The sequence below is a fragment of the Mesorhizobium sp. L48C026A00 genome, assembly GCF_000502375.1.
Lineage (GTDB): Bacteria > Pseudomonadota > Alphaproteobacteria > Rhizobiales > Rhizobiaceae > Mesorhizobium > Mesorhizobium muleiense.
In genome coordinates, this window is the sequence record NZ_AYWU01000016.1 from 57404 (window position 1) to 114055 (window position 56652).

General features: G+C 61.5%; 56 protein-coding genes and 2 pseudogenes (1 of these 58 running past the window's edge). 48 read left to right on the forward strand and 10 right to left on the reverse strand.

Features of this window, described 5'->3' with window-relative positions; genetic code table 11:
- Positions 1-220, reverse strand: the 5' end (the start) of a protein-coding gene (locus X738_RS65865; protein WP_023800927.1) for an NUDIX hydrolase. The gene continues 749 nt to the left of window position 1, outside the view; the window shows 220 of its 969 coding nt (coding positions 1-220); the start codon lies at positions 218-220; its stop codon lies beyond the left edge, outside the window.
- Between the two features lie 173 nt (positions 221-393).
- Between X738_RS65865 and panB the strand changes: the two genes are divergently transcribed.
- From panB to X738_RS82970, 6 genes are all read left to right on the forward strand, one after another.
- Positions 394-1254 carry a 3-methyl-2-oxobutanoate hydroxymethyltransferase gene (gene panB, locus X738_RS65870; protein ID WP_023800928.1) on the forward strand — a complete coding sequence of 287 codons (861 nt, stop codon included), beginning with the start codon at positions 394-396 and terminating at the stop codon, positions 1252-1254.
- The gene (panC, locus tag X738_RS65875; RefSeq protein ID WP_023800929.1) at positions 1251-2114 is read left to right on the forward strand and encodes a pantoate--beta-alanine ligase; all 864 of its coding nucleotides are present in this window, start codon (positions 1251-1253) and stop codon (positions 2112-2114) included. Before panB ends, panC begins: the two co-directional genes overlap by 4 nt.
- Positions 2115-2209: 95 nt before the next feature.
- A complete protein-coding gene (locus X738_RS65880) occupies positions 2210-3001 on the forward strand; it encodes a LuxR family transcriptional regulator (protein WP_023800930.1) in 792 nt (263 codons plus the stop codon).
- Between the two features lie 93 nt (positions 3002-3094).
- Complete coding sequence (locus X738_RS65885) at positions 3095-3727, forward strand: acyl-homoserine-lactone synthase (protein ID WP_023800931.1); 633 nt, start codon at positions 3095-3097, stop codon at positions 3725-3727.
- Positions 3728-3749: 22 nt separating this feature from the next.
- Complete coding sequence (locus X738_RS89125; protein ID WP_373420433.1) at positions 3750-4124, forward strand: transcriptional regulator domain-containing protein; 375 nt, start codon at positions 3750-3752, stop codon at positions 4122-4124.
- The gene (locus X738_RS82970) at positions 4027-4593 is read left to right on the forward strand and encodes a DUF2285 domain-containing protein (RefSeq protein WP_245277735.1); all 567 of its coding nucleotides are present in this window, start codon (positions 4027-4029) and stop codon (positions 4591-4593) included. The genes X738_RS89125 and X738_RS82970 overlap by 98 nt, the downstream gene beginning before the upstream one ends.
- A 364-nt stretch (positions 4594-4957) precedes the next feature.
- Here the strand turns inward: X738_RS82970 and X738_RS84955 are convergent, their stop codons facing one another.
- A complete protein-coding gene (locus X738_RS84955) occupies positions 4958-5212 on the reverse strand; it encodes a hypothetical protein (protein WP_156942625.1) in 255 nt (84 codons plus the stop codon).
- Positions 5213-5406: 194 nt separating this feature from the next.
- Between X738_RS84955 and glmS the strand changes: the two genes are divergently transcribed.
- Positions 5407-7230 carry a glutamine--fructose-6-phosphate transaminase (isomerizing) gene (gene glmS, locus X738_RS65895; RefSeq protein WP_031255598.1) on the forward strand — a complete coding sequence of 608 codons (1824 nt, stop codon included), beginning with the start codon at positions 5407-5409 and terminating at the stop codon, positions 7228-7230.
- Between the two features lie 762 nt (positions 7231-7992).
- The gene (locus tag X738_RS65900; protein WP_245277737.1) at positions 7993-8208 is read left to right on the forward strand and encodes a helix-turn-helix domain-containing protein; all 216 of its coding nucleotides are present in this window, start codon (positions 7993-7995) and stop codon (positions 8206-8208) included.
- 747 nt (positions 8209-8955) lie between these two features.
- Here X738_RS65900 and X738_RS84960 read toward each other — a convergent pair.
- Both X738_RS84960 and X738_RS65905 read right to left on the reverse strand, forming a co-directional pair.
- Complete coding sequence (locus X738_RS84960; protein ID WP_023800938.1) at positions 8956-9138, reverse strand: hypothetical protein; 183 nt, start codon at positions 9136-9138, stop codon at positions 8956-8958.
- 238 nt (positions 9139-9376) lie between these two features.
- Entirely contained in the window at positions 9377-9766 is a 390-nt protein-coding gene (locus tag X738_RS65905) for a hypothetical protein (protein WP_023800940.1), read from the reverse strand.
- A 922-nt stretch (positions 9767-10688) separates the two neighbouring features.
- On the opposite strand from X738_RS65905, the gene queC reads away from it, so the two are divergent.
- The 4 genes and pseudogenes from queC to X738_RS65925 all read left to right on the forward strand — a co-directional run bounded on the left by queC (position 10689) and on the right by X738_RS65925 (position 14227).
- Complete coding sequence (gene queC / locus X738_RS65910) at positions 10689-11387, forward strand: 7-cyano-7-deazaguanine synthase QueC (protein WP_031255601.1); 699 nt, start codon at positions 10689-10691, stop codon at positions 11385-11387.
- Positions 11387-11743: a 6-carboxytetrahydropterin synthase QueD gene (gene queD, locus X738_RS65915; protein ID WP_023800943.1), complete on the forward strand. Its 357-nt coding sequence runs from the start codon at positions 11387-11389 to the stop codon at positions 11741-11743. Before queC ends, queD begins: the two co-directional genes overlap by 1 nt.
- Positions 11740-12474: a 7-carboxy-7-deazaguanine synthase QueE gene (gene queE, locus X738_RS65920; RefSeq protein ID WP_023800944.1), complete on the forward strand. Its 735-nt coding sequence runs from the start codon at positions 11740-11742 to the stop codon at positions 12472-12474. Before queD ends, queE begins: the two co-directional genes overlap by 4 nt.
- A 365-nt stretch (positions 12475-12839) precedes the next feature.
- Positions 12840-14227 (forward strand): annotated as a pseudogene (locus tag X738_RS65925) (dicarboxylate/amino acid:cation symporter).
- A 763-nt stretch (positions 14228-14990) separates the two neighbouring features.
- On the opposite strand, the gene hemN reads toward X738_RS65925, so the two are convergent.
- On the reverse strand, positions 14991-16340 hold the full coding sequence (gene hemN / locus X738_RS65930) for an oxygen-independent coproporphyrinogen III oxidase (protein WP_031255602.1): 1350 nt from the start codon (positions 16338-16340) through the stop codon (positions 14991-14993).
- A gap of 156 nt (positions 16341-16496) precedes the next feature.
- Between hemN and X738_RS65935 the strand changes: the two genes are divergently transcribed.
- From X738_RS65935 to X738_RS87275, 14 genes are all read left to right on the forward strand, one after another.
- On the forward strand, positions 16497-17243 hold the full coding sequence (locus X738_RS65935; RefSeq protein WP_031255605.1) for a Crp/Fnr family transcriptional regulator: 747 nt from the start codon (positions 16497-16499) through the stop codon (positions 17241-17243).
- A 607-nt stretch (positions 17244-17850) separates the two neighbouring features.
- The gene (gene ccoN / locus X738_RS65940) at positions 17851-19482 is read left to right on the forward strand and encodes a cytochrome-c oxidase, cbb3-type subunit I (RefSeq protein WP_023800951.1); all 1632 of its coding nucleotides are present in this window, start codon (positions 17851-17853) and stop codon (positions 19480-19482) included.
- Positions 19473-20204, forward strand: coding sequence for a cytochrome-c oxidase, cbb3-type subunit II (gene ccoO, locus X738_RS65945; RefSeq protein ID WP_023800952.1), 732 nt, complete (start codon positions 19473-19475; stop codon positions 20202-20204). The genes ccoN and ccoO overlap by 10 nt, the downstream gene beginning before the upstream one ends.
- Before the next feature lie 11 nt (positions 20205-20215).
- Positions 20216-20365, forward strand: coding sequence for a cbb3-type cytochrome c oxidase subunit 3 (locus tag X738_RS65950; protein ID WP_023800953.1), 150 nt, complete (start codon positions 20216-20218; stop codon positions 20363-20365).
- A gap of 2 nt (positions 20366-20367) precedes the next feature.
- Positions 20368-21231: a cytochrome-c oxidase, cbb3-type subunit III gene (gene ccoP, locus X738_RS65955; RefSeq protein ID WP_023800954.1), complete on the forward strand. Its 864-nt coding sequence runs from the start codon at positions 20368-20370 to the stop codon at positions 21229-21231.
- Positions 21232-21362: 131 nt separating this feature from the next.
- A complete protein-coding gene (gene ccoG / locus X738_RS65960) occupies positions 21363-22922 on the forward strand; it encodes a cytochrome c oxidase accessory protein CcoG (RefSeq protein WP_023800955.1) in 1560 nt (519 codons plus the stop codon).
- Positions 22919-23416, forward strand: coding sequence for a FixH family protein (locus tag X738_RS65965; protein WP_023800956.1), 498 nt, complete (start codon positions 22919-22921; stop codon positions 23414-23416). Before ccoG ends, X738_RS65965 begins: the two co-directional genes overlap by 4 nt.
- Entirely contained in the window at positions 23413-25701 is a 2289-nt protein-coding gene (locus X738_RS65970; RefSeq protein ID WP_023800957.1) for a cation-translocating P-type ATPase, read from the forward strand. The genes X738_RS65965 and X738_RS65970 overlap by 4 nt, the downstream gene beginning before the upstream one ends.
- Positions 25698-25850, forward strand: coding sequence for a cbb3-type cytochrome oxidase assembly protein CcoS (gene ccoS, locus X738_RS65975; RefSeq protein ID WP_023679633.1), 153 nt, complete (start codon positions 25698-25700; stop codon positions 25848-25850). Before X738_RS65970 ends, ccoS begins: the two co-directional genes overlap by 4 nt.
- Before the next feature lie 422 nt (positions 25851-26272).
- Positions 26273-27454, forward strand: coding sequence for a 5-demethoxyubiquinol-8 5-hydroxylase UbiM (gene ubiM / locus X738_RS65980; protein WP_031255606.1), 1182 nt, complete (start codon positions 26273-26275; stop codon positions 27452-27454).
- A gap of 262 nt (positions 27455-27716) precedes the next feature.
- Positions 27717-27998, forward strand: coding sequence for a hypothetical protein (locus X738_RS87265; RefSeq protein WP_245277736.1), 282 nt, complete (start codon positions 27717-27719; stop codon positions 27996-27998).
- Between the two features lie 382 nt (positions 27999-28380).
- Complete coding sequence (locus X738_RS89735; protein ID WP_441295554.1) at positions 28381-29070, forward strand: diguanylate cyclase domain-containing protein; 690 nt, start codon at positions 28381-28383, stop codon at positions 29068-29070.
- Positions 29012-29170: an EAL domain-containing protein gene (locus X738_RS88445; RefSeq protein WP_280809717.1), complete on the forward strand. Its 159-nt coding sequence runs from the start codon at positions 29012-29014 to the stop codon at positions 29168-29170. Before X738_RS89735 ends, X738_RS88445 begins: the two co-directional genes overlap by 59 nt.
- Positions 29171-29202: 32 nt before the next feature.
- Positions 29203-29742, forward strand: coding sequence for an EAL domain-containing protein (locus X738_RS87275; RefSeq protein ID WP_280809754.1), 540 nt, complete (start codon positions 29203-29205; stop codon positions 29740-29742).
- 95 nt (positions 29743-29837) lie between these two features.
- Here X738_RS87275 and X738_RS65990 read toward each other — a convergent pair whose 3' ends face one another.
- Positions 29838-30119, reverse strand: a complete 282-nt coding sequence (locus X738_RS65990) for a DNA -binding domain-containing protein (RefSeq protein WP_051407877.1) — start codon at positions 30117-30119, stop codon at positions 29838-29840.
- A 105-nt stretch (positions 30120-30224) separates the two neighbouring features.
- Between X738_RS65990 and X738_RS65995 the strand changes: the two genes are divergently transcribed.
- The 15 genes from X738_RS65995 to X738_RS81005 all read left to right on the forward strand — a co-directional run bounded on the left by X738_RS65995 (position 30225) and on the right by X738_RS81005 (position 43207).
- Positions 30225-30458: a helix-turn-helix domain-containing protein gene (locus X738_RS65995; protein WP_023800963.1), complete on the forward strand. Its 234-nt coding sequence runs from the start codon at positions 30225-30227 to the stop codon at positions 30456-30458.
- A 353-nt stretch (positions 30459-30811) separates the two neighbouring features.
- Positions 30812-31138, forward strand: a complete 327-nt coding sequence (locus tag X738_RS89740; RefSeq protein WP_441295550.1) for a sunset domain-containing protein — start codon at positions 30812-30814, stop codon at positions 31136-31138.
- 426 nt (positions 31139-31564) lie between these two features.
- The gene (locus tag X738_RS66005; RefSeq protein WP_023800966.1) at positions 31565-32635 is read left to right on the forward strand and encodes an ArdC family protein; all 1071 of its coding nucleotides are present in this window, start codon (positions 31565-31567) and stop codon (positions 32633-32635) included.
- A 106-nt stretch (positions 32636-32741) separates the two neighbouring features.
- A complete protein-coding gene (locus X738_RS66010; RefSeq protein ID WP_023800968.1) occupies positions 32742-33161 on the forward strand; it encodes a DUF2958 domain-containing protein in 420 nt (139 codons plus the stop codon).
- A gap of 465 nt (positions 33162-33626) precedes the next feature.
- The gene (locus X738_RS87285; RefSeq protein ID WP_023800970.1) at positions 33627-34298 is read left to right on the forward strand and encodes a hypothetical protein; all 672 of its coding nucleotides are present in this window, start codon (positions 33627-33629) and stop codon (positions 34296-34298) included.
- A gap of 545 nt (positions 34299-34843) precedes the next feature.
- Positions 34844-35167 (forward strand): DUF736 domain-containing protein, encoded by a 324-nt coding sequence (locus X738_RS66020; RefSeq protein WP_023672372.1) that lies wholly within the window; start codon positions 34844-34846, stop codon positions 35165-35167.
- Between the two features lie 151 nt (positions 35168-35318).
- Positions 35319-35588, forward strand: a complete 270-nt coding sequence (locus X738_RS66025) for a helix-turn-helix transcriptional regulator (RefSeq protein WP_023800971.1) — start codon at positions 35319-35321, stop codon at positions 35586-35588.
- Positions 35585-36133 (forward strand): signal peptidase I, encoded by a 549-nt coding sequence (gene lepB / locus X738_RS66030; protein ID WP_023800972.1) that lies wholly within the window; start codon positions 35585-35587, stop codon positions 36131-36133. The genes X738_RS66025 and lepB overlap by 4 nt, the downstream gene beginning before the upstream one ends.
- Positions 36121-36807, forward strand: coding sequence for a lytic transglycosylase domain-containing protein (locus X738_RS66035; protein WP_023800973.1), 687 nt, complete (start codon positions 36121-36123; stop codon positions 36805-36807). Before lepB ends, X738_RS66035 begins: the two co-directional genes overlap by 13 nt.
- Positions 36808-36992: 185 nt before the next feature.
- Positions 36993-38960 (forward strand): relaxase/mobilization nuclease RlxS, encoded by a 1968-nt coding sequence (rlxS, locus tag X738_RS66040; RefSeq protein WP_023800974.1) that lies wholly within the window; start codon positions 36993-36995, stop codon positions 38958-38960.
- Between the two features lie 223 nt (positions 38961-39183).
- Positions 39184-39420 (forward strand): multiubiquitin domain-containing protein, encoded by a 237-nt coding sequence (locus tag X738_RS66045; RefSeq protein WP_023800975.1) that lies wholly within the window; start codon positions 39184-39186, stop codon positions 39418-39420.
- Positions 39420-39797, forward strand: a complete 378-nt coding sequence (locus X738_RS66050) for an E2/UBC family protein (protein ID WP_023800976.1) — start codon at positions 39420-39422, stop codon at positions 39795-39797. Before X738_RS66045 ends, X738_RS66050 begins: the two co-directional genes overlap by 1 nt.
- Positions 39794-41149, forward strand: a complete 1356-nt coding sequence (locus X738_RS66055) for a ThiF family adenylyltransferase (protein ID WP_023800977.1) — start codon at positions 39794-39796, stop codon at positions 41147-41149. The genes X738_RS66050 and X738_RS66055 overlap by 4 nt, the downstream gene beginning before the upstream one ends.
- Positions 41139-42641 (forward strand): phosphotransferase, encoded by a 1503-nt coding sequence (locus tag X738_RS66060; RefSeq protein ID WP_023800978.1) that lies wholly within the window; start codon positions 41139-41141, stop codon positions 42639-42641. The genes X738_RS66055 and X738_RS66060 overlap by 11 nt, the downstream gene beginning before the upstream one ends.
- A gap of 17 nt (positions 42642-42658) precedes the next feature.
- Positions 42659-43207, forward strand: coding sequence for a DUF6527 family protein (locus X738_RS81005; RefSeq protein WP_023800979.1), 549 nt, complete (start codon positions 42659-42661; stop codon positions 43205-43207).
- A gap of 312 nt (positions 43208-43519) precedes the next feature.
- Here the strand turns inward: X738_RS81005 and X738_RS66065 are convergent, their stop codons facing one another.
- Positions 43520-45166: an MFS transporter gene (locus X738_RS66065; RefSeq protein ID WP_023800980.1), complete on the reverse strand. Its 1647-nt coding sequence runs from the start codon at positions 45164-45166 to the stop codon at positions 43520-43522.
- A gap of 476 nt (positions 45167-45642) precedes the next feature.
- Here X738_RS66065 and X738_RS66070 point away from each other — a divergent pair.
- Positions 45643-46662 (forward strand): annotated as a pseudogene (locus X738_RS66070) (class I tRNA ligase family protein); the annotation flags it as partial.
- A 189-nt stretch (positions 46663-46851) separates the two neighbouring features.
- Here X738_RS66070 and X738_RS66075 read toward each other — a convergent pair.
- The gene (locus tag X738_RS66075; RefSeq protein WP_023800982.1) at positions 46852-47997 is read right to left on the reverse strand and encodes a trans-sulfuration enzyme family protein; all 1146 of its coding nucleotides are present in this window, start codon (positions 47995-47997) and stop codon (positions 46852-46854) included.
- A gap of 93 nt (positions 47998-48090) precedes the next feature.
- Between X738_RS66075 and X738_RS66080 the strand changes: the two genes are divergently transcribed.
- Entirely contained in the window at positions 48091-48756 is a 666-nt protein-coding gene (locus tag X738_RS66080; RefSeq protein ID WP_023800983.1) for a helix-turn-helix domain-containing protein, read from the forward strand.
- A 31-nt stretch (positions 48757-48787) separates the two neighbouring features.
- Entirely contained in the window at positions 48788-49426 is a 639-nt protein-coding gene (locus X738_RS66085) for an FMN-binding negative transcriptional regulator (RefSeq protein WP_023800984.1), read from the forward strand.
- 1001 nt (positions 49427-50427) lie between these two features.
- Here the strand turns inward: X738_RS66085 and X738_RS66095 are convergent.
- Entirely contained in the window at positions 50428-50937 is a 510-nt protein-coding gene (locus X738_RS66095) for a GNAT family N-acetyltransferase (RefSeq protein WP_023800986.1), read from the reverse strand.
- Entirely contained in the window at positions 50938-51222 is a 285-nt protein-coding gene (locus X738_RS66100) for a type II toxin-antitoxin system TacA family antitoxin (protein ID WP_031255614.1), read from the reverse strand.
- Between the two features lie 1004 nt (positions 51223-52226).
- Here X738_RS66100 and X738_RS66105 point away from each other — a divergent pair.
- From X738_RS66105 to cybH, 4 genes are read left to right on the forward strand one after another with little or no spacing between them, the layout of a single operon-like run.
- Positions 52227-53303 carry a hydrogenase small subunit gene (locus X738_RS66105; RefSeq protein ID WP_031255616.1) on the forward strand — a complete coding sequence of 359 codons (1077 nt, stop codon included), beginning with the start codon at positions 52227-52229 and terminating at the stop codon, positions 53301-53303.
- Positions 53300-55099: a nickel-dependent hydrogenase large subunit gene (locus X738_RS66110; protein WP_023800989.1), complete on the forward strand. Its 1800-nt coding sequence runs from the start codon at positions 53300-53302 to the stop codon at positions 55097-55099. Before X738_RS66105 ends, X738_RS66110 begins: the two co-directional genes overlap by 4 nt.
- A 13-nt stretch (positions 55100-55112) precedes the next feature.
- Positions 55113-55688 carry a HupE/UreJ family protein gene (locus tag X738_RS66115; protein WP_023800990.1) on the forward strand — a complete coding sequence of 192 codons (576 nt, stop codon included), beginning with the start codon at positions 55113-55115 and terminating at the stop codon, positions 55686-55688.
- A gap of 9 nt (positions 55689-55697) precedes the next feature.
- On the forward strand, positions 55698-56408 hold the full coding sequence (cybH, locus tag X738_RS66120) for a Ni/Fe-hydrogenase, b-type cytochrome subunit (protein ID WP_023800991.1): 711 nt from the start codon (positions 55698-55700) through the stop codon (positions 56406-56408).
- Positions 56409-56652 lie beyond the last annotated feature (244 nt).

The following is a 56652-nucleotide window of genomic DNA, read 5'->3' on the forward strand; positions in this document are numbered from 1 at the left end:
GATGGCCGGTCTGCTGCTCGACCCACCCCCTCAAACCGGATTGCAGCGATCGGTGCTCAAGCGCAAACGGTCCGGAGGGCAGGGTGTCCGCCTGGCCGATGGTGAGGACACAGGGTTCACTGTCGTTTACGGCGACGACAAAGGCGATCAGGTCCACTTTGACTTCGTCGGCCTTGACGGCGGCTCTGTCTTTCCTGGTTCCTATTGCCTGATCGTCCATGTTCGCGAAAGTGGTTGGCCAGCTCGGGGGGGCTGAATCGATTTAAGTGTAAGCGCGCCTGTCCGCACGTCAACACCGCACAGCTGCACGGCCATTTTTTAGCTCTTCGCACTTGCACAAAAATGTGGCAAACGCGACACCCGCGGTTGGTAACGTTGGGGAAGGAGGGTCCATTGAGTGCGTTTGGTGACACCAAGGCGATCACACCGCCGGATATTTGTTCGCGCAAAGGTGGGACGCCGCTCGTCTGCCTTACCGCCTACACGACCCCAGTCGCCCGGCTTGTCGATCCCCATTGCGATGTGGTGCTGGTCGGCGACAGCGTCGGCATGGTTCTCCACGGCCTGCCCTCGACGCTCGGTGTGACGCTGGAGATGATGATCACGCACGGCCAGGCCGTGCGCCGTGGCCTCGAGCAGGCGCTGATGGTGGTCGACCTGCCGTTCGGTTCCTTCGAGGAAAGCCCCGAGCAGGCTTTCCGCAATGCCGCGCGCGTCATGGCCGAAACCGGCTGCGCGGCCGTCAAGCTCGAAGGCGGCGAAACGATGGCAGAGACGATCGGCTTCCTCGCCGCGCGCGGCGTGCCGGTCATGGCCCATGTCGGCTTGACGCCGCAGGCGGTCAACACCTTCGGCGGCTACCGCGTGCAGGGCAGAGGCGGGGATGCCGAGCGCATCAGGCGCGACGCGCTTGCGGTGAGCGAAGCGGGCGCCTTTGCGGTCGTGCTGGAGAAGGTTCCCGAAACGCTCGCCCGCCGGATCACCGGGGAGGTGGCGACCCCGACCATTGGCATCGGTGCCTCGGCAGCCTGTGACGGCCAGATTCTCGTCGTCGACGACATGCTGGGCCTCTTCGGCGACTTCCGGCCCAAATTCGTCAAGCGCTATGCTGAACTGGGGGAGGCCGCTGCGGCTGCGATCGCGGCCTATGCGCGGGAAGTGAAGGAGCGCCAGTTTCCGGCCGCCGAGCACGTGTTTGCCGATGCGCCCAAGCGCGCCGACGCGGACGCCATCAAGAGCGGAGAAGCAGCGTGAGCGTGCCGATTGTCAGGAGCGTTGCCCAGCTTCGCGAAATCGTCGCCGGATGGCGCCGTTCTGGCGCCAGTATCGCCGTCGTACCGACCATGGGGGCATTGCATGAAGGACATCTCAGCCTGGTGCGCGCGGCACTCGAGGAGGCCGACCGGGTGATCGTGACGCTCTTCGTCAATCCGAAGCAGTTCAACAGCCAGGCCGATCTCGCCGCGTATCCGAGCACCGAGGACGAGGATGCCGCCAAGCTGGCACCGCTTGGCGCGCACCTGCTTTATGCGCCGGATGCAGAGGAGATGTATCCGGCGGCCTTCGCCACGACCGTTTCGGTGTCCGGTCTCAGCGAGGGCCTGTGCGGTGCCTTCCGGCCGGGACATTTCGATGGCGTGGCGACCGTCGTCGCCAAGCTCTTCCTGCAGACCAGCGCTGACTTCGGCTTCTTTGGCGAAAAGGACTTTCAGCAGCTTCAGCTAGTCAGGCGTATGGCCCGGGACCTGGATATTCCAATCACCATTGTTCCTTGTCCGACAGTCCGCGAAGCCGACGGTCTTGCACTATCATCGCGCAATGTCCGGCTCTCGCCAGCAGAGCGTGCTGTTGCCCCCAAGCTACCATCGGTCTTGCTCGAGACGGCTGAGCGGCTTGCCCGCGGCTCGCCCGTCCTGCCAACGCTTGCCGAAGCGCGCGCAGCAATTCTGGCTGCGGGCTATCGCGAGGTCGAATACCTGGAACTTCGCGACGAGGCAGATCTGCGACCGATGATAAGCCTTGACCAACCGGCACGCTTGCTTGTCGCGGCCTGGCTCGGCGGCACACGGCTCATCGACAACGTCAGAATATCACGGATTGGTTCAACAGATTAACGGGGTTCTCGGCACGCGCTGTATCGGTCCGGGATCGTTTAAAACAAGGTCTCTGCCTGGCATCGAGCGATTTACGGAGGTTACGCAAAGCGCAAATGCATCGCGTGTTTGAGAACTTCGTCGAGCAACTGTCTGCAAGTTTTGATGCTGTCGATCTCCGTGAGGCAATGGCATCCGCTGCAGCCGGCTTCGACTTTCCGCTATTCGCCTATTTCACTTACCCGTCGGCCTCCGGCGACGCCCCGCAATTGATCTCAAACTATCCTTCATCCTGGACATCACGTTATCTGCAACAGCGGTACCACAGTCTTGATCCGGTCATCCTGCGCGGGCTGCAGGGCTGGGATACCTTTGATTGGGGTGTGGATCGCGCTCNTGATCCGGTCATCCTGCGCGGGCTGCAGGGCTGGGATACCTTTGATTGGGGTGTGGATCGCGCTCGGCACTGTCTGCCGAATTCGCAGCAACAAATTCTGGAGAGTGCGGCTGAGTTTGGCATCCGCGGCGGCCTGACGATGTCCATGCATGATCATCGCGGCCGGTTTGCTGCCCTGACCTTTGCTTCCGACGAGTCCCGTCCGCCTCTGTTGCGGTCACTGGCACGTTACGAAAAAGCATTGCAGCTGGTGGCCATCAACTTTCATATCCATGTCCGGCGCAGGCTCGCCGACGATCGCGTGGTGGATGGCGTAACGCTCACCCCGCGGGAATTCGAGTGCCTGAAATGGGCGGCGCGGGGCAAGTCGGCTTGGGATATCAGCCAGCTTCTCGGCGTCTCAAAGCGCACCGTGACCTTTCATCTGGAAAACGCCAAAGCAAAGCTTGGCGTTCGAACGATCAACCAGGCCGTTGCACGGCTGGCTGCCTCCGGCCAGGCGAGATCCTGATTCTTCCGCCACGATAGCTGTAAACGTCTACAGGCTGCATCGCTGTCAGCTTTGCCCTTCGATGGCGGGAACACATCCCGCACGGAGGCGACCATGATGCAGCTGATAACACCGGACCTTTACGGCGAGTTCGCAAGCGAGCTCAAAGAGATGCACGGGCTCAGGTATCGGGTCTTCAAGGAAAGGCTCGATTGGGAAGTTGACGCCGAAGACCAAATGGAAACCGACGCGTTTGATGGCCTGAAGCCTGTCTATCTGCTTCTCAAGGGATCCGATTGGCGAATTCGCGGTTGCGTGCGTCTTTTGCCCAGCACCGGACCCACAATGTTGCGCGACACGTTCTCGGTGCTGCTGGGTGCTGACGTTGTGCCCTCGACCCCCGACATATGGGAGAGCAGTCGTTTCGCGCTCGATCTTCCTCCGTCGGCGCCCAAGGCAGCGGGCGGGCTGGCCCAGGCAACCTACGAGCTCTTCGCCGGCATGATCGAGTTCGGCTTGGCCAAGGATCTGACCCAGATAGTAACGGTGACCGATACGCGCATGGAACGGATCCTTCGCCTCGCAACGTGGCCATTGTCGCGCATCGGACAACCGAAGCCCGTCGGCAAAACGGAGGCGGTGGCCGGGTTCCTCGAGATTTCCCACGCGACCCTTTTGCGCATCCGCAGCAGGGGACGTCTGAGCGGACCGGTACTGTGGCAACCGGTTCTAGGCCCGTCGGCATAGCGCCATTGTGGACACCTGAGCCGTGAAACATGCTGGTCTGCCCAAGGAAGCGCCGGTCGGTCACGCATGCTGGCCGGACTGGCGTCGTCACGAAGCTTACCACTATGCCAGACGATTGCCGCGTACTGCCTGGGCCTGGGAATTTCTTCGGCGCAATCCGCAATTCCAGCGCGACCACGCCAAAATGGCACCGCCCGCCTGCATTGTCGGAACCCACGCCGATATGAAGATAATCGAGCTGACGACAGGATCAGTTTTCCTCAAACAATGGAGCCTGCTTTTTCGCGGACGCGCCACAATTGGACGCCACATCGGCAAGGATCTTTTGGGATCCGCGCGACTGTGCCCGTGTCCTGCGAGCGGCCGCGGAGCCGGTTGGGCTCGACCACGATTTTGAACCGCTTGATTTTCCTTCGCTCTCATGCGGCAAGGAGATCCTGCTGACACCAGCCGGCGTGCAGCACGTGCTGCTGAGGGAGGACTGTCGGAGTCTCCAGATCGCCGTTTCCGGTGCCTCCCTTCTCCGCCCGTTGCGGCTATATGTGGACGCAATCGTGCCGCCGCAGCACCTGAAGTTCCATGTCGCTGCCCTTCAGTTCCTGAACGACATCAAGGGTTGCGGCCGCCTGGCAGCCGCTTGCTTTCCGCCGGAACCCCGCGGAGCGCGTCTGCGTATCGTGCTCCAGGCTTTGGATGGCTCGCTTGCGGGAGCATCTCATCAGGAGATCGCCATTGCCCTGTTCGGGAGACGCCGTGTCGAAGAAGATTGGTCTCATCCAGGTAGTCATCTTCGCGATCAGGTGCGTCGCGCCATCCAACGTGGCCGCTACCTGATGGGCGGCGGCTATAGACAGTTCCTGATGTAATTCGGGTGACAGCTTGGTGATTGTCTTATTCGGAAACGCGCAGGCATCAATCTCCATTTCTCACTGCTATTGTGCCTTGTACAAAACGTGACACGCGCCTAGTTCTTCCGCTGCGGGAATCGGGTTTGAGTAATACGGACGAAGCACTGAGAACCAACGCTTTCTGATAGTGCATTCATGCCCCGAGAATCCTGATGACCGTCACGAACCTCGACAAAGCCGGCGCTGACTGAAACGGTGCCTGAACGTGCTCTGTGGCTGCGCCGCCTGACTCTCGGTTTCGGCCATGCCGACTAACAGCGTATTGATAGGCCGTCGCGGGCTAAGCTCTACCGGCGAAAGCCGCGTCAACAGCGGCAGGCAATCAGAAACTTGATCGGCGGCGACGATGATTATGATCAACGTGGCGAACACGTGAATCTTGCCGACGGCGCCGACGTTGCCGGATGATGATGATGCCGATCATGCGTCGCTGATGCTGCCTAACTACAGTGCTTGTGATCATGCCGATCACAGCGTGATCACGAGCGGGCGGTTCGTGGTCAGGTGCGTAGCCGGGATGGTCGCGCATGGCCGATTGTTCCTTCGTGCCGTGGGGTGTGGGCTTGCGTTCGGTCATGAGGGCGTCAGGCGTAACGAGAAGTTTAAATCAGCCCCCACAAACGCGTCTTATCCACGGGGTGGATGGAAGTTATCCCTACAATCGATTGTACCAATATTACCGGGTGCTACTACAAGATCCCCAATGAAAGCGGCCGGATGGGTGTCCGCCCCGCGTGGGCTGAAGCTGCCGCCAAGAATGCGGAGACGAACATGTGCGGGATTGTTGGCATCGTTGGGCAACAGCCGGTGTCGGATCGGTTGGTCGACGCGTTGAAGCGTTTGGAATATCGCGGTTATGATTCCGCCGGCGTTGCGACGATCACCGAGGGTGCCTTGCACCGCCGGCGCGCCGAGGGCAAGCTCGTCAATCTCGAGAGGAGACTGAAGGAAGAGCCGCTGTGCGGCAACATCGGAATCGGCCACACGCGTTGGGCAACCCATGGGGCCTCGACGGAACGCAATGCGCACCCGCACTTTACCGACGGTGTCGCCGTCGTCCATAACGGCATCATCGAGAATTTCACCGAGCTGAAGGACGAATTGGCGGCGGCGGGCGCCGAGTTCCAGACCGACACCGACACCGAGGTCGTCGCGCATCTCTTGGCAAGACACCGCCGGGAGGGCATGAGGCGGCAAGAGGCGATGCGTGCCATGCTGAAACGCGTCAGGGGCGCCTATGCGCTTGCCGTCCTCTTCGAAGATGATCCGTCGACCATCATGGCGGCGCGCAACGGACCACCGCTGGCGATCGGTCACGGCGACGGCGAGATGTTCCTGGGCTCCGACGCGATCGCGCTTGCTCCCTTCACCAATGAAATTACCTATCTCATCGACGGCGACTGGGCCGTTGTCGGCAATTCGGGCGCCCATATCTTCGATTTCGACGGCCATCCCGTCGAGCGTCCGCGCCATACCTCCACGGCCGCGGCCGATCTGGCCAACAAGGGCAACCATCGCCACTTCATGAAGAAGGAAATCTACGAGCAGCCCGAGGTCATCGCCCATGCTCTCCGTTACTATAGCAACATCATAGAGAATCGCGCCGACATGGTTTCTGGCATCGATTTCGCCAGGATCCCGAGCTTGGCGATCTCTGCCTGCGGGACCGCCTATCTCGCCGGACTGATCGGAAAATACTGGTTCGAGCGCTATGCGCGCCTGACGGTTGAAATCGACGTTGCGTCCGAATTCCGTTACCGCGAGATCCCGTTGTCGCCGCAGTCGGCGGCTCTTTTCATTTCGCAGTCCGGCGAAACCGCCGATACGCTCGCATCATTGAGGTACTGCAAGGAGCGTGGGCTGAAAATTGGCGCTATCGTCAATGCCTGCGAATCGACCATCGCTCGGGAGGCCGATGCGGTCTTCCCGATCCTTGCCGGACCGGAGATCGGCGTCGCCTCCACCAAGGCTTTTACCTGCCAGCTTGCCGTTCTAGCCGCACTCGCCATCGGCGCCGCCAGAGCCCGCGGGACCGTAACCGAAGACGAGCTGCAGGCGCTCGTCAGGAGCCTCGCCGAAGTGCCGCGCGTCATGGGCCAGGTACTCAACAGCATCCAGCCGGAGATCGAGTTCCTGTCGCGCGAACTGTCAAAGTGTCGTCACGTCCTGTATCTCGGCCGTGGCACCAGTTTCCCGCTAGCGATGGAAGGTGCGCTGAAGCTCAAGGAGATTTCCTACATCCATGCCGAGGGCTATGCGGCGGGTGAATTGAAGCACGGTCCGATCGCATTGATAGACGAGAACATGCCAGTGATCGTCGTCGCGCCCCATGATCGCTTTTTCGACAAGACCGTCTCCAACATGCAGGAAGTGGCTGCCCGTGGCGGGCGGATTATCCTCATCACAGATGAAAAAGGGGCAGCCGCATCGAGACTCGACACCATGCACACGCTCGTGCTGCCGGCTGTCGACGAGATTATCGCGCCGATGATCTTCTCGCTGCCGATACAGCTTCTTGCCTACCACACGGCGCTCTTCATGGGCACAGATGTAGACCAGCCGCGCAATCTCGCAAAATCGGTGACGGTCGAATGATTGTGAACCTTTATAGGTGGCGATGCTCGTCCATCGAAAGCGCTACCCCCTGTCTGGATCCGAAGCTCGGATGAAATCCGGATGACCATTGTTTGCTGTAATTTCGGGAAACTCGCGGTCGCCGCATCATGACAATCGCCATCCTTTTTTCGGCCGGTCGGGCGATTGCACAGGGCAGCCGGATCGAGCTTGCTCAAGCCGACGTCAGCACAAAAGCCCGCGGCCCTTTCGGCTGTTTCCTCGGGCGCCTCATCCTTTCGGCCTCCGAACAAGCATCGGCGGCTTAAAAATTTGGTTAACAGCGGTGATCGATGTGTGATTCAAGCACAAGCGCGCCTTTCGCTGCATCGGCGGTGGAAATTGGTCGAAGGTATCAGCGTCCGCGAGGCTGGATGGACGGTGCCGCGAATAGCCACTGGAGGCGTCAGGGGGAGTTCGAGTTGCTGTTCAAGAAAGCCATCGGCGAGAATGAGTCGTGTAGGATCGCAGGTCGATGCGCTACAGCCGATCAGGCCATCTCAGGGCGGGCAGGTTCTTGGAACTTGATCAGAAGCAGGTGAGCCGCCATATTCCGACCCGGCTGCCAATTTCAAGTGGCCCATTCCATGGATGAGGCCGGTCCGGCCGAATGGACGTCCATTTTTTTGATTTGCTAGGTGTGCGCCAGGGTCGGGGAGGAAATCTCCCGATTTATCAGGCGCTCCCATCTTCTTGGAGATGTTTATGAAGGATTCGCGCATTCCCAAGCCAGTCTTGACGGCTATGTCGCAGGGGACCCACATCATCCGCGCTTATCGTGAGCACCTTGGGTATTCAATCGAGGACCTCGCGGTGGCGTGCGGGCTTGCCGCTCAGGAAATCCAAAACATCGAGCGGGGTCTAAGGTACAACAAGGGCTATCGGAATCGGATAGCGAGATCGCTGTCCATACCTGTGGGAATCCTTGAGGCAGAGTCGGACATATCGCACGCCGCCTGATCAGTCGGCTACTCTGCAATGGGTGGAAGACCGCTCTTGTGATGTGAAGTTTGCGGCTGATAGTCGTCGCTTGATTGCGCTGGACGCGAATGCCTTCTGGCGCAGTATTGCCAAGAGAATTCTCGTCCACTGTCCGATTCAGGAACTGCACACGGGCTCGCCGAACAGGAAGTTGGAACGCTTCGTTATGCTGTCTTAGGCGATATTGCCGCCCGGAGTGCTGCGACACGTGCACGATAGCATCGGCTCGCGACGATGGATTGCTAACGGCGAACTCATGCTGGTCGGCAAGGCGATACTGGCTGGAGCATCAACTCGGCCGACGAGAGTGGCCCACCATCCTAGGCAGGATCGGCCGACATGGCCGGCATCGCGCGCCGCTCTGAAAAGAGCACAGCGGGCATCCAAGACGCTGCCGGGTTGACTATGGGTGTCCGAACCGCGAAAAGGGGCCGCTCTTCATGAGTGGCGTGCGCCGGCGGTCTAACCCCAAGCCCCCCGCCCAGGCTGCCGGCGCGCTTCTAGGAACATCGAGGTAGCACAACGCCGCTTCCTTGTCCGACTACGCTTCGATCAGATCCCGAGCAGCCAGCCAGTGTTCGACCGTCGCTTGCGCCTCTGCCCGCCGAGGCCTTGTGCTTCCTCCAGCGAGTCAAGCCGATCACCATGGGTGTCGCCAGTTCTGGTGCTCACCGACGTGCCATTTGCGATCTCGTGTCGGTGAGAGCACCGCAAGCACCTCCTCTGCTAGAGGGCAAGGCGGCTTGCGTCGCCCGTGTTGTTACTAATCTTCGCTGTGGTCGGAGCTTTTTCCTTGGCTTCGGAATCGGGACATTCGACTTTGCAAAAATAGGCATCGTGATCGATCGTCACGCCCCCGAGTTCGGCGGCGCGATGGGAGGACAGCGGCAGCGCAAGCTCCATTTGCATGAGGGGCTTGTCCCTTCAACTACTTGATGCATTTGCGCTTTGCATACCTCCGTGCACGTTGCTCGATGCCAGGCGGAGACCTCTGTATCGCGCATCGATGCAACGCCCACGCGTTCATCGCCATCATCGCGGCGATCGCTTTGCCGCGATCGCCGCAGCTGTTTTCGAGCACGACAATCATGCTGTCGGTCGGCCGACATGCGCATGCAAAAATTCACAGATGCATTCTAGCCAAATGCTAACTGCCCGACATATATCCGGCATTTCGCAATGCCCCTAGGAAGAGACTGGCATGGGCGTTGGCATCGACCTTGGCCTGCATCGACAGGGGCATGCTGTGCCAGTTCTCCAAGGGCGCGATGAAATGTGAGAACGAACCGTTGACGATGCAATGGTGGGTAACAAGGCCCTGTCTGTCCAACGCAAGCACGCCGATCTGGTCGCTCTGATATCGGATGGCTGCGACCCGCTGGACCTCCGCGTCACCGTCGATCCGCACTTCGAAAAGCAGGATGCCGCGGCTCCTGGTGGCTACCTCGGCGGCCTTTTCAGCGAAGCTTAAGGACAGCGAGCGGACGCTTTCGACCGCCATCTGTAAAATAATCAAATCCAGTTCATCCACTGCCATAAGGTACCTGCGCGCAACACATGGGTGATTGCAATCGACCACACCGCTTGTTCACACATGTCGGCTCACGACCGATCATTCAGGGTTTGCCGGTCTTGCCACTGACAGACGGCGTGCTCCGATTCGAACCGCCTGAAGCGGAAGGTGCGGGCTGTTAATAAAGTTGGGCTTCTGCTCGACGGCCGCTAACGAACTCCGTTCCTTCCTTCTCTGCTTCGCAATCGATGCGGCAAGCGTCCGCTTCTCGAAGGCAGATTTGCTAGGTCGAAGAGATGGGGTTCGGATGCCGGCCCTCTACTGAGGTGCCGCGGCTCCGGGCCGGCGTCCGGAGGCCTACAGGGAAGGAACCCGCGGAGTGGAGATCGCGATTCTGAGTCTATGAGGATTTGACGGTTCGGCTTGGCCCCTTGTGACCGCACCGTCGGGCTTGGTGGTGGGCGGAGCTCGACGGGCTGGCGATGGCCGTGCGAATTGCGATGCGGCCCTTACTATCATGGAGCACAATTCCGGATTTTGCAAGGAACACTCGGCTCTGCATCGGCTCGAACGGCTAGAGATGGTTCCCTCAGGCTAGTCGGCAGATCGGAGAAGCAGTGTTGAAAAGGAAAGCTCGCCAGACGTCTCTCGAGCTCGGGACCACCAGGCGATCGATCAAAGCGTCGAGAACCTTGTCTCCGAAGTCGGGCAACTCCTCCTTCAGCGCATTCTGGTTATGCCTGGGTTTGAACATTTACCGAACAGTATCTTTTCGTTAGTCCGTGCCTTCTTTCAGGCTTGGGAACCTGCCTGACGGCGCCTGCGCACAGCGCACGTCAGCGCATCAAACTCGCCCCCCGGTTCACAAAACAGACTCCCTGGAGTACTGGGAGCGCAGAGAAATCTCCGGTCGCAGCCTACCCGGCCAAAACAGGGACCCCCAACGATGAAGACTCTCGTCATCTGCTCCGGCGGAATGGACTCCGTTTCCCTTGCTCACAAGCTGGCGGCGGAGCACGAGCTCACCGGCCTCCTATCTTTCGATTACGGCCAACGGCACAGGAAGGAATTGGGCTTCGCCGGCCTTTGCGCGGAGCGTCTGAGCGTCCCGCACCGCATCATCGACATCCGCGAAATCGGCCGCGGCCTTTCGGGCTCCGCGCTGACCGATCATGTGGACGTGCCGGACGGCCACTACGCCGAAGACACGATGAAGGTCACGGTGGTGCCGAACCGGAACGCCATCATGTTGGCAATTGCCTTCGGTCTCGCCGCCGCGCAGAAGTCCGAAGCGGTTGCGACGGCCGTGCATGGTGGGGATCATTTCATCTATCCCGATTGCCGCCCGGCCTTCATCGACAGTTTCCAGATCATGCAAGACCGCGCGCTCGACGGCTACGCGAACATTCGCCTTTATGCGCCTTATGTGAACCTCACGAAGGCGGACATCGTTGAGGATGGAGCAAGATACGGCACACCATTTGCGGAGACCTGGTCCTGCTACAAGGGCGGCGAGCGTCACTGTGGACGGTGCGGGACCTGCGTCGAGCGGCGCGAGGCGTTTCATCTTGCAGGGCACCCGGACCCCACCGACTACGACGACTCCGACTTTTGGCTCGACGCGCTGCGCAGGATGATCGTGTAATGTTCCGCATCACTAAGGAATTCCACTTCTCGGCCTCGCATCAGCTCACCTCTTTGCCGCCCGAGCACCAATGCGCGCGCCTGCACGGGCATAACTACATCGTTGAAGTAGAGCTTTCGGCGAAGGAACTGAACGAGCACGGCTTCGTGCGCGACTATCATGATCTGGCGCCGCTCAAACGCTATATCGACGAGAGCTTCGACCACCGACATCTCAACGAGGTGCTGGGGCATGAGCAAGTCACGGCGGAATGTCTGGCCAGACATTTCTATGGATGGTGCAAGGCACGCCTGCCCGAGACCTCGGCCGTGCGGGTCAGCGAAACGCCGAAAACCTGGGCGGAGTACCGGCCATGACCCATACGCATCCGGCAATTCGCGTCAGCGAGATTTTCGGGCCGACGATCCAGGGCGAGGGCGTGCTCATTGGTTTGCCGACTGTCTTCATCAGAACCGGCGGGTGTGACTATCGCTGTTCGTGGTGTGACAGCCTCCATGCGGTGGATAATCAATTCCGCTATGAATGGGAGATGATGTCAGTCGACACGGTGTGGCAAACCGTCGTTGCGCTTTCCGGTGGCCGGCCAGTGATGGTGTCACTGTCAGGCGGCAATCCTGCCATTCAGCCGTTTCGTGCGCTCATCGAGCGAGGCCATGATGAAGGTTACCGTTTTGCGCTGGAAACCCAAGGTTCCGTGGTCAGGGACTGGTTTGCCGACCTTGACGTGCTGGTCCTCAGCCCGAAGCCGCCGTCAAGCGAAATGAGGACCGATTGGGCCGCTGTCGCGGCGTGCGTCGAAGCGGCGCAGGAGAAGCCGCAAATCGTGCTCAAGCTCGTTGTTTTCGACGAAAGTGACTACGCCTACGCGAAAGACGCCGCCGCGAGATTTCCGCGACTTCCGGTCTATCTGCAACCCGGCAATCACACGCCGCCACGTGCTGGCAACGAAGACGCGTCCGTCGACCTGGAAGGAATAATCAAACGCATGGAGTGGCTGATTGAAAAGGTGACCCGCGACAGGTGGTTCGAAGCCCGCGTGCTGCCGCAGCTGCACGTAATGCTCTGGGGTAACAAGAGAGGCGTCTAGCCTGCGCCCGCTGGGGCGACGGCCTTGGGCATAGCCATACAAGATCTCGACCATCTGGATGCCGATCGCAGTCACCTGAGGCAAAGAGCTTGTGTCGACGGCCTCCAGCGGCTGCCAGGCTGCGTGTAACGCCCAGAGCGACCTCCAATCCCCGACAGTCGGCCCTTCTTTCGATGAAGGGCACGCGCCAGCGGCGAGTGCAGAAATCCGCAGAAGCACGGCGTGAGAGGGCCTGCGCGTTTCTCGCGCCGCCGCGGTTTGGCACGGCTTGCGGCGGCGTTGGTGCAGCGTTCGGCCGGAGCCCCGCGATGGGGAGGAGCCCGGGAAGGTCGGAACCCACCTCGATCCGATCAGGGAGAGAAACAGTGTCACCCGCACAAGTCTGCGGCGCGAGTCCCGCGCCCCGCAAACCCTTCTGTGCCAAGCTTTACGCGCAGGTGCTTGCCGCCATCGCCCTCGGCGTCGCAATTGGCTATTTCTATCCGGGGACCGGCGAGAGCCTGAAGCCGCTGGGTGATGCCTTCATCAAGCTGGTCAAGATGATCATCGCGCCTGTCATNTTCCTGACAATTGCGACCGGCATTGCCGGCATGAACGATCTTCACAAGGTCGGCCGGGTCGCCGGCAAGGCGATGGTCTATTTCCTCACCTTCTCGACGCTCGCGCTGATCGTCGGCCTCATCGTCGCCAATGTCGTCCAGCCCGGCGCCGGCCTCAACGTCGGTCCGGCCTCGCTCGATGTCCAGGCCGTGAATACCTATGCCGCAAAGGCGCACGAGCAGTCGGTCACCGGCTTCCTGATGAACATCATCCCGTCAACGATTGTCGGTGCCTTCGCGGAAGGCGACATCCTGCAGGTGCTGTTCTTCTCGGTTCTGTTCGGCATGGCNGTCAACGATTGTCGGTGCCTTCGCGGAAGGCGACATCCTGCAGGTGCTGTTCTTCTCGGTTCTGTTCGGCATGGCGCTGGCGATGGTCGGAGAGACGGGCAAGCCTGTCGTCTCCTTCCTTCAGGCGCTCATCGCCCCTGTCTTCAAGCTCGTCGGCATTCTGATGAAGGCCGCGCCGATCGGCGCTTTCGGCGCAATGGCCTTCACGATCGGCAAATATGGCATCGGTTCGGTCGTGAACCTCGCGATGCTGGTCGCGACGTTCTATTTCACCGCCTTGCTCTTCGTGTTCGGGGTTCTCGGTGCGGTCTGCCGCTACAACGGCTTTTCGATCTGTTCTCTCATTCGCTACATGAAGGAAGAGCTGCTGCTTGTGCTCGCACCGTCCTCCTCGGAGGCCGCGCTGCCCTCGCTCATGGAGAAGATGGAGAAGGCGGGCGCCAGGCGTTCGGTCGTGGGCCTCGTCATCCCGGGCGGATATTCGTTCAATCTGGACGGCACCAACATCTACATGACGCTGGCGGCCCTCTTCATCGCGCAGGCGACGAACACGGATCTCTCGATCGGCGGTAGTATCCTGCTGCTTCTTTTCGCCATGCTCCCTTCGAAAGGAGCAGACCGCATTACCGGTGCAGGCTTCGTCACGTTGGCTGTAACGCTCTTTGTCGTCCCGACCGCCCCTTTCGTCGGCTTGACGCTGATCCTTAGTGTCGACGACTTCATGTTCGCATGCCGTGCGCTGACGAATCTGCTCAGCAACGCAGTGGGAACGCTCGTCGTCGCCCGCGGAGGGCGAGCCGGATGAAGTTCGACCGGCAGAGGCCCTCGCGAGCGGACCCTCGGCGCCGGCGCTTTGGTGGTGAAGGATCAAGTCGTCCGGCGTGGCTAGTCTAAGGGCGGTCGCGGCTGGCCAGCTCGCGCGAACGCCGCTCAGCATTGGGGGCAGGGCGCAAAGCCGCAGTAGAGGAACCGTCCGCTGGCATCGGCACCAATAGAGCCCGGCAACGTCCCGTGCTCGGGGAACTGCTGGGCAAAAGCGATGACCCACTTTGACGCCAAAGGCACCGTTGCTGCCCGGCCGTTCACCGCTAATTGGAGCCCGACCCATGTCTTAACTGCCGGCCTTGTCGCCCGATCGGACCGATGAGAACATCAAACCGGCGCATGGTCTGGCGGAAAAAGCTGTCATAGGGGCGTTATTTGCCTACCTCACTCCAGTACCACGAGCTTACGCTCCAGATGCTGGTCACATCTGGGTTGCGATAGCGCGATGCCATGTCCTATCCGACGATCGAATCATTCGTTTCGAGGTAACGCAATGTCGGTGGGCATCGAGCGGCATGTTATCGACAAGGTCGAGACCCCGATCTTGGAGCCGGCAAAGACGATTGGCGACTGCTTCCGATACAGAAAAAGAGGCCGGACTCGACGTGGCGCTTGAGGCACATCGAAATGGAATACGGCGCCGAAAGGCACGACCGGACGACATCGTCGCTATGCCAAAGACCTTCGCATCTGGTCCGTTCTGAAATCCTATCTTGACGCGACGGTCGCATATGAAGAGTCAAAAATGTAGCGCAATCGGTTCACGATCGACTGAAAACCGTGACCGTTCCTGTGCGGCGCTCAGACCGTCGCTGAGTGCCTGGCCGTTCCAGTTTCGAAATATTTATCGAACTTCACCGCAATGCTCCTCACGAAGGGGCGATTTGCCGCCGGCACGACGAAACTGTCGCCTTGCAGTTCAAGCAGTTGAGCAGGATCCTTAAGGGCGATGGAGCTTGCCTGAAGCAGGAGCCTTTGGCCGGCTTGCCCGAAGCTCTCCACCAGGTCGATCGCCGAGAAGGCGAAATCGCACATCAGCCGCTCGATGATCCAGCCCCGGGCGCGATCGTCGTCGCAGAGCACGATGCCGCGCACAGCCGCCAACCTGCCGTCTGCAACCATGCGGCCGTACTCGCCGGTCGAAGGCATGTTCTGCACGTAGCCCTGGCGAAAACGGCTGATCGACGAAGGGCCAAGTCCGATCAATGTCTCGCAGCGATCGTCCGTGTAGCCCTGAAAATTGCGGTGCAAAGCGCCCGCGCGGGCCGCTACCGCCAACGCGTCGCCCGGCTTTGCGAAATGGTCGAGCCCGATTGATTCATAGCCCTCGTCCACAATCGCTCGCGCGGCAAGTCGCGATTGAGCGAACCGCTCCGTGGGACCGGGGAGCCATGCCTCGTCGATCATCGTCTGATGTTTCTTGAACCAGGGCACGTGAGCGTAGCCGAACAGCGCCATCCTGTCCGGTTCCAGGGTGAGCGCCTGCGCCACGGTGGAACACAGGCTCTCCCTGGTTTGATGCGGCAGGCCGTAGAGCAGATCAAGGTTCACGGAATCCACTCCGCGGGAACGAACTTGGTCGACGACTGCCTTGGTCTGCAAAAAGCTTTGCTCGCGGTTGATCGCCTTTTGCACTTTCGGATCGAAATCCTGCACGCCGAGGCTCGCCCGCGTCATGCCGATTTCGGCAAGCGCATCAAGGCGGGCTTCGTCCGTATCGTTCGGATCGATCTCGACGCTGACCTTCGCATCGCCGAGAAAATCGAAATTGTCCCGCAGCACCGTGCCCAGTGTCAGCATGTCCTCGGGCCTCAGCATCGTCGGCGAACCGCCCCCGAAATGAACTGCGCGAACTCGGCCCTTGCCGCTGACAAGGCCGCCAACCGTCGCGATCTCCGCACACAGCGAGCGCAGATAAGCGGCCACCGGCTCATAGTGGCGCGTCTGTTTGGTATGGCACGCGCAGAACCAGCAGAGCCTGTCGCAATAGGGAATATGCAGGTAAAGCGATATCTCGTCACCGCCTTCGAGCGCCTCCAACCAGCCTCGGTAGACGACAGCATCGACCCCCGTATGGAAATGCGGCGCGGTCGGATAACTGGTATAGCGCGGGACATTCTCGCCAAGTCTGGCAGCTAGCTCCGGTCGCATGTCGTGGTCCACCGTCTTTGCGTCGCCGGAACCCTGGACGCCTTGATGAGGCAAAGCCCTGATTTCGGTCAACCTTCAGCACGGACAAACTGCCGCAAGGATTTTTCTACCGCAGATTGCTATCCTGCCGGCACTTGGGACCGGTAGAGCGATCGAATGACATTACGGCAGGACATTCACACTTCCGGCATTCCCGTTCTTTGCCTGTCTTGCGAGGCACGGCACCGCGGCGTCTGCGGTGCGCTCGAACCAGACCATTTGGCTCGGCTCGCCAAGACGTCGTCGCGGCACAAAATCGAGCCGGGGGTCGAACTGATCGGCGACGCCGAGGCGGTCGACAGCTATTCAAACGTGCTTTCAGGCGTGGTGAAGCTGACGAAGAGCCTTTCGGACGGCCGCCAGCAGATCGTCGGCCTCCAGTTCGCGCCGGATTTTCTGGGACGGCCCTTCAAGGTGAAAAGCGCGATCAATGCGGAAGCGGCAACAGCTGTCTCGCTGTGCTCGTTTCCGAGAGCGGCCATCGAACGGATGATGAAGGAATCACCGGAATTTGTGCATCGCCTGCTCAAGCAGACGCTGAACGAACTCGACGAGGCACGCGAATGGATGGTGACTCTGGGGCGCAAGACCGCACCGGAGAAGGTGGCGAGCTTTCTCCTCATGATCGCCCGGAACATCGATTCCAGTGTTGACCCGGCGGCCAGGTCGGCGTGCTTCGAGCTGCCGATGACGCGTGCCGACATCTCTGATTTCCTTGGAATTACAAACGAGACCGTGAGCCGTCAGCTGACTGGACTGAGAATGGACGGCGTCATCCGGATCGAGAACAACCGCCGTGTCACCGTGGATAGTATGAGCCGGCTGGAACGGCGCTGCGGCGGCCGAGGCGCAACCGCCGTTTGAATGACACCGAAGCTGCTTGGCCTGCGTCGCTTACTTCGTTCGGGGCAGGGCATTGCTCGCGTTGGGCTTAGAAGAAGCCGCGTAGCGACAGCCCGCTCTCCATCCAATCGCATGAGCCAGGTGCGTTTCGGCCAACTCGTCGGCGAAGCATTCATTCTCGAGGTGCTCGACGTGGAACCGGCTGTTCGAGGCAGGATTGCACTCGGCCGAGGTTAGTACGCCTCATACGCAGGGGAAAATCACCGTCTCCCCGAACCATGAACGTCACGAAGGCAGCGCAACGCTGTCGCTGGCTGTCCCAAGGCATTGAAACGATCGACGTTCGGCAAGGCATCGGCCTACTTTCCAGCGTCACAGAAGGCGCGCTTCCTCACAAGCCCGCACTCGCCTCCACCCGGCCCGGCCCCGGGGACGCCGGACCTGTCCATAAGCGTGGCCGCCGGTGCTGCGTTTCCACGTTCGATCGCCCCAGTCTCATCGCACCGAACTCGATGCCGCCCGAAGCAAAATCGTGCGGCTCTGACATGGATCAGGGCGAGCAGGCCACGGCTGCGCAATTAAGGCACCGCGGTTTGGCGTCCGCGGGAATTGGAAATCGGGACTTGCGATGAAATTCGGCAAAGAGATCGTCCTTCTAAGCCTGTTCGCATTCGCGGCTTTGGTGGCCGCCGGCTTCGGCGTAGATGAACCCTTTCGCCAGCATATGTGGGTTTTGTTCTTCGCCGTGGCTGGCTTCACTGCGATTCTGTTGCGCAACACGGAGTTCAAGCCGGCAGTTCCGATCGAACCCGCCGCTTACATGGATGGGCCGATCCGCTACGGTGCCATCGCCACCGTATTCTGGGGCGTCGTCGGCATGCTGGTCGGTGTGGTCATCGCCCTGCAGCTCGCCTACCCGGATCTCAACATCCAGCCCTGGTTCAATTTCGGCCGACTGCGGCCGCTGCACACATCCGGTGTTGTGTTCGCTTTCGGCGGCAACGCGCTGATTTGCACGTCTCTCTATGTGGTGCAGCGCACCTGCCGCGCGCGTCTGTTCGGCGGCAACCTCGCCTGGTTCGTGTTCTGGGGCTATCAGCTCTTCATCGTCATGGCCGCGACCGGCTACCTGCTTGGCATCACCGAAAGCCGCGAATATGCCGAGCCTGAATGGTACGTCGACATCTGGCTGACCATTGTCTGGGTCGCCTATCTCATCCTGTTCCTCGGCACGATCCTAAAGCGCAAGGAACCGCACATCTATGTCGCCAACTGGTTCTACCTTGCCTTCATCGTGACCATCGCGATGCTGCATGTGATCAACAACCTGTCGATGCCGGTCTCCTTCCTGGGCTCCAAGAGCTATTCAGCCTTCTCCGGCGTACAGGACGCCCTGACGCAATGGTGGTACGGCCACAATGCCGTCGGCTTCTTCCTCACCGCCGGGTTCCTCGGCATGATGTACTATTTCGTGCCCAAGCAGGCGAACCGGCCGGTCTATTCCTACCGCCTTTCGATCATCCACTTCTGGGCGCTGATCTTCCTCTACATCTGGGCCGGGCCGCACCATCTCCACTACACCGCACTCCCTGATTGGGCGCAGACGCTCGGAATGGTGTTCTCGATCATGCTCTGGATGCCGTCATGGGGCGGCATGATCAACGGCCTAATGACGCTATCCGGCGCCTGGGACAAGATCCGGACCGACCCGATCATCCGCATGATGGTGATGGCCGTCGCCTTCTACGGCATGTCGACCTTCGAAGGCCCGATGATGGCGATCAAGACAGTCAATTCGCTCAGCCACTATACCGACTGGACCATCGGCCACGTCCATTCCGGCGCACTCGGCTGGGTCGGCATGATATCGTTCGGCGCGATCTACTACATGGTGCCGAAGCTTTGGAACCGTGAACGGCTCTATTCGCTGCGGCTCGTCACCTGGCACTTCTGGCTGGCGACGCTTGGGATCGTCGTCTACGCCGCTGTCATGTGGGTGTCCGGCATCATGCAGGGCCTGATGTGGCGCGAGTACGACGAGCAGGGCTTCCTGGTCTATTCGTTCGCCGAAACCGTCGCCGCCATGCATCCCTACTACATCATGCGTGCCATCGGCGGCGCGATGTATCTGTCGGGCGCCCTCATCATGGCCTGGAACATCGCCATGACCATCCTCGGCTACCAGCGCGAGGAGGATCCGATGCCGCGCTCCATCCCCGCCCTCCAGCCTGTGCGATCAGGAGCCAGAAAATGGGCTTGATGGACAGACACGCGGTCATCGAGAAGAACGCCACACTGCTTCTCCTCGGGTCCCTGCTGGTCGTAACAATCGGCGGTATCGTCGAGATCGCGCCGCTCTTCTATCTCGACAACACCATCGAGAAGGTCGAAGGCATGCGACCTTATTCGCCGCTCGAACTCGCCGGACGCAACATCTATGTGCGCGAGGGCTGCTACCTCTGTCACAGCCAGATGATCAGGCCGTTCCGCGATGAGGTCGAGCGCTACGGCCACTACAGCCTGGCGGCCGAGTCGATGTACGACCACCCGTTCCAATGGGGCTCCAAGCGCACGGGGCCCGATCTCGTCCGGGTCGGCGACCGCTACTCGAACGGATGGCACGTCCAGCATCTCACCGAGCCGCGTTCGGTGGTGCCGGAATCGATCATGCCGAGTTATGCCTTCCTGAAGGACATGCCAATCGAGGTGAAGGATTTCTCGACGCATCTGATCAGCAACAGCCGTGTCGGTGTGCCCTATTCAGACGACATGATCGCTCATGCCAATGCCGATCTCATGGCGCAGGCTGATCCCAACGCCGACACATCGGGCCTGGAGAGACGCTATCCGAAGGCCAAGCTTGGCGACTTCGACGGCGATCCGCAGCAGGTCACCGAAATGGATGCGCTGGTCGCCTATCTCCAGATGCTCGGCACGCTGGTCGATTTCAGGACCTATGACGAAGCCGCCGGTTACCGCTGAGGAGAATGGCGATGACCTACAATTTCATGCGGGAGTTTGCCGACAGCTGGGGCCTGCTTGTCATGGCGCTTTTCTTCGTCGGATGCGTTGCCTTTGCACTTCGTCCCGGCAGCCGCAGGCAAGCCGAGAGAGCCGCTCACATTCCTCTCAAGGACGACTGATCATGGGCAGCGAGCATATCGACGAGGTTTCGGGCATCTCGACGACCGGGCATGAGTGGGACGGCATCAAGGAACTCAACAACCCGCTTCCGCGCTGGTGGGTCATCACCTTCTACATCACCATTGCCTGGGCGATCGGCTACACCGTCGCCTATCCGGCATGGCCGATGCTGACTTCCGCGACCAGGGGTGTGCTGGGGTATTCGAGCCGCAAAGACGTCAAGAATGAACTGGCGGCGGCCGAAGTGGCCAAGGGCAAATATGTCGCTGCCATTCAGGCGAAGACGGTCTCCGAGATTGCTGCCGACGATACGCTACGCGAATTCGCCGTCGCCGCAGGTGGCGCCGCGTTCAAGGTCAATTGCGTGCAGTGCCATGGCTCGGGCGCTCAAGGGTCCAAGGGTTTTCCCAACCTAAACGACGACGATTGGCTCTGGGGTGGCAACGCCGAACAGATCCAGCAGACGATTGCGCACGGCATCCGCTTCGCATCAGACCCGGATACGCGCCTGTCGGAAATGCCTGCTTTTCGTGACATCATCACGACGGATCAAATCAAGCAGGTCGGCGCCTATGTCGCCAGCCTCTCCGGTCCTGTTCAGGACACCAGCCTGATCGAAGCCGGCGCCAATGTTTTCGCCGAGAATTGTGCCACCTGTCATGGTGAGAGTGCAAAGGGCAACAGGGAGCTCGGCGCACCCGACCTGACCGACGCGATCTGGCTTTACGGGTCTGGCGAAACAGCCATCGCCGCGCAGGTCCGCGCGCCGAAGCACGGCGTCATGCCGGCCTGGATCGGGCGTCTGGGCGAGATCAAGGCCAAGGAACTCGCGGTCTATGTCCATTCGCTTGGTGGCGGAGAATAGGAACGCAAGCCTATTCTCGTCCTCCCCCTCACCGCCAAGCGACGAGGCCCGGCGCGAGCCGGGCCTCGACATCATCCAGAACCGATGCGCCGGGCTTCCGGCGAAATCGTCGCTGGTGACTGGAGCTTCTCGTGCTTGATAACACGCAAATAGAACGGCTCGAAGCCGAGGCGGTCAACTCCGCCAAGACCCGGCAGCCGCTCTATGCCCCGCGCAGGAAGATCTTCCCGAAACAGGCCTCAGGCAGTTTCCGCCGTTTCAAATGGCTGGTGATGGCGATCACCCTGGGCATCTACTACCTGACACCATGGCTGCGGTGGGACCGCGGCGCGTTTGCGCCCGACCAGGCAGTGCTGCTCGACCTCGTCAACCGCCGATTCTACTTCTTCTTCATCGAGATCTGGCCGCAGGAATTCTATTACGTCGCCGGCCTTCTGATGATGGCCGGCATCGGCCTTTTCCTGATCACATCCACGGTCGGCCGAGCCTGGTGCGGCTACACCTGCCCCCAGACTGTGTGGGTCGATTTGTTTCTCGTCGCGGAGCGGGCGGTCGAAGGGGATCGTAACGCCCGCATCAAGCTCGACGCTGGCCCATGGACGGCACGCAAACTGGTGCTGCGCGCGTCGAAACACGCCATCTGGCTGATCATAGCGGTAGCTACCGGCGGTGCCTGGATCTTCTATTTCGCTGATGCGCCGACTCTGGTCGTCGAGGTCATCAAGGGAACTGCCGCGCCGGCGGCCTATGTCACCATCACCGTGCTGGCGGCGACCACCTACACGTTCGGCGGGTTGATGCGCGAGCAGGTCTGCACCTATATGTGCCCTTGGCCGCGCATCCAGGCAGCCATGCTCGACGAAAACTCGCTCACGGTGACTTACAATGACTGGCGCGGCGAACCGCATTCGCGTCATGCCAAGAAGGTCCTGGCCGCGGGGCAACCGGTCGGGGACTGCCTCGATTGCAATGCCTGCGTCGCGGTCTGCCCGATGGGGATCGACATTCGCGATGGCCAGCAGCTCGAATGCATCACCTGCGCGCTCTGCATCGATGCCTGCGACAGCGTCATGCACAAACTGGGCAGGGAACATGGGCTGATCTCCTATGCGACATTGTCCGACTACAACGCCAACATGGCTATCGCCACAGCGGGCGGCTCGCGCGCGGTGGACCCCTCGCTGGTGCGAAGCGCCGATGGCTCCTTCTCCGACAAGGTGGCCCGTTTCCATATCCGCAAGATCTTTCGCCCGCGCACCTTCATCTACATGGGCGCCTGGTCGGCGGTCGGTCTCGCGCTGCTCTATGCGCTGCTGACCCGCGAACGGCTCGAATTGAATGTCCTGCACGATCGCAATCCGCAGTTCGTGACGCTGTCCGACGGTTCGATCCGCAACGGTTACACCATCAAGCTGCTCAACATGATCCCCGAACCAAGAACGATCATTGTCACGATGCAGGGCCTGCATGGAGCCGAAATGAGCGTTGTCGGCGTCGACCTGCCGGCGGATCGCTCCTTCGCCATCCCGGTCGAACCCGACCGGCTGAAGATGCTCAAGGCTTTCGTGCGTCAGCCGGCAGATCAGGTTCGGGGTGCAGCGCAAAGCTTCAAGTTCCGGGTCGAAAACAAGGCAACGTTCGAGTCGGACGAATACACGGCCACTTTCAACGCACCGGAGATCGCCAGATGAGCGACACCTCGCGACAATCCCGCGAATTCACCGGCAGGCATATGCTGTTCACCATCCTTGGCTTCTTCGGCGTGGTCATAGCGGTCAATCTGACGATGGCGACGCTCGCCAACACGAGCTGGACCGGCCTTGTCGTCGAAAACACCTACGTGGCGAGCCAGCAATTCAACAAAAAGGCCGAGCAAGGGCGAGCTCAGGCAGCCCTCGGCTGGACTGGCAAGCTGACCATCGCAGGCGGTGAGGTCCGCTACAGCCTCACCGATGCTGTCGGCAAGCCGGTTGCCTTGCATGGCGTCAAGGTGCTGTTTCGTCATCCCGCCTACGAGGCCGAGGACAAATCCGTCACTCTTGCCGCTGCCTCCGGTCAGATATTCGCCGCGCACCACATGCCCAAGGATGGCGTCTGGATCGTCGAAATCGACGCCGGTGCGAGGCTTGCGGAACCCTATCGCGAGGTTCGCCGAATCATGATTTCCCACGGGGCGCTGCAATGACCTGCTGCGCGCCAGGCGCCGAAATGGCGCTGGACCTGGACAAGGTCGCACTCGTCCGGCCTTCTAGCCAGGAAATCAGACTGGCGAGCCGCTCGCTGGGCGATGATCTTCGCCAGACCGACCTCTCGGTGCCGGCCGTGCATTGTGCCGCCTGCATCCAGACGATCGAGACGGCGATCGGCAAGCTGGATCGCGTCGAAGGCGCTCGTGTCAATCTTTCGACGAAACGTGTTTCGGTCCGGTGGCGCGGCGACGAGGTTCCGCCATTCGTCGCCACGCTGGGAAGGCTGGGCTATGGCGCGCACCTGTTCGATCCCGAGGCGGACGGTAGGGACAAGACGCTCTCGGAACTGATCCGCGCCGTCGCGGTCGCCGGCTTTGCGGCGGGCAATATCATGCTGCTTTCAGTTTCCGTCTGGTCCGGCGCGCAAGGCGCGACGCGCGATCTTTTCCATTGGGTCTCGGCCTTGATTGCCATTCCTGCGCTCGCTTTCGCCGGCGGCATCTATTTTCGCTCGGCCTGGAATGCGCTGCGCCACAGCCGCATGAACATGGACGTGCCGATCGCGGTCGGGGTATCGCTCGCTTACGCCATGAGCCTCTACGAGACGATCAACCATGGCGACCATGCTTATTTCGACGCCTCGGTGTCGCTGCTGTTTTTTTTGTTGATTGGACGCACGCTGGATCATTTGATGCGGGAGCGCGCACGGACCGCCGTGAAAGGCCTGTCTCGGCTGGCCGCCCGCGGTGCCATGGTGCTGCGCAAGGATGGGTCGCGCGACTACTTGCCGGTTGGCGAGATCGAACCAGGAATGGAGCTCTTGATCGCGGCCGGCGAGAGGGTGCCCATCAACGGCAGGATCATTGGCGGAGCGTCGGATCTCGACTGTTCCCTGGTTTCCGGGGAAAGCACGCCCAGAACGGTGGGCCCGGGGGCGCAGGTCCAGGCCGGTACGCTCAATCTCACCGGTCCGCTGACCATCGAGGCGACGGCCGCCGCGAAGGATTCCTTCCTGGCGGAAATGGTTCGGCTGATGGAAGCGGCAGAGGGCGGCCGCGCCCGCCATCGCAGGATCGCCGATCGCGTCTCCGCGCTCTATGCCCCCGTGGTCCACCTCACCGCCTTTGTGACGTTCCTCGGCTGGATGGCGGCGACCGGCGACTGGCACCGGGCGATAACCATCGCCATCGCCGTTTTGATCATCACATGCCCGTGCGCGCTCGGTCTCTCCGTGCCGATCGTACAGGTGGTCGCTGCGCGCCGGCTGTTCGAAAGCGGCGTCATGGTCAAGGACGGCTCCGCCATGGAGCGCCTGGCGGGGATCGACACGGCATTGTTCGACAAAACCGGCACGCTTACGCTCGGACTGCCCAGGCTAATCAATGCGCCGTCCATCGATCCGACGATGCTCGCCATGGCGGCCGAGATGGCAGCGCATTCCCGCCATCCTTTTTCGAAGGCAATCGCTGGCCATGCAGCCTTTGCCGGCCAGCCGAAGCTCGGGTCCGTCAACGAGCATCCGGGCTTCGGCATCGAAGCCACCGCCAAGGGCAGTACCTGGCGGCTGGGTCGCCGCGGATGGGCTGAGTGGAAGGCCCGGACCGGCGGCGAAGGCAATCAAGGCTATGGCGGAACCGTTCTGACGAAGGACGGGGTCATTGTCGCGACTTTCGATTTCGAGGATGAGCTGCGTGCCGATGCCAAGGCGGCCATCGAGCAATTGAACGGCGCCGGCGTGTCGGTGGAGATGCTGTCGGGCGACACAGAAGCTGCCTGCGGCGAAGTCGCGGAAGCACTGGGGGTCGAGCGCTTCGTTCCCGCGTTGCTTCCCTCCGGGAAGGTCGAACACATCGAAGCATTGACGCGAACTGGCCACAAGGTGCTGATGGTCGGCGATGGGCTCAACGACACGCCTGCATTGGGCGCCGCACACGTTTCGATCGCTCCGGCCACGGCGGCGGATATCGGTCGCAACGCCGCGGATTTCGTGTTCCTGCGTAAAAGTCTTCTGGCGGTCCCACTTGCTTTTGACATTTCGCGGAAGGCCGGACGGCTGATCCGGCAGAACATCGCCATCGCGATCGTTTACAATGGCATCGCCGTGCCGGTCGCCATTCTGGGGCACGTTACGCCACTGATCGCGGCGGTCGCGATGTCCGCCTCGTCCCTCCTGGTTATCGGCAATGCGCTACGCCTGCAAGGTTTCGTGTCAAATGCATCGGTGCAAGATGCCCGACATGACAGGCGCTCCGATATTGGCGCACTGGCACAATCCTCATGACGACGCTCGCCTACCTCATACCTGTGGCCCTGTTCCTCGGAGCGCTTGGGCTGGCCGGGTTCCTGTGGGCCTTGAGGAGCGGCCAATATGAAGATCTCGATGGCGCCGCCGAGCGGATCCTGATCGACCGCGACGAGCCACGCAGCTGACCCAGCCTGCCCTGCAACGACTCGCTCGAATAGTTTCCGCGGTTGCTTCGCGTCATGCCGATTTCGGCGCGCGACGGGTGCGAACGGATCAGCCAGAATACGTTGCCGAATTTCGGCCAGGAAAGGGCGCACCGAAGGGGAAGCCCGCCATTCCATGATGACCTGACCAGACCATGGCGTGGCGATCGACCGGTCGACCGTGAACCCGCCGTTGCCGCGTTTGTCGAGCCTGGTTGATCCAGATCAGGGTTATCTCTTCATCGGCATGGTTTCATTGACCAGTTCTTCAACGGAGAACGGATGTCTAACGGACGGTTAGGTCGCGTGAGACGCTGGGGGAGATGGCCGCAAACCGTGGATCGATTGCGATGCGTTCCAGAGCCCTTCGTATCGCAGATAGCCGACGCAATGGCGGCACGCTGATGGCCGGCTCTGTCGATAGATTCGACGTCATTGTCGTCGGAGCCGGGCCGGTCGGACTTTCCTTCGCCGCATCGCTTGCCCAGAGCCGACTCAAGGTGGCAGTGGTTGAACGGCAGTCGCTCGAAAGCCTGGCGAATCCGGCTTTCGACGGTCGCGAGATCGCGCTGACCCACGCATCGGTCGGAATCCTTCGCGAGCTCGGCGCCTGGGATGCCATCCCGGCTTCGGACAAATCACCGCTACAAGGCGCGCGCGTGCTCAACGGATCGAGCCCTTTCGCCCTGTGCTTCGATTCTCCCAGCGGATCTGGGGAACCACTCGGAATTCTGGTCCCAAATTGTCGGATCCGCGACGCCCTGTTCAAGCTTGTCCACTTCCAGGATCATGCCCAGCTGCTGTGCGGCCGCTCGGTCGTCACTGCAACAACCAGCCACAAAGAAGCAGTCATAACGCTCTCTGATGGCAGGCAATTGGCCGCTCGGCTGCTCGTTGCAGCGGACTCGCGTTTGTCCGCGACGCGCGACCTGCTCGGCATTGGCGCCGACATCCATCGGCTTGGCAACTCCATGCTGATTTGCCGGGTGAGGCACGAGCGCGCCCATCACCAGATCGCGGTCGAATGGTTCGATCACCATCAGACGATAGCGATGTTGCCGCTCATGGAAGGCGTGTCGTCGCTGCTTCTCACGTTGCGCTCAAACGAGGCCGACAGACTACTTGCTCTCGACGATGATTTGTTCCTGATGGAATTGACGAACCGTTGTCGAGGACGCCTCGGAGAGATGACCTTTGCAAGCACCCGCCATGCCTATCCGCTGGTCACGACCTGGGCGCACAAGTTCTGGGCTCCGAGTGCGGCACTGATCGGCGATGCTGCCATCGGCATGCACCCGGTGACCGCGCATGGCTTCAACATCGGCCTCAGCGGCCAGAAGCAACTCGCCGATAGAATCCTGGCGGCATGTCGTGAGCGCCGCGACATTGCTGATCCCTGCTTGCTCGGCAGATACGAAAGCCGGCTGCGTCTGTCGGCGGCACCGCTCTATCATGCTACGAATGTACTTGTCGGTCTCTACTCAGGCGAGCACCCGGCGGCACGGCTTGCAAGACATGCGGGGCTTCGCTTCGCCCAATATCTTCCCTTTATCCGCCATGGCATTTCGGCCATGCTCAGGCGGTGAATCGCAGGCAGCGCTGCCGCTCTGGAACGCTGTCTCGGCCCGGCTTCCTTTTGTCTCGCCGGGCGCGCTTTGATGCCGGGCAAGGCTGCTTCCTTGGTGACGTTGCCGATCCTGGGATGATTCGGATCAAGGCACGCGCGCGGGCGAGACCTCGATGATCAGCTGGCAACCCTAAGAGCAGACGTGCGACTCGAAGCCATGGTGAGCGCACTGGTTACCCCCGCTGGATAGTTAACCCGTCCTTCAGTGGGCTTGCGTAGGCTTGGTCCTCGCGAACAACGATGGGAAGCAAGCTGGTCCGTCCATGGCCCTGAAGAAAGAAGACACGCTGGAGGCCAAAATCCGTCAGGATCAGCTTGCTGACCTGAGGACCGGCCTCTTCGTGTCGATGCCGATAAGCGCTATCCTGTCAGGCCTGATTTGGGCGGTGCAGGCCCTTTCTGGCAGCGGCTTTGCCGCTGCAATCTGGTTCCTGGTCGTCAATGCGATAAATGCCGCCCGCCTTGCACTCGCGCGTTATCAGCTAAAAAACAGGGCGCCATGACAATTTCGTGGGGGTTTTGCCGCGGATTCGCTGGTTTGGCATCCTTGCTCTTCTGGCAGGGCTTGCCTGGTCCTTTCTGGCCGTCCTGACTATTGGATACACCACACCTCAAGCACCGCTGCATCTGGTCATTCTGGCGGGCATTTCAGCTGGTGCGGTTACATACGGCAGTTCGTATGCCGCGGCGGCGATCAACTTCATAACACCTCCGCTCCTCATCACGGTGGGATGCCTTTTGGCGAAAGGCAATTTTGAAGACTACATTCTGGCTTTTACCCTTCTGCTTTTCATGGGCGGCTTGGTTCGAGCTTCGTGTGTTGGGCAAGCACGGTTCCGCGAAGCGAGCCGCCTGAGGGATGAGGCCGAGCGGCTTGCGGCGGAGATGAAGGCCAGTTCCAGGCGGGACCACTTGACGGCCCTTCTCAACAGGCGTGGCCTCGAAGACGCTATCGGACGGTTCGAGAATACAGACGGCCCCTTCGTTGCAATGCTGATTGATCTGGACGGGTTCAAATCTGTCAACGATACCTACGGTCACAGGACCGGTGATGAGCTGCTCGTCATGATCGCCCGCCGCATAGAGCAGGCAGCGCCGGCAGGCTCAACGCTCGCCCGTATCGGCGGCGATGAGTTCGTGCTGTTTTTTCCCTCACTCAGGAGTTCGCTTTCTCCCAGTACCCTCGCATCCAATATCATCGCCAAAGTCGCCAGCCCCTATCGTGAGGTCGCGTCCGTCCGGATCGGTGCATCGATCGGAATATACTTGGCTGAAAGGCCGGGGCTGACGGAAATGTTGCTGCGGGCGGATGTCGCTCTTTACACGGCCAAGCGTCGTGGCAGGAACGAATTTCGCCTGTTCGATGCCGAACTCGACAGGGAATTGCAACGTCGCCAGTCCATCGAACGCGACCTTCATTCGGNAATTTCGCCTGTTCGATGCCGAACTCGACAGGGAATTGCAACGTCGCCAGTCCATCGAACGCGACCTTCATTCGGCGATAGAGGCGAGAAGGGTGGCACCTTGGTTCCAGCCCATCGTAAGACTCGACACCGAAGCCGTGATCGGTTTTGAAGCCCTGCTAAGGTGGTCCCATCCGATCCATGGTTCCATCTCTCCACCCGAAATCATGACAGCCGCACGCGAAACCGGAATGCTNTGCTTCAACTGTTAACGCAAACGGTATTCTCCGACTGTTGTGCTCTTATCGACGGCTTGGTGAAAGCTGACTGTCGTAACGTTCGTGTGGCGATGAATGTTTCGCCGCGCGAACTGGAAGCCGGCGATATCGACGACATGGTTCTGGATGGTCTGGCGGCAAAAGACCTCCCCGCAACGATGTTCGAAATCGAGATTACCGAAGAATCCCCGGTGGACCCGGACAGAGTGGATGAAAAGCTCGGACGGCTTTCACATGCCGGCATTTGCATCGCGCTCGATGACTTCGGCACCGGTTTTTCCACCTTGGCATCGCTCAAGGACAGTCGGATACGCAAGGTGAAAATAGACCAGGGCTTCATTCGCGGCTTAGCCAAGTCCCGCGACCGACTGCTTGTCAAATCGGTCATCGATCTTGGCAGCATGCTCGGCATCGAGGTCATGGCCGAGGGCGTCGAAACAGAGGCGGATCGTCAAGCCCTGCACAAGCTTGGCTGCCGAACCGCTCAAGGCTTCCTGTTCTCCAAGGCGGTGCCTCTGAGCCTAGCGCTTGATATGGCAGTCAAACAGCACGCGAACCAGTTGTGACAGGCACCCGCCGCGCCGTCTCTTGCGGCCGTGCGCTCTCGAATCGTGCGTACGAGACTTGCCCGTTTGAAACGCGTGGCAGTCCGCGCTGTGCGTCAGCCGGCGAATAGTTCCTTGTAGCCGGTCGTCACCATCCAGTTCGCACGGTCGATATGGCTGCGAAGAGCCTTGCGGGCGCGGACCGGTTCAAGGGCCGGGTCGATGCCGAGAATGCGATCGGCCATCTCCTCTTCGCTGGCGTTGTCGGCGCAGGCATCCAGGATCCGCAGGTAGATCGTGAAATTCTCCCTGTCGTAACTCGTAAGGTTCTCCGACCAGGGGACTTCGTCGCTCAAGGTTGAGCTTCGAGTCTCATCTGTTCCCATTGGTCGATTCATGCCTGCGAACCTCGCCTGTTGAGCGCACGCATCATATCCCAAAATGGGATAATCCGAAACCGGGATTAGTCGCTGATCCGGTCTTTACCCGACCGGTTCGCCTACATGCCCAAGTCTCTTCGATCGCCCCGCCACCAGCGGTTTCTGGCCCAGTTGGTTTCCCTGCGCAAGGCCAAAGGCCTGACTCAGGCGCAGGTGGCCGACAAGCTTGATCGTCCCCAATCCTTCGTGGCCAAGTACGAGGGTGGAGAGCGGCGTCTCGACGTCATCGAGTTTCTCGACTTAACTGCGGCGCTTGACGCTGATCCGTGCGAGATTCTGTCCAGCCTGCGGTCCTAGCGGGCGCCCGCGCGCCTAACGGCTCGCGCCGGTGCCGTGAACCGAGCGCGCTTTCCTTCGGCAAGCTGCCATTCCGCTGCGGGTGGGTCTTTACCAGGCCATGCCGATATAGGATGATAATCCTAGGTGAGGCGATTCCTCAACGGAGATCGCAATGGCTAGGACCAAACTTTCCCAGCAGCTTTCACAGGCTGAAATCGAGCGCTTTCTGGCGGAGGCGGAACGGCTGCACAAGAGCATCGTCCAGCCGCTTCTATCACCTACCAGAACCACTACCGGGCCCTCCAACGCACCCATGAAGCGCTGTTAAAGACGGTGAAGGATATCACGGGTAAGGATGCGCCGTTCATTCAATGGTTCGGAACAGGACCGGTGAATTAGACCAGGCTTATAGAGTCCAGGCCGCAAACGTCGCATTCTCTCTTCGGAGGGAAGGGGCGTGGGCAACCATCGCTATCAAGACAACTCCTGGCTGGGCTTCTTGCCTCCGAATCGACCCTGCCGCTTTCGGCTGCAACATCAAAGCCAATATAAGCTACAAAACGGGCGAGCGCGTCTATCATGATCCCGGACAGGAATATTACTGGGACACACGCCTCAACGTCTTGAAAGGCGAGCGCTGGTTTTGTTCGGAGGAAGCCGCGCGCATGGCGGCGATGTCATCGAGTTTCTCGACGTAACTGCGGCGCTTGACGATGATCCGTGCGAAAAATCTGTCCAGCCTGCGGGCCTGGCGGGCGCCCGCGCGCCTGACGACGCGCACCAGGTGCTCGTGAACCGAGCCCGCTTTTCTTCGGCAAACTCAGGCGGTCTCGGCCATTCGGCTTCGCCCCTTGGCGTGGGCAGCCCTTCGGGCTGTGGCGGCCGCCGTCCTTGCGGGCGGCGCGGTTTGTCTGTTGGCCTTTCCCGGTGGCGCGGGGTGGGCGGCACTCCCTTCTAGGCCCGCCGCGGCAGCCCGCAACCCTTCGCGTGCGCTCAGGGTCCTCCTCTTCGTTCCGGTCCTTCGGATGCGGTCCGCCTACCACGGCGGGCCTTTCCGGTCGCGACTCGCCGCCCACCCCGCTTCCGGGGAAAGGCGCGGCGATTGGCGAGTGGAGGATGCGACGATGCATGCAAATAGCAAGCGTTGTGCCAGCACAGAGGCTGGCGCAGGCAAGGGCGGGCGCCCCGGCGCCAGCCTTTATCAGGAGATCACCGACCGCATCATTGCCGAGCTGGAGCGCGGCACCGTGCCATGGGTCAAGCCATGGGGCAGCGCAAAGGCAGGCCTTGGCCTGCCGAGGAATGCATCCTCTGGGCGCACTTACTCCGGCATCAATATCCTCATCCTGTGGGGCGCGGTCATCGAGCGCAGCTATCCCAGCCAGAACTGGCTCACCTTCCGGCAGGCGCTTGTCCTTGGCGGCAACGTCAGGAAGGGCGAGCGCGGCACGACCATCGTGCATGCCGACCGCTTTGTTCCCAAGGACGAAAAGGAGCGCGCACGCCACGAGGGCGATGAACCACAGGCCGTGCCTTTTTTGAAGCGCTTCACCGTCTTCAATGTCGCGCAGTGCGATAATCTTCCGGAACACCTCTATCCCGCCGCCGAGCCGCTGCCTCAGTGCGAGATCGTGCCGCAGGCCGAGACGCTCATTGGCGCCAGCGGCGCGGATTTCAGGGTTGGCGGCGATCGCGCTTTCTACATGCCGGGCAGCGACCACATTCAGGTGCCGCCGCAGCCGGCGTTCCATCGGCAGATCGACTATTACCGGACCTGCTTTCACGAGCTTGGCCACTGGACCGGCCACCCGACGCGGCTTGCTCGCGACCTCTCCGGTTCGTTCGGCTCCAAGGCCTACGCGCGTGAAGAATTGGTCGCCGAAATCACTGCCGCCTTCGTCTGCAGCAATCTCGGTATCGAGCCGACCGTGCGTCATGCCGATTACATCGGCTCATGGCTGAAGGTGCTGCGCGAGGACAACCGCGCCATCTTCCGTGCCGCCAGTCTTGCCTCCAAGGCCGCCGATTTCCTGCTTGGCCTTAAGGACGATGCCCAAAAGCGAGGCGCAGGAAGGGATTGCGGCATGACGATGCGCGATCCGCAACTGACCGCGACCGAGCCGACGCCGCAAGGCGAGCAGATGCTCATTCCGGGCGTCCGGCCGATCACCACGCGCGATCGGCTCACCTCCTGATGGACGCGCCGATGTGTCCGCGCGCGGCGCAAGAGCCGCTCGATATCGGCCTCTTCGATGAAGCCAGCAGAAATCAACTCGACCTGTTCTGACAAGGAGTCTTTCCATGATCCTGATCACCGATCCACTACGCGCACGACTGCTCGCCAATGGCGCCGCCGACGCCGACATTGACCATTTTCCCGTTGTGAAACTGTTTAATCCGACAGGTGCCGCCACGTGGCTTTTGAGCGAACTCGACGCCGATGGCGACACGCTGTTCGGCCTTTGCGATCTCGGCTTCGGCTTCCCCGAACTCGGCAGCGTCAGTCTGGCCGAGCTTGCATCCGTAAAAGGTCCGCTTGGCCTCGGCATAGAGCGCGACCTGCATTTCCAGGCGCGCTTTACGCTCTCCGTCTATGCCGAAGCCGCCCGCATTTGCGGCCACATCACCGAGGCCGAGCGACTTCTGCGGCAGGCAGCAGACGCCCTTTCAAAGCCCCATTCCGAGCTTCCGCCCGACACGGCGGAACAGCAGCGCCGATAGGCGCAAAAACCGTTCCCGCCGCGCCGGCCTTCGGCCTCTGCGGCGGGGACAACCTCAACCAAAGCGAAGGATATCCCGGCCTGATCACCTCGGACCTGTTCGGCGAGGACAGCTATTTCGCCGATGCCGACCTGTTCTGGCAAAAGCAGAACGAAGCGATTGCCGCCAGACGCGACACCTATCTCAACGACGGCTGGAGCGAGGTGGTGCTGCTGGAATGGGCCAGTATTTCCACTCATGGGACCACGAGAAGACCCCGAAGAAGAAGGGCGGCAAGGCCGTCATCACTGTCTCGCGTCGCGGCGAGGTCGAGTGTCACGAGGGCTGGCTGTCACGCAAGGAAGCCCGCCGCGCCCGCGAGGGCGGCGAGCAAGAAGGGACGCCCGCCAAGCCGCCGCGCCCCGAACTCACCGGCCCGATGCAGAACTATGTCGATCTGCATCGCCATGCCGCCGTGCGCGGGCCATGCTCGCACATCCCGCCGTGGCGCTGCGCCTCGTGGTGGCGCACGCCATCACCGGTTCCGGCCTGTGGCAGGTGCGCCCCGAGCCGCAGCGCGCAGCCAACGAGACGGTGACTGCCAGCCTTGCCGGCTGCAAGGCTGAAGCCGCATTCGGCAAAAAGCGGCGCGAAGTGTTGGCCCTGCTCGGATCACCGGATCAGGATGGCGTGGTCGCCGGCGGCAATGGCGACGCCTTTGCTATCGCCGGCGTGTTCGCGCGCCTCTTGGCGCTCTGCGACGACGATGTCATGCGCGTTCTCACCCTTGTCATGGCCGAGACGCTTGCAGCCGGCAGCGCCGTCATCGAGGCGCTCGGCAACCATCTGAACGTCGATATGGGCGCATGGTGGCAACCGGACGCTGCCTTCTTCGACCTCTTGCGCGACAAGGAAATCGCCAATTCGATGCTCGCCGATGTCCGCGGCAAGCTTGTTGCCAACGGCAATGTCGCCGAGAAGGTCAAGACGCAAAAGAAGATCATCCGCGACTTCCTGGCGGGCGAGAATGGCCGCCTCAGGGTCGAGACCTGGCTGCCGCGCTGGATGAAATTCCCGGCCGAAAGCTACACCAGCCGCGGCGGCTTCCGCACCGCCGATCAGTGGACACAAGTGCAGCCGCTGTTCGTGCGCGAATGAACCGATCAGCCCTAAGCGGCGGTTCTCTCGAGTGCCGCCACTCAGGTCGCGCGCGCCGCTCCGGACCGCGCCGGCTGCCGATTGGTCATCTTGTCGAGCCAGTGCCGCGCGCGAGAAATCCCGACGTCAATTCGCCCCCGTTTCGGCAGCCCTGCACCACGCCGGGTTGCTTGCTGAGGCGCCAGGCGCATGGGGCCAATTGTCCGATCCGGTTGCCGAGAGAGCCCGCGCAGCCGGCGCCCTGCATTGCCGCCGGCTCTTCTGCCACCGATCGCGCCACCTGTCTCCATGTGTCTCAGGGACCATTCCCCTGCGGCTGGCTTGACGACCTATGGGCGGATCCGGCCCGCCCGAAACCCTCGCCAGCAGCTTTTTTCCCCGCCGCCTGCGGCGGCTTCCTCGCGCCGCTTCGCTTCAAAAAAGCTGCCCGCTCGGGTCCTCCGCTATCGCTGCGGCCCCTGTCGGGTTCGGGCGGTCCGGACGCGCCCATCACGGTCCGCCATCGCAGGGGAATGGTCCCCTGCGAGCACCAAAGGAGACTGAAAATGACCGCGATCGGATACGTCACCAAACAGGAAAACGGCGGCTACAAGGGCCAGCTCAAGACGCTCAGCGTCCGCGCCGACATCGACATCGTGCCCAATCAGGCAAAGAGCGCCGACACCCATCCCGACTTCCGGGTGCTGACGCAAGGGGTCGAAGTGGGGGCGGGCTGGATCCGCACCGGCGAGACCTCCGGCAAGGACTATGTGAGCCTGTCGATTGCCGCCCCGGAGTTCGGTCCGCGCAAGCTCTACGCCAATCTCGGCCGCGCCGCCGGCCAGGATGACGATGACACATACGCCATCATCTGGAACCCGGTCGACTGAACCGCCAGCCTCGAGCCCCGCGCCGCAACCGGCCCGGGGCTCTTCTCAAGAAGGGGCGGCGAAAACTCGCCCCCCACTCTTCGCCCGTCCCCAAAACGATCTCGCTCGCCGATCCTCGCCTTGGCTTGTCCGTAGCGAAACGAGGACCATCATGGACGACGAAAACGAACGCGCGGCCCGCGCGAAGAAGGGCAGTCCGTTTCTCAACACCGCGCAGGCTGCCTTCTATATCGGGCTGTCCCAGCGCACGCTGGAGAAGATGCGGCTCAAAGGCGGTGGCCCGCAATTCCGCAAGCACGGCCGCTATGTCCGCTATCACATCGACGAGCTCGACGACTGGTCGAAAGGGCGCGCGCAGGAGACCAGGCCCGAGGATGGCGGCCACGATTCCGGCTCGGCCGGTGAGGGAGGCCGCTCATGAGCCGACGTCCCACTATCCGTCTGATCGGCAGCCATCTGCGGCGCATTCGGGCGCGCAAGACGATCGCCGTGGCCACAATAGGCCTCGGCCTGATCGGCTTCGCCGCTTTCGACAACCCATCGCCCTGGCTGGTCTGGAACGCCTCGGCCAGTGCGCCGGTCGGCCTCTATCGCGTCGCGTCCGGATCACCGGCTCGTGGCGATCTGGTGCTCGTCCGCCCGCCAAAACCGGTCGCCGATCTCGCCGCCGAACGCGTCTATCTGCCCAGCAACGTGCCGCTGGTCAAGCGCCTTGCCGCGCTGCCTGGCGAGCATGTCTGCGCCTTCGGCGACGCCATCATCATCGGCGGCGAGATCGTCGCGCGCCGGCTGGCAACCGACACGCAGCACCGTCCGCTGCCTTGGTGGAATGCCTGCCGCAAGCTCGCCGCCGACGAGTTTTTCCTGCTCGGCAACGATAGAAATCGCTCCTTCGACAGCCGCTATTTCGGGCCGGTGCCGGCCGAAAATATTGCCGGGAGGCTCGTGCCGCTATGGACCGAGTAACCCTGCTGATGCTGGGCATGGTCGCGATAGCGCCATGCGCCTGTTCCGCCGCGACCGACGCTCAGCCGGCCGCCATCTCCCGTGGTCCGCAGCTGGCAAGATGGCAGCCCTTGGTAGCCGAAGCAAGCCGGCGTTTCAGCATTCCACAGCCCTGGATTTATGCCGTCATGGATGCCGAAAGCCGGGGGCAGACAATGCTGCACGGACGGCCGATCACGTCGAGCGCCGGCGCCATTGGCCTCATGCAGGTGATGCCCGGCACCTACGAGGAGATGCGCGCAGAGCTTGGCCTGCGAGCCGATCCGCACGATCCTCGCGACAATATTCTGGCAGGCACAGCCTATCTGCGCGCCATGTATGACCGCTTCGGCTTTCCCGGCCTGTTTGCCGCCTATAACGCTGGGCCGGAGCGCTACGAACAGCATTTGCAGCGTGGGCGACCGCTGCCCAGCGAGACGGTTTCGTATCTGGAAGGGCTCAAGGCGGCGGGGATCTCGGCCGCCGACATGGACGCGTTCACCGGCAAATCCCGTTCCGGAAAAACACCGGAAATCCCGTCCGGGCGGTCGCTGTTTTTCCTGCGAAACGGTGTTTCCGCGACCGATCCGAATGGCCAAATTGTGGTGCCGCGCGGAACGGAGCGAGCAAGGTCAGGCCGGCCGGATCGCAGGTGAGGGCAGGGGTACCGTGGGTCGGGCGGGGCAGGGAGGCAGGTCCGCGGAAGGCAAGATAAAGGCATCGCCTCCTGGAGGCGGCGAAGTCTTTGTCTGCACATCGTTTTTCCCGGAGGCTGCCTTCAGCGTCAGGAGAGCTAGTGCCGACAACCCTCTGATTTTGGTTAAGATTACTAGGAGGCTCAATGCAGGATGAAGAGTTCAAGCCGAGCCTGGGCAAAATCGGATCACGCGGCTCGAAGGCAGGCAAGCGTTTCGCCGGCCAGATCCGCGCCGCGATCAACCGAGCCGGCGGCGGCAGCGGTCGCCGTGGCCGCTTCGTCGGAAGCCGGGCGGGGCGCGGCGGGGCTGCTGCCGCCGTTCTCAGAGCGCGCGACCCCCACGCGGCGTTTCGGCAGCGGCGGGTCGTCGTCAAGGCGCGTATCAAGCTGGCCGGCAAGGGTGTTGACGGGGCACGTGCACACCTTCGCTACCTCCAGCGCGACGGCGTCACCCGCGAAGGCGAGCCTGGCGAGCTCTATAGCGCCGACAGCGACCGCGTCGATGGCAAGGCCTTCATCGATCGTGCCGATGGCGACCGGCATCAGTTCCGCTTCATCGTCGCCCCTGAAGACGGCATCGAGTATGACGACCTGAAGCCGCTCACGCGGCGTCTCATGGCGCAGATGGAAGAAGACCTCGGCACCAGGCTCGACTGGGTGGCTGTCGATCATTTCAACACTGGTCATCCGCATACCCATATTATCGTCCGCGGCAATGACGACCGCGGCGAAAATCTTGTCATCGCGCGAGACTACATCTCGTCTGGAATCCGTGAACGGGCGGCCGAGCTGGTCAGCCTCGACCTTGGCCCGAGAACGGACCGCGAGATCGAGCAACGCCTGCGCCAGGAAATGGAGCGGGAACGCTTCACCAGCATCGATCGGCAGCTGCTCCGCCTGCGCGACGATGACGGGCATGTCTCACCGGTCAGCCGAGACACGTTTCGCCAGACGCTGCGCCAGGGCCGCCTGCGCAAGCTCGAGCGGATGGGTCTGGCTGAGGAGGTCGGCTCGGGCCGCTGGCGCCTTGATGGCGAGCTTGAAGCGACGCTGCGCCGCATCGGCGAGCGGGGCGACATCATCAAGACCATGCACCGCGAACTGACCGGCAAGGGGCTCGCCCGCAGTGCCGCCGACTATGTTGTCCATGATCGATCTGCAGAGCAGATGCAGCCTGTCGTCGGCCGCATCGTTGCGCGCGGCCTGGCCGACGAAATCACTGACCGCCACTACCTCGTCGTCGACGGCGTGGACGGCAAAAGCCACTATGTTGATATCGGCAAAAGCGAGGCCACCCAACCGACGCCAGAGGGCTGCATAGTGCGGGTCACGCCGAGGGAGACCGGGCCAAGGCAAGTCGACCGCACAATTGCCGAGATCGCCACGACCCATGACGGGCGCTACAGCATCGATATCCATCTCAAGCATGACCCGTCGGCCACCGAACGCTTTGCCGAAACGCACGTGCGGCGACTGGAGGCGATCCGCCGGGCGACCGATGGTGTCAGGCGCGAGCCGGACGGTACATGGACGATCGCGCCGGACCATCTCGATCGCGTCGCGGGCTACGAGCGTCAGCGAGCGAGGGCCGAGCCTGTTGTCGTCGACAAGCTCTCATCAATGCTGCTGGAGAGCCAAGTCAGCTTCGACGGCGCCACCTGGCTCGATCGAGAGCTGGTTTCCGACACACCGGAGGCCTTGCACAGCTCTGGTTTCGGCCGCGATGTCCGAGAGGCGCAAGGCCGCCGACGGCAGTGGCTGATTGCGCAAGGTCTTGCTCGGGAAGAGCAGGACCGGATCGTCTATCGCGCCAACATGCTTTCGATCCTGGGCCAGCGTGAGCTGAACCGCGTGGCCGGCCGGTTGTCGAGCGAACTCGGTCTGCCCTATGCCGAAGCCCGGTCAGGAGAGCGAATAGACGGCACGCTCCGCCGCTCCGTAGAACTCGGCAGCGGAAAATACGCGGTCATTGAGAAATCGCGCGAGTTCACGATGGTGCCATGGCGGCCGGTGCTCGAGCATCATATCGGCAAGGAGGTTTCCGGCGTGGTGCGTGCGGAGGGGATTTCCTGGACGATCGGACGGGAAAGGAGCGGGCCTGGCGTTTCGTGAAGGCCGCAGCGGCACCAAATACGCTGTTCAAACATAACTAAGGCGACCGCCCGCAGACGCACGATCGCCTACATAGGAGGTGTCAATGCGGGGTGCTCGTCGGCGGTGGGGAACTTGATTCCGCCTTCTGCGATCACTCCTTTCACGATAAAAGCGAGGCAGCGGCTCTGATTCTCTTTGAATGCCGAGGCTGCTCTTTCGGGTTCATTTTGCAGAGGGAACAATGGCCAAAGAAGATCATCCGAAATTTTCCATCAATATTGATGGGGTCCATATCGAAGCGACAAGCGAAAGCATGACCGGTGCGGAGCTGAAGCAGCTCGCCGCCAAGGACCAGCAATATCAGTTGTTCCTCGAGGGGCACGGCCATGATGCCGATCGGCAGATTGGGGACAATGAGGCTGTTACGCTCAAGAACGGAATGCACTTCTACACTGTTCCTCCGGCGACGTTTGGCTAATGTCGATCCTCGAACGTCACTTCCAGGATATCAGCAAAAAGCACCCTAACGCGACCCTTGAGCTCCAGTCCGGAGGTACGGCAGTGGTCAGCATGCCGGCTGTGCAACTTCCAAAGGGCTGGAACCGCGCCGAGGTTGGCATAAAGTTCGTGGTGCCTGCGGGCTATCCGCAGGCTGCGCCCGATTGCTTCTGGGCCGAGCCGGCGCTCGCCCTCGAACACGGTGGAACCCCACAAAACACAGGGCAACAGGCCACCCCGGGAGTTCCCTCGGAGTGGCTGTGGTTTTCCTGGCATCCGTCTACCTGGAAGCCCAACAGCGACAATCTGCTTACCTATTTGAATGTGATCCGGCGGCGGCTGGGCGAGGCGCGATGAACCGTCTGATGTTCCGGGGTGGAGAATGGACGGCTCTTCGCGATGACCTTATCGCGCCTGCCCCCCTTGAATCTGCTGCTGCGTTGATCGTTGGCGGTGGTCGTTTCGAAGGCGGGATGAGGTTGATCGTTAGAGAGATCATTCGCCCGGCTCCGGACGACTACATCGCCCGCAGCCCGATAGAAGTCTCATTGACTCCCATGTTCCTGTCGCGCGTGCTCAAACGCGCGCGGCTGGAGCGAGCGGGCGTAATTCTTGCGCATTCGCATCCTGTGCAACGCAGACTGGCGTTCTCATCGGTCGACGACGCAGCGCAGCAACTCTTGGCTCCGGTGCTGCATTTTCGGTGCCCGCAAGGGCCGCATGGATTCCTGATCGCCGGGCCGACGGGATTTCGTGGCCGCCTCTTCGATATCAAAGGCGAGACCACATTCACCATCGATCGGATACAGGAAATCGGGCGCAGTGTTCGATCTTACCCAACTGAGACTGACGCGGAAGATCCGGCCCCATTGCCGGAAGTGTTCGACCGCAATGTGCGAGCATTCGGCGCCGCAGGGCAGCGAATCCTAAACGATCTCACCGTGGCGGTCGTCGGCGTAGGCGGCACCGGTTCAGTGGTCGTTGAGGAACTCGCCCGGCTGGGCGTTGGTCGGCTGCACTTGATTGATCCTGAACAGGTCGAGCGAACCAACCTCAACCGATTGATGGGGGCCGAGCAGAAGGACGTTGACCGACCAAAGGTCGCAGTGGCCTCCGAAGCGTCGCAACGCGCGAAACGCGACATCGAGGTTATGACCTTACCGGAATCCGTTATTGACGAGCCCGTGGCCAGGACGTTGCTCGACGGCGATTTTGTCATGTGTTGCACGGATTCGCACGGCAGCCGCGCCGTCCTTAATCAGATCGCCTATCAATATCGTTTGCCAATGATCGACGTTGGAGTGCGCATCGACGCCCGGGAGGGTGTCGTCGCCGCGATGTCGACTAGGGTCCAAATGCTTGCCGAGTCGCTGACCTGCCTTAACTGCCATTCCCTTCTCGATCCCGCCGCAGTGAGACGCGATCTTCTCGCCGATTCACGCTCCGATCCGTATTTCGTCGGCCATTTCGAGCCGCAGCCGGCCGTGATCTCCCTTAACGCAGCAACCTCTTCCATGGCCGTCTCGATGTTCCTTTCGGCAGTGACCGGGTTCCCTGGGGAGGCGCGGCATCTTGTTGGGCGGCCCATTGAAGGATCGGTGCGGCCTGTCAGTTCAAGGTCAGATCCGACCTGCGTTGTATGTGCTCAGGACAATGCCCTGGCCAAAGGAGACAGTTGGCCCATGATTTGGCGCCAACATGAAAGCTGAAGAGCGCACGACCGTTTTGGTTGACGGAGGTACCGTGAACCCGACGCCTTTCTCCGCCCGGCAACTTGCCGTGAAGCCGCTCGTGTCGCTTTCTGATCTTGATGACGGAGGCGCCCGGGCGTTGATCGTGCTGGCCGGTGCCCTGCCGTCGGACGAGGGCCGATTGGATTTGGTCAAGCGTCTTCGACGCCTCGCCGCTTCGTCCGCACAGCGCGGCATACTCGTCATTGTCGTTACAAAACGGGGCGAGGAAGCGATTGGACAGGCGGTGGCGCGTTCAGGCGCAGGCGTGTTGGCGCAGTGGCAAGAGCATACTGGTGTCGTGCTGCGGCAGCTCGCAGTGCTTCCAGACTCTGACTGGGATAACATTGCCGAGACCTGCGCACGATGCCGGTGCGGCCCTTCCCTGAACAGCAGCCTGGCGATCAGCGACAAAAATGGGAATGAGCTGCCGACGCCTCTGCTACCCGAACTGGAGCTTCTGTTCCGTCGCGCGTTTCACGACTACTCGGGCATCCTTATTTCCGAGGAGAATGGGGGCAAATCTTCTTCGTCCGTCTGGAAGGTCGAGACGGAAGGCCTGGAGCAGCACACACCTTTCATCGTCAAGTCAGGCCCCGCGGCGGTGATGGAAGAACACATTAACACGTACAGGGATGTGGTCGCTGACCGCGTGCCATATCGCGGATGCGCCCCTTTGTGCCTGGATCGTTGCGTTGCGGGATCTGAGCACCAGCTTGCGGTCTCCCGCTTCGTCGAGAATGCCGTCCGCCTGGACAAGGTTGTGATCAACCGCGATGTGAAAGAGGTCATCCAGGCGATCTATCGAACTGTGTTGGGTCGTTGGCGAAAAGACCCCGAAAGAAAGAGACTAGACCTTCTGCAGGAGTTTCTACCTGCGGCACGGCATGACGCATATCTAAAAGGCCTTGAGCGCACCTACGACAAATTGACCAAGGACAGTTACGCTGGCGCTTCGCCACGAAGCTTTTTTGTTCGTCTCGCTGGACTGCAGGCTGAGGAGCATCCGGTGTGTCGAGCTCACGACGACCTCAATTTGCGCAACGTGTTCGTCTGCGGCGGCGATGCGGAAGCGGTTCTGATCGACTTCACGCGGGCAGCTCGACGTCCTTTGTCCCACGACGTCGCCCGCTTGGAAATCGGGCTTGCGTTCGACGCGGAGTTGCAGGCTGATCAACCGCTGCCCGAACACGTGCTCGAAGATTTTTACTCCGGAGATCTCTTCGCTATGTCGCTTAAACATCTCCTGCAAGGCAAAAAGGCCCAGTATCGGCTCAACGCGATCGTGGCGTTGCGTACGACCATCCTCGAAGAAGGTCAGTCCCATTCGTTCGATCTCAGGCGCGAGTATACAATCGCGATCTGCGTCGGGCTGCTCTATTATGCCAAAGGCAAAAGCCCGGATGCGGCCATTGCTTACAAGTGCGCGGTGGACCTTCTGGATCGCGTGACAAATCCTTCGCTCTGGTAGGTCGGGAGTTCGGTTGGGTGCTCAAGAAAACGCACGCGGTACAGTTCAAGGGCACGGTTGAACGTCAGTCCGAAGCCATCGAGCAGGTGGATAACCCGGGAGACGTTTCACTTGTGGAGCGCGGAGCTCCGCGGTCCCTTGTCATGAGATGCCCCGATGGATGCGGAGACATACTGACGGTTAACCTCGACCGTCGTGCCGGGCCGGCCTGGCGCCTTTATCAACGCGAGGGCGGGTTGACCCTTTTCCCTTCTGTGTGGCGAGACACTGGATGCGGGGCACACTTCATCGTCTGGGACAACGTCATCCATTGGACCAACGATGCCTGGATCCTGCGGCGCAATTCATCACTCGAACGTGCTGTCGAAGGTCGACTCACTGACGAGCTGGCGAGCTTCGTTGATATTGCGGCAGCGGTGGATGAAGTGCCTTGGTCGGTTCTCGACGCATGCCGGTCATTGGTCAAGTCGGGGATCGCTGTCGAAGGAACCGGCGCCGAGCGGTCCAGCTTCCGCCTGGCGAGTGATAGCGTCCAAACCTCACGGGCCAGGAAAAGGCATTGGTAATCAGCCGCGCGACCGGCGGCCTAGAGCGAGAGTCGGACTTATTGGATCATCTCAGCAGCGTGGCGGACCCTCGATCGTCAGCTTGCCAAGGCTGAACCTGTGATCGTCTGCAAGTTATCTTCAGGACCGCTGGAGGTAGATCAGCTCGCGGCGGCGCTTGATAGCCACCATGTGCAAGCAAGTCCCGGGCGCACACAAATTCTCATGCTCGCCTAACCGGCCGCAACGTATGGCAATCCGGGCAGACCCGACGAAAGAAGGAGTAGGTCTCGGCCATTCCCCTGTCCGAACCCAGAAAAGTTACTGGTTTCCTTACGGGCGCGATACAAAGGGCACAGGCTGGACTTGGCTGCCGGGGGCGGGGCTTGTCGACCGCTCGATCGAAAGTGAGAGACGAGGAGGAGAATCACCGACCTGCAGGGCGGCAAGGCGCTCGCCTACCTCCCTGTCAGTCACCGTTAGCCGATCGTTTAGACGAAGATAGTCCGTCCATGTCGGCGTGCGGAATGTCTCGGTCCAAAGCGTCGACTTCTGAAGGTCGCGCTGGAGGGTCCAGTCCCGCGCACCGGCACGGCTCTGAACGCGCCGCCTTTCGCGCATGCAGCTCAGAAATTCCTCGATATTCTCCTCGGGGATCGAGTACTCCACCTTGATCACGATCGGGCCGCTCCTGGGCTTCAAATCGAGGGCCAGTTCTGGTGGCCTGAAGTCGAAAGCCCCTTGATCCGATTCCTCCCATAGGCGTACCGGCAATAGCTTTCCCACAGCTGCAACCAGCAACAGCGCCGCTGCAGCACCTTCCAAAGCCCACGTCAGGGAATAGTTCTGCGCGACAGCACCCCAGATCCAGCTGCCCGCTGCCATGCCGCCGTAGGTCAGGGCGTAATAGATCGACAGGGTGCGACCAACGACCCACCTTGGGCTTGCCAACTGCACACACACGTCGGTTCCGGTCCAGGTGACAACCCAGCCTGCGCCAGCGATTGCAAGCGCGATCGCTGCTACAGCCACCGATGATGTGAGAGCCAGTAAAAGGCAACACGTTGCGCAAGCAACGGACGCGAGCGTGATCAATCGATTTTGGGACGTGATGCGTCTCAAGTAGCTATTGCCAATGCCCGCGATGAAGGCGCCTGTGCCGAAGCCGGCCAACAGGACGCCGTAAACAATTGGCCCCCCCGCCAGTTGGTCGCGAACTAGGAGGGGGAGCAGAGCAAGGATCGAGATGCTTGACAGCCCGAACAGGGTTGCACGCACGATCGCCACTCTGATCTCCGAGGAGATTGCCGTGAAGCGCATGCCATCATGAATGGCCGTCGTCATCCGCTCGCGCGGAAGAGGCGAAGAGCGAACTTGCCACTTGGAGCGCAGTACAGCGCTCAACGGGACCAGGTCGGTCAGCGCAGCGAAGGCGAAAGCCGTAAGGGGGCCCAGCAAAGCCAAAATTACACCGCCCAGCGCCGGTCCTATGCTCCGAACCACGTTGTACCCCACCGACATCAGCGTCACTGCATCGGGTATGTCGCGCTTTTCCAGGATGTCGCCGACCGAGGCGTGCCAGGCTGGATCATTCAAGGCAAAGCCGCATCCCGCCAAGAAACTCAGTCCCAAGATCAGCCATGGACTGACAAAGCCCAGCCCAACAGAGAGAGCCAGCGCCGTGGATGCCAGTGCGATCAGGCAATGTCCGGCAAGCATCACGCCGCGGCGGCTGAAGCTGTCTGCAATCGCTCCAGCAAGGATCGACAAGAAGAAGGCGGGCAGTGTCGATGAAGCCTGCACGAGCGCAACCATCAGATCGGAGGCTGAAATCGTTGCCATAAGCCAGCTTATAGCCACGCTCTGCACCAGCCAGCCAAGGCTGGATATCTGCGTGGCTGTCCAGATCGAACGAAAGACCGGATTCTGAAGAGGAATCAGTGTGTTTGCCGCAAAGGGCGGGGAATCTTGACGCCGCATGACTTCTCACCTCCACCACGTAGTTCTTTCGCTCACTCACTTGCTGACAGCGATGCGCTTACGCACAGCTGCGTCACAACCAAGTTCCGATATCGCGCTCGCAACAAAGTAGATGTCGCATCCACGGTGCTGATGCGCGATGAGTGTGCCAGTTGGGCGTCAGCTGGTCTGGGTCGCGCAGCCCGATGGGGTGCGGTCTGCCCTGCGACTCTTGGCCTTGTACGGTGCTACCGCCCCGATGGCCGGGTTGTCAAACTGCCACGGTGCTAGCAGCGCCCATCCCATCCTGACAGGCATGAGCATACGACGCAGCGGATCGCTGGTATCGGAGGCGGGTGCAAGATCAAGGGTGGCATCGTCTTGACAAGTACGAGCTGGTGGACGCCTTTGCCCGACCTATCACATCGGCGATTTATGGGGCCGCCGTTCAACTCGTTGGTCTATGCACAAAAAAACATAATACGCTTGAAAAGACGTTTCGTGCCGGCGCAGGCGCCGAGGAAGGGGCTGAAGCCTTCACCATCGTCATCCCGCCGCCGAATGTCACCGGCTCGCTGCATATGGGTCATGCGCTCAACAACACGCTGCAGGACATTCTGGTGCGCTTCGAGCGCATGCGCGGCAAGAACGTTCTTTGGCAACCAGGCATGGACCATGCCGGCATCGCCACGCAGATGGTGGTAGAGCGCCGGCTGATGGAAAAGCAGATTGACCGCCTCGACCTGACCCGCGATGAGTTCATCGACAAGGTGTGGGAGTGGAAGGCCGAGTCCGGCGGCGCCATCCTCAACCAACTGAAGCGGCTCGGGGCCTCGGCCGACTGGAGCCGGGAGCGCTTCACCATGGACGAGGGCCTGTCCAAGGCCGTGCTCGAAATGTTCGTGACGCTCTACAAGGGAGGGCTGATCTACAAGGACAAGCGCCTTGTGAACTGGGACCCGAAGCTGTTGACCGCCATCTCGGAGCTCGAGGTCGAGCAGCAGGAAGTCAACGGCAACCTCTGGCACTTCCGCTATCCAGGCGAAGGCATGACCTTCGATCCGGAAAATCCGAAGACCTTCATTACCGTTGCGACGACCCGCCCGGAGACGATGCTGGGCGATACGGCTGTCGCCGTCCACCCCGACGACGAACGTTTCCGGCATCTCGTCGGCAAGAACCTCATCCTGCCGATCGTCGGCCGCAGGATCCCGGTGGTGGCGGACGAGTATTCTGATCCGGAGAAAGGCAGCGGCGCGGTCAAGATCACGCCGGCGCACGACTTCAACGACTTTGAGGTCGGCAGGCGCCATAAGTTGCCGGCGATCAATATTCTCACCGTAGAGGCGGCGGTCACCCTCACGGACAATGACGACTTCCTCGCCGGGCTGGAGGTGACGCCGGAGCGCCAGGCGGTCTGGGACGAGCTCGACGGTCTCGACCGTTTAGTCGCACAAGAAGATCGCCGAGCTGATACCGGCGGTTTCCTCGAAAAGGTCGAGCCGCATCGCCAGGCCTGAAGCGGCGGTTGCGGCGATCCTGAACAAGGTGCGGTCTCTCCGCGCCAACGCATCCGACACCGAGATTTTTGATCGAAATCTAAGCATCGTCGAAGATGCTTTGCCTGATCTAGGCGCCCAACCGTAGCGGGCCGCATTGCTGCGCCAGCCGGCACGTAAAGCGCTGCCAGAGTTCTTGCACCCGCGTCATTCGGCTGCCGCTTTGAAGGTTCCGCCTAGGGCCTGCATCAGATCATCGATAATGTCCTGAGGATGCTCAAGTCCCACTGACATTCGCAGTAATCCGCCTGGCGCCTTGGACTTGGCACCCTCGACGGATGCGCGATGCTCAATCAGAGAGTGCGTCCCGCCAAGGCTTGTCGCCCTGGCAATAACCTCGAGGCGGCCGGCCACGGCCATCGCAGCATCGGCTCCGCCTTTGACGATAAAGGATAGCATCGCTCCGTAATGGCTCATTTGCCGCTTAGCGAGATCGTGTCCCGGATCAGTTTGCAGGCCAGGAAAAAGTACTTTTTCGACACGCGGATGAGACGCCAAAGCCTCAGCAACCTTCTGGGCGCCTTCGCAATGCGCGCGCATGCGTACCGACAATGTCTGCAGGCCCCGCAATGCCAGCCAACAGTCGAATGGCGCTGCGACGCTGCCCTTGTGTCTCTGGACCATCCGCAGTGGGCGACCGAGGGGTGACGAGTGCGGGACAATGACGACGCCCGCCATCAAGTCCGAGTGGCCGCCGATGTACTTTGTCGCGGAGTGCATGACCGCGTCCGCCCCAACTTCGAGGGGCCGTTGAAGCACTGGAGTTGCCCACGTGTTGTCCACTACGGCCAAGGCGCCAGCCTCGTGCGCGATTTTGCAGATGGCCGAAATGTCGACAACGCGGATCATCGGGTTTGACGGCGTCTCGACCCAGACGAGGCCAGTCCGCTTCGACGTGACCGCGGCGCGCACGGCATCCAGATCGCGCATGTCGACGGCCGCAAAGTCGAAGCGAGACCCGATGTCGGTCTCGTCAATCAGCGAACGAATGCCGAAATACATGTCATCCGGCAGAACGATCCGACCCGTCGACGGATGGCTCTCAAAGACTGCAGCGATTGCAGCCATGCCCGACGCGAAGGCAATGCCATCTTCTCCGCCCTCGAGCGCGGCCATGGCCATTTCGAACGCGTTGCGTATCGGATTTCCATCCCGGGTGTATTCGAATCCGGAAGGAAACGAGCCGTCGACGCTACGTTGGAACGTCGTGCTGGTGTGCAGCGGCAGGGACACCGCCCCCGTGGAAGCGTCGACAGCTCGGCCGCAATGGATCGCCTTCGTTTCAAAACGCATCGGTCATTTCCTCGCTAACGGGGCAGTTGCACAATCTCAGGCCGGTCATTATATTGACCGTAAATAAGTGAGCCGAGGCACTAAGTCAATATAATGACCGATGTTACGACAGCGTTGGACCCCGAGCGGGTGCTTGGCCAAGCGATAGCGGTTCGGATCCGACAATTGAGGCGCGACCAAAACCTGACCCTGGATCGACTGGCAAAACTGAGCGGCTTATCCAAGGGAACCGTCGTCACGCTGGAGCAAGGCAAGGCGAACCCCAGCATCGGCATACTTTGCCGACTGGCGGCGGCGTTTTCGCTTTCGGTGGCCGATTTGTTGAATGACAACCATCCTTCCACAGTTCGTCTTCCTATTGAGCGGACAGAGACGAGGACGCTTTGGACAAGCGCTAAAGGAAGCTTTGCACAACTTCATTCATCGATCTCGGGACGAACGATGTTCGAACTGTGGAGCTGGGCCATTATGCCGGGCGACGTGTTTTCCGCAGATGCTCATAGTCCGGATACGCGCGAGCTGATCTCGGTGACTCAGGGGTCCCTAAGTGTCGTGGTGGGTACCCACGCAGTAATTTTGAGCCAAGGCGAGAGTGTGCGGCTTGTCACTGACCAACCGCACTCATACGCGGCGGCATCTGATCTGCCTGCCCACTTCTCGATGGCAGTTCTTGAGCGTGGTGGACAGCGAGATCCGGGGCCCTCTTCGCCGGCAACAAAGATGCCCGGGCCCGTTCCGCAAGACACCGCCGCTCACTAACGACCGCCCATTCGCGACAGGAGATCCACCGTTGTACGTTCCGCCCCATTTTGCCATCCCCGATCAGAACACCCTGTTTGACCTAATCGAGAGACATCCGCTCGGTATCCTGGTCACCCACAGCAAAGGCACACTCGACGCGAACCACATTCCCTTCGAGCTTGACCGCTCGAAGGGAGACAAAGGCCTCCTCAATTGCCATGTTGCACGCAAAAATCGAGTCTGGGAGGAAGTTGCCAATGGCGATGAAGTCCTCGTTATCTTCCGTGCGGCCGACGCTTACATCTCGCCGAACTGGTATCCAAGCAAGCATGAATTCCATAAGCAGGTGCCGACGTGGAACTATCTCGTCGTCCACGCCCACGGACGCATCACAGTCCGGGATGATGAGCGCTATGTGCGCCGTAACGTGGCGAAGCTCACTCACATGCATGAAGCCTCGCAGCCTGCCCCGTGGAAGATGGGCGACGCGCCGAAGGACTTCATTGACACGATGGTTAAGGCGATCGTCGCCCTGGAGATCGAGATCACCGGCCTGGTTGGTAAATCAAAACTCAGCCAGAACAAAGAGGTGCGCGACATTCAGAACGCTGGTGAAATGCTGAATGCCCGAGGCGTCAATGGGATGGGAGAAGCGATGCTCGCGGCTGCGGCGGCCCAATCCCAATAGCATCTATCTTGTCCCGACAAGCCGCTGGTGCTGGATTTCCAAAGGGTGACCTTGAGAGACAAATGCTTCGGCTCGCCGGAAACGCGACCAGCACCTGACCACCCGCTATGCGGCAGATGGACAAGAACTCAGGCCGCCATCGCCAGCCACATCCGCAATGCCGCCGGATCGATGGAAGCTGCTTACCCCGCCAACCTTTCCGGTCATGTCGCCTGCGTCGTCAATACCTCGAACAGCAGCCTGGCGCTTAAACCGAGTTGCGTGTTCGGTATGGCGGCACAGCGGTTTCGAGATCGGAGCCGACTGGCAGCGAACGCCACCCCCCACGGTGGCGATGCCTCGCAGCCAGGTTGGATGACCAAGCAGCCGGGATGTTCGGCAGGCTTGCACCCGTTTCAGATGCGAGACGGGTCAAGACGATCATCCTGCACAACGTCACGCGGCGGTGGGCCGGTTTCGAAAAGGGCCGGCCCCGGCCGTTCATACAAGTGGAGTGGGGGGCGGGGCCGGATCAAGCCTATCGGGTCGGACCCGCCGGGACCGCGCGTACATCATCCCGGCAACGCCAAGCGCTCGTCCGGCGCCATGCGGGCTTCGGCTTGGCGCGCCGAATGTCTGGACCGGCATCGCGGAGCATGGCGCACCAGTCTCCCACATTGTACGTAGTCGCCCTGCTGCCCCTGGCCAGATCGCAAATGACGCACGGCTTGTTCGCGATGGCGAGCTGAAGCACGTTGACGGCCGTGCCGGGCGATGCGCCGTCCCAGATTATCATCCCAAAGTCCGCGCGCCGCGCCATCTCCCGGTCTTTGGCGGCTGGATCCAGTATCCTCTAGCGCCTTCACGAGACGGGACCTGGTAGGCAGCCCAGTCGCCCAGATTATTGCTAGCTTCCTCGCTCTGACCGCCGTCTCCCTCTGGCCCTGCGTGAGGGATCGTCATCCGGCTGCAGGCCGGCGCGCCCGGACGCTGCCGCTGCCGGAGGCGCTACGCGCGTGGAGCTAGTGGCCTTTGTCGGCCAGCCAGAGGCCCACGTCCTGGATCGAGCGCATGAGCACCGACGGATTGTCCCGCGCGGGAATGAAGCCCCAGCTCTGCCAGTAGCGCTCGGCCTCGGCGTCGATCGCCCGCACCACCACCGCGCGGCCGCCGACGATGTCGGCGCCGGCGACGCAGCGATGTAGCGCGTCCTTGACCAGGCCGCTACCGATGCCTTGTCCGGCATAGCGATGGTCGACGGCGAGTTGTCCAACCAACAGGCAGGGGATCGGATCGGGCGGGCGTCCGGTGCGGATGGCGCGCGGTGCGCTGTTTGGCTGGATCACGCCCGGCGCGAGGCCGTAATAGCCGACGACTGTTCCCTCATCGTGAACGACCAGGACGCGGGTAAAGCCGCGGACCTGGTTCGTTCGCGCGAAGCCGGCCAGCCAAGCGTTGAGCGTCGGCTTGCCGCAATCGAAGCTGTCGAGGCGGTGCGCGTCGTCGAGGAGTTCGATGCCTGAAAGCGCCACCTAACGGTCCCAGGGCGGGGACCGACGCAGCCGCTCGGCCGCCTTCGGCGGGGGCGCAGCGGCGGGGGCTGAGATCGCCTGCATGAAGGCGTCATAAGCTTCCGGGGACACGCGGATGACGGTTTCGTTGAGGATGGCCGCCTGCGCCTCGTGCAGCGCGGCGCGCCGCATGAACTCCGTGCGCGACAGGCCGAGCAGCTCCGCGCCGCGGTCGATGATGGTGAGATCATCGTCGCGAAACCGCATCGAGACGGGTGTTTCCTTCCTGGTGGCTGTGGTAGCCATGGCGCGCTCCTGTACTGCGGACGTATATACGCTAGTGTAATGCGGAAGGCAATACTTCGTTCCCTGGTGACGTCTCGTGGACGGATGGCCTCAGGACTTCTCGCGCATCGGTTCTTCTCGGCTTCTCGCCCGCTATCGCCATTGCCGCAATCCAGAGCAAGGTGGCTTTGGTCAGCTCCGGCGGATCAATTACGGCTTAGGACGCGCATGTGTTTTTCAGCGGCCGGATGAGCGGCTCCAGAAGCGAAGTCGCTGCCATGACTGTCGCCGGAAGCCCCGGCTATGCCGAATCCTGATGAACATCTGACGCGATGGCGACTTTCGAGCCGTCACGCCACAAAGGAGGAACGGCTATGAAGGCTGGGCGGCGGCACTTTCATTCTCAGGCACCGCTCTATGCCACCTGCCGGCCAAGCGCAGTTGGCACAAATCTTGAACCTCTCTTTGCGCGGCGGCAGGAGCTGCAATCGCACGTTCGGCCTCACGCAATGAAAGACCGGTCACGACCGCGGCACGTGCAGCCTCAGAAAAACCAGTCTGCATTTTATTCAACGGCTTAGCTGCGAGTGCGGCGGCGCGCGGCCGAACATCACCGTGTCGCGGATGCGACAAACCCGACAACAGCGGTTTCAACGCAAGCGGCGACGAGTAGATGGTGCAAATCCCGCGATTCCCAGTCTGCTGTAGCCGCGCAGGCCAAGCGCGATCTGCTCGGCCGTCCTGACAAGCCGCGCGTGGCCTCTGGGCGAGGTCGGTCGAGGCCCGCCGAAATCCCGTCGGCACCCGTCGCCAGGCCTTTTCGCTCGTCTCGCCGCATCGCGGAAACTTTGTTCGAAATCTGCCAGCCCGGTTTCCACTCCTTTGCCGGCGACCGGAACAAGTCAACGCCTCGAAGAGCATCTGAGTTTTGAATTTATTCGGCTTTTTAACTCTGGCATCGGACTTGCTCCGCCTTCGCATATCCGCGGCACCAGGAGATGCCGCCGCCTGTGGAGGAAGGCCTGATGCAAGAAACATTCTACGATGTCATGCGCCGACAGGGGATCACCCGCCGAAGTTTCCTGAAATTCTGCAGCCTGACGGCGGCTTCCCTCGGCCTTGGACCGGCCTTTGAGCCGAAAATAGCTTACGCGATGGAGTCCAAGCCGCGCATTCCGGTGCTGTGGCTGCACGGGCTTGAATGCACTTGCTGCTCCGAAAGCTTCATCCGCTCGGCGCACCCGCTCGCCAAGGACGTCGTGCTGTCGATGCTTTCACTCGATTATGACGACACGCTCATGGCGGCCGCCGGCCATCAGGCCGAGGCGATCGTCGACGAGGTCGTCGAACAGTACAAGGGCAACTACATCCTCGCGGTCGAAGGCAATGCGCCGCTCAACGAGGACGGCATGTTCTGCATCATCGGCGGCAAGCCCTTCGTCGACCAGCTCAACCATGCCGCCTCCAACGCCAAGGCGATCATCTCCTGGGGCTCCTGCGCCTCCTGGGGCTGCGTGCAGGCCGCGCGGCCGAACCCGACGCGGGCCACGCCCGTCCATAAGGTTCCGGGCCTGCCGAACAAGCCGCTCATCAAGGTTCCCGGCTGCCCGCCGATCCCAGAAGTGATGACGGCCGTCATCACCTACATCCTGACCTTTGAAAAACTCCCAGAGCTCGACCGGCAGGGCCGGCCGAAGATGTTCTACAGCCAGCGCATCCACGACAAATGCTATCGGCGCCCGCATTTCGACGCCGGCCAGTTCGTGGAGTCCTTCGATGACGAGGGCGCGCGCAAGGGCTATTGCCTCTACAAGGTCGGCTGCAAGGGACCGACCACTTACAACGCCTGCTCGACGGTGGGCTGGAACGGCGGCCTCTCCTTCCCGATCCAGGCCGGCCATCCCTGCATCGGCTGCTCCGAGGACGGCTTCTGGGACAAGGGCGATTTCTACAGCCGCCTGACCCGCGTCCACGGCTTCGGCATCGAGGCCGATGCCGACAGGATCGGCACGACGGCCGCGACCGTGATCGGCGCCGCCGCGGCCGCGCATGCGGCGGCGAGCGTGGTCAAGCGGATGCGCGAAAAGGGAGGGAACAAGTGACGGTCATCCAGACGCCGAACGGCTTCAATCTCGACACCTCCGGCCAGCGCGTGGTCGTCGATCCGGTCACGCGGATCGAAGGCCATATGCGCTGCGAGGTGAACATCGACGAGAACAACATCATCCGCAACGCGGTCTCGACCGGCACCATGTGGCGCGGGCTCGAGGTCATCCTCAAGGGCCGCGACCCGCGCGACGCCTGGGCCTTCACCCAGCGCATCTGCGGCGTGTGCACCGGCACGCACGCGCTCACCTCGGTGCGTGCGGTCGAGGACGCACTGGGCATCATAATCCCGGAGAACGCCAATTCGATCCGCAACATCATGCAGCTCTCGTTGCAGGTGCACGATCATCTGGTCCACTTCTACCACCTGCACGCGCTCGACTGGGTCAACCCGGTTAACGCATTGAGAGCCGACCCGAAGGCGACGTCGGAGCTGCAGCAGGCGGTTTCGCCGAGCCACCCGATGTCCTCGCCGGGCTATTTCCGTGACATCCAGAACCGGCTGAAGAAGTTCGTCGAGAGCGGCCAGCTCGGGCCGTTCAAGAACGGCTACTGGACCAACCCGGCCTATCTGCTGCCGCCGGAGGCCAATCTGATGGCGGTGACGCACTATCTGGAAGCGCTTGACTTCCAGAAGGAGATCATGACGACGCGCACGATCTTCGGCGGCAAGGACATTCATCCCAACTGGCTGGTGGGGGGCGTGCCTTGTGCGATCAACATCGACGGTGAGATGGCGGCCGGCGCGCCGATCAACATGGAGCGGCTGAACTACGTCCGCAGCGTCATCGAGCGCGCCATCGCCTTCGTCGACAACGTCTACATCCCCGACATCATCGCGATCGGCAGTCTCTACAAGGGCTGGCTCTATGGCGGCGGGCTGTCGGGCAAGAGCATTCTTGCCTATGGCGACATCCCCGACAAAGCCAACGACTATTCGGCAGCCAACCTGATGATGCCCCAGGGCGCGATCATCGATGGCAACCTCAAAGAGGTGCTGCCCGTTGACGTGCGCGATCCCGAGCAGATCCAGGAGTTTGTGCCCCACTCTTGGTACAAATACCCGGACGAGGCGAAGGGCCTGCATCCATGGGATGGTATCACGGAGCCGAACTATCAGCTCGGGCCGAACGCCAAGGGCTCGCGCACCGACATCCGCGAAATCGACGAGAGCGCGAAATATTCCTGGATCAAGGCGCCGCGCTGGCGCGGCCATGCGATGGAGGTAGGGCCGCTCGCCCGCTATGTCGTCGGCTACGTCCAGGGCCACGAGGAGATCAAGGAGCAGGTCGACTCGACGCTGCGGGCACTCGGCGTACCGCTGACGGGGCTGTTCTCGACGCTCGGCCGCACCGCTGCGCGCGCGCTGGAAGCACAGTGGGCGGCCCGCAAGCAGGTCTACTTCATGGACAAGCTGATCGCCACCATCAAGGCTGGAGACAGCTCGACGGCCAATACCCAGAAATGGGATCCGAAGTCCTGGCCCGCCGAAGTCAAGGGGGTCGGCTTCACCGAAGCGCCGCGCGGGGCGTTGGGCCACTGGATACGCATCAAGAACGGCCGGATCGAAAACTACCAATGCGTCGTGCCGACCACCTGGAACGGCTCGCCACGCGACCATGCCGGCAATATCGGCGCCTTCGAAGCGTCCCTGATGGAGACCAAGGTGGAGCGGCCGGAGGAGCCGGTCGAGATCCTGCGGACGATCCACAGCTTCGATCCGTGCCTTGCCTGTTCGACCCATGTCATGGGTCCGGACGGACAGGAACTTGCCAATGTCAAAGTGCGCTAGGGGAGGAACCGAAATGAGACACGCTATCCTGAAACTTGGTGCCGCAGCTTCGCTCGCGGTCCTTGCCAGCCCGGCGCTCGCCCATGTCGGCGCAGGGCATGCCGACGGGTTCGCTGCCGGCATCGCCCATCCGCTGATGGGACTCGACCACCTTCTCGCCATGGCGGCGGTCGGGGTCTGGTCGGCGGTGGCCATGCCGTCGCGGGTCCTGGTGGCGCCAGCAACCTTCGTGGCGATGATGATGACGGGTGCGGCGTTGGCCTTTGCCGGCATCGGGCTGCCAGCGGTCGAAGGCATGATCGCGCTATCCGTGCTTGCTCTCGGCATCATGATCGTCGCCGGTGCCGGCCTTCCCGGCATGCTCGGCATCGGCCTTGCCGGGTTCTTCGCCCTCTTCCATGGCCATGCCCATGCGAGCGAGACGACCGGCGCGGCACTTGCCTATATTGCAGGCTTCACGCTCTCGACCGCGGCGCTGCATCTGGCCGGCACCGGCATCGGCCTCAGACTCGCGTCGTCGCCCTGGGCGCGCGCCGGGCTCGGCATGGTCGTTGCCGGCTCGGGCGCTACGCTCGTGTTCGGCGGCTAGGGGGCGGCCATGAGCGCGAGCCAAACTCCGCATAGCGAAGAAGCGGTCTATGTCTACGAGGCGCCGCTGCGCCTCTGGCACTGGGTCAATGCCTTCGCCATCCTCATGCTTGCCGGCACCGGCTACCTGATCGGCTCGCCGCCGCCGGCGGTTGGCGGCGAGGCGAGTTCCAGTTTCCTCTTCGGCTGGATACGCTACCTGCATTTCGTTGCCGGCTATGTCCTGATCGTCGGCTTCGCATTCCGCATCTACTGGGTCTTCGCCGGCAACGAGCATTCCCGGCAGATATTCCTCCCGCCTGTCTGGAAAGGACGTTTCTGGAAGGAGCTCTGGCACGAGGTGCTCTGGTACGCCATGCTGGTGAGCGAGCCGATGAAGTATTCCGGGCACAACCCGCTCGCGACGCTCGCCATGCACTTCCTGTTCGTCTGGTTCACCATCTTCATGATCGTGACTGGACTGGCGCTCTACGGCGAGGGGGCCGGCATGGGGTCCTGGCAGTACGACCTGTTCTCGAGCTGGGTCATCCCACTTCTCGGTCAGAGTCAGGACGTGCATACCTGGCACCATCTCGGCATGTGGGTGATCATCTGCTTCGTGATCATCCATATCTATGCCGCGGTGCGCGAGGACATCATGTCGAAGCAGTCGATCATCTCCTCGATGTTCTCCGGCTGGCGGACCTTTCGCGGCAACGGCGCGCCGCGTGATTCCCACTAGGACTTTCGCGACCTCACCTGCCGGCGCGGGCGTTTGCCCGCGCCGGCTCTTTTCTTCAAGACGGGTTGCCTTCAAGTCGATCCACACTTCGTCTCGGCTTGCCTCGACACCTCTCCTCCGTTCGACGGGGAGAGGAAGTGCCAACCGCAACGCTCGGCGCCCTTCCTCTATCCCTTTCAGGGCAAAGGTGCGGAGCGAGGCGGAGTGGGGTGGGCGAGTGAACGCAAACTTTCCATCGGCCTGG

Excerpts from the sequence above, each read along its gene's own strand:
- X738_RS66035 (WP_023800973.1), top strand. The coding sequence starts at position 36,121 with ATGGACCGAGTAACCCTGCTGATGCTGGGCATGGTCGCGATAGCGCCA.
- X738_RS84960 (WP_023800938.1), bottom strand. The coding sequence starts at position 9,138 with ATGCAAATGGAGCTTGCGCTGCCGCTGTCCTCCCATCGCGCCGCCGAA.
- X738_RS65965 (WP_023800956.1), top strand. The coding sequence starts at position 22,919 with ATGAGCGACACCTCGCGACAATCCCGCGAATTCACCGGCAGGCATATG.
- queC (WP_031255601.1), top strand. The coding sequence starts at position 10,689 with ATGAAGACTCTCGTCATCTGCTCCGGCGGAATGGACTCCGTTTCCCTT.
- X738_RS66050 (WP_023800976.1), top strand. The coding sequence starts at position 39,420 with ATGTCGATCCTCGAACGTCACTTCCAGGATATCAGCAAAAAGCACCCT.
- queD (WP_023800943.1), top strand. The coding sequence starts at position 11,387 with ATGTTCCGCATCACTAAGGAATTCCACTTCTCGGCCTCGCATCAGCTC.
- X738_RS65905 (WP_023800940.1), bottom strand. The coding sequence starts at position 9,766 with ATGGCAGTGGATGAACTGGATTTGATTATTTTACAGATGGCGGTCGAA.
- X738_RS65900 (WP_245277737.1), top strand. The coding sequence starts at position 7,993 with ATGTCGCAGGGGACCCACATCATCCGCGCTTATCGTGAGCACCTTGGG.
- X738_RS66075 (WP_023800982.1), bottom strand. The coding sequence starts at position 47,997 with ATGCGTTTTGAAACGAAGGCGATCCATTGCGGCCGAGCTGTCGACGCT.
- X738_RS65970 (WP_023800957.1), top strand. The coding sequence starts at position 23,413 with ATGACCTGCTGCGCGCCAGGCGCCGAAATGGCGCTGGACCTGGACAAG.
- X738_RS66055 (WP_023800977.1), top strand. The coding sequence starts at position 39,794 with ATGAACCGTCTGATGTTCCGGGGTGGAGAATGGACGGCTCTTCGCGAT.
- glmS (WP_031255598.1), top strand. The coding sequence starts at position 5,407 with ATGTGCGGGATTGTTGGCATCGTTGGGCAACAGCCGGTGTCGGATCGG.
- X738_RS65885 (WP_023800931.1), top strand. The coding sequence starts at position 3,095 with ATGATGCAGCTGATAACACCGGACCTTTACGGCGAGTTCGCAAGCGAG.
- X738_RS66065 (WP_023800980.1), bottom strand. The coding sequence starts at position 45,166 with ATGCGGCGTCAAGATTCCCCGCCCTTTGCGGCAAACACACTGATTCCT.
- ccoO (WP_023800952.1), top strand. The coding sequence starts at position 19,473 with ATGGGCTTGATGGACAGACACGCGGTCATCGAGAAGAACGCCACACTG.
- X738_RS65995 (WP_023800963.1), top strand. The coding sequence starts at position 30,225 with ATGCCCAAGTCTCTTCGATCGCCCCGCCACCAGCGGTTTCTGGCCCAG.
- ccoN (WP_023800951.1), top strand. The coding sequence starts at position 17,851 with ATGAAATTCGGCAAAGAGATCGTCCTTCTAAGCCTGTTCGCATTCGCG.
- X738_RS65990 (WP_051407877.1), bottom strand. The coding sequence starts at position 30,119 with ATGAATCGACCAATGGGAACAGATGAGACTCGAAGCTCAACCTTGAGC.
- X738_RS87285 (WP_023800970.1), top strand. The coding sequence starts at position 33,627 with ATGCTCGCACATCCCGCCGTGGCGCTGCGCCTCGTGGTGGCGCACGCC.
- ccoS (WP_023679633.1), top strand. The coding sequence starts at position 25,698 with ATGACGACGCTCGCCTACCTCATACCTGTGGCCCTGTTCCTCGGAGCG.
- X738_RS66115 (WP_023800990.1), top strand. The coding sequence starts at position 55,113 with ATGAGACACGCTATCCTGAAACTTGGTGCCGCAGCTTCGCTCGCGGTC.
- lepB (WP_023800972.1), top strand. The coding sequence starts at position 35,585 with ATGAGCCGACGTCCCACTATCCGTCTGATCGGCAGCCATCTGCGGCGC.
- hemN (WP_031255602.1), bottom strand. The coding sequence starts at position 16,340 with ATGCGACCGGAGCTAGCTGCCAGACTTGGCGAGAATGTCCCGCGCTAT.
- ubiM (WP_031255606.1), top strand. The coding sequence starts at position 26,273 with ATGGCCGGCTCTGTCGATAGATTCGACGTCATTGTCGTCGGAGCCGGG.
- cybH (WP_023800991.1), top strand. The coding sequence starts at position 55,698 with ATGAGCGCGAGCCAAACTCCGCATAGCGAAGAAGCGGTCTATGTCTAC.
- X738_RS66100 (WP_031255614.1), bottom strand. The coding sequence starts at position 51,222 with ATGGCTACCACAGCCACCAGGAAGGAAACACCCGTCTCGATGCGGTTT.
- rlxS (WP_023800974.1), top strand. The coding sequence starts at position 36,993 with ATGCAGGATGAAGAGTTCAAGCCGAGCCTGGGCAAAATCGGATCACGC.
- X738_RS66020 (WP_023672372.1), top strand. The coding sequence starts at position 34,844 with ATGACCGCGATCGGATACGTCACCAAACAGGAAAACGGCGGCTACAAG.
- ccoP (WP_023800954.1), top strand. The coding sequence starts at position 20,368 with ATGGGCAGCGAGCATATCGACGAGGTTTCGGGCATCTCGACGACCGGG.
- X738_RS66060 (WP_023800978.1), top strand. The coding sequence starts at position 41,139 with ATGAAAGCTGAAGAGCGCACGACCGTTTTGGTTGACGGAGGTACCGTG.
- X738_RS66005 (WP_023800966.1), top strand. The coding sequence starts at position 31,565 with ATGCATGCAAATAGCAAGCGTTGTGCCAGCACAGAGGCTGGCGCAGGC.
- X738_RS65950 (WP_023800953.1), top strand. The coding sequence starts at position 20,216 with ATGACCTACAATTTCATGCGGGAGTTTGCCGACAGCTGGGGCCTGCTT.
- X738_RS66105 (WP_031255616.1), top strand. The coding sequence starts at position 52,227 with ATGCAAGAAACATTCTACGATGTCATGCGCCGACAGGGGATCACCCGC.
- queE (WP_023800944.1), top strand. The coding sequence starts at position 11,740 with ATGACCCATACGCATCCGGCAATTCGCGTCAGCGAGATTTTCGGGCCG.
- X738_RS89740 (WP_441295550.1), top strand. The coding sequence starts at position 30,812 with ATGGTTCGGAACAGGACCGGTGAATTAGACCAGGCTTATAGAGTCCAG.
- X738_RS84955 (WP_156942625.1), bottom strand. The coding sequence starts at position 5,212 with ATGACCGAACGCAAGCCCACACCCCACGGCACGAAGGAACAATCGGCC.
- X738_RS66080 (WP_023800983.1), top strand. The coding sequence starts at position 48,091 with ATGACCGATGTTACGACAGCGTTGGACCCCGAGCGGGTGCTTGGCCAA.
- X738_RS65935 (WP_031255605.1), top strand. The coding sequence starts at position 16,497 with ATGACATTACGGCAGGACATTCACACTTCCGGCATTCCCGTTCTTTGC.
- X738_RS66025 (WP_023800971.1), top strand. The coding sequence starts at position 35,319 with ATGGACGACGAAAACGAACGCGCGGCCCGCGCGAAGAAGGGCAGTCCG.
- X738_RS66045 (WP_023800975.1), top strand. The coding sequence starts at position 39,184 with ATGGCCAAAGAAGATCATCCGAAATTTTCCATCAATATTGATGGGGTC.
- X738_RS66010 (WP_023800968.1), top strand. The coding sequence starts at position 32,742 with ATGATCCTGATCACCGATCCACTACGCGCACGACTGCTCGCCAATGGC.